Genomic DNA, 55542 nt, shown 5'->3' with positions numbered 1-55542 from the left:
GCCGGTCTCCACCAGATAGCGCGCCAGGCTCTGATCGCGGCGCAGGTCGAAGCAGGTGGCGGGCGCGGCCAGTGGCGGCACCAGCAACACCGCGGAATCGCTTGCCGCAGACTGGAATTCGGCATCGTAGCGACGCAGCAGGCGGTGCGGCTCGTCCCACAGCACGGTCGAGGGCGCCGGGTCGACGGGCTCGATGCCTGCGCCGAAGCTCAGCGCCCACGCGTTGCGCGCGGCAGTGGTGACGGTGTCGGTGATACTCACGACTAGAAATGTCTCACACACAGTACCGCCGGTACCAGTGAGCTCGATTACACCTGTGGACATGCGCGAAATCCGGCGCTCATGAATTGCGCTGCGACACACCACCCATGCGGAGGTAATCCGCTGGCGAGCCGGTATTCGGGCGGCATTCATCCACGTCGAATTTCGGATTCCGCAGAATATCACGCTACAATCTCCGTGGACAACGCTAGTTTCGACGCCCGGACATACTCCGCGGCGTGGCAATCCACCGGCGCACAGCGCGGGCGGACAGCAGCGTTGCCCAGACAGCAATGTCGAAGAAAATGTGCGCGCAACGAATCCGCATCACCGCAGCGCCGCGCCGATGACACCGTCTCGACGACCACGCATAACGCCTGGTCGGCGATGGTTATCCGGCGCCGGCCCGGTGAATATCACAGGCGGGTATGTGGTCGTCGCGGGCCGACCGGCCCGCCCCACCTCGTGCGTGCGAGATGCAATGACGAGGAAGGCACGAACACTGAGCAAGATCACTGTCGAACAGGAACCCGGTTTGACCGACACACTCCTGACGGCCGAACTGGACAACACCCACATCCCGCCGAGTTTCGCCGAATTGGGCGTGCGCGAAGAAATCGTGCGCGCACTCGGTGAGATCGGGATCGAACGCACCTTCGCGATTCAGGAACTCACCCTGCCGCTGGCACTGGCCGGCGAGGACCTCATCGGCCAGGCCCGCACCGGCATGGGCAAGACCTTCGGTTTCGGCGTGCCGCTGCTGCACCGCATCGCCACCGCCGACTCCGGCACCACCCCGCTCGACGGCACCCCGCGCGCGCTGATCATCGTGCCGACGCGCGAGCTGTGCATCCAGGTCACCAAGGACCTGGAGAACGCCAGCAAGTACCTGACCAACCATCAGGGTGCGCTGAAGGTCGCCGCCATTTACGGTGGCCGCCCCTACGACACCCAGATCGCCGCACTGCGCGACGGCGTCGACGTGGTCGTCGGCACCCCCGGTCGTCTGCTCGATCTGGCGAACCAGAACCATCTGATCCTCGGCAAGATCGGCGTACTCGTCCTCGACGAGGCCGACGAGATGCTCGACCTGGGCTTCCTGCCCGATATCGAGCGCATCCTGTCGATGGTGCCCGACAAGCGTCAGACGATGCTGTTCTCGGCCACCATGCCGGGCCCGATCATCACCCTTGCCCGCACCTTCCTGACCAGGCCGACGCACATCCGCGCCGAGCTGGCCAACGATTCCGCGGTGCACGACCGCACCGCGCAGTTCGTCTACCGGGCCCACGCGATGGACAAGGCCGAGCTGGTCGCGCGCGTGCTGCAGGCGGAATCCCGCGGCGCGACGATGATCTTCACCCGCACCAAGCGCACCGCGCAGAAGGTGGCCGACGATCTCGCCGAGCGCGGGTTCAATGTCGGCGCTGTGCACGGCGACCTCGGTCAGATCGCCCGCGAGAAGGCGCTGAACAAGTTCCGCAAGGGCACCATCGACGTGCTCGTCGCCACCGATGTCGCCGCGCGCGGTATCGACATCGACGACGTCACCCACGTCATCAACTACCAGTGCCCCGAGGACGAGAAGACCTACGTGCACCGGATCGGCCGCACCGGCCGCGCCGGCCGCACCGGTGTCGCGATCACCCTCATCGACTGGGACGAGCTGCACCGCTGGGAGTCGATCAACAAGGCACTCGGCCTGAACATGGCCGACCCCGCCGAAACGTACTCCCGTTCGCCGCACCTCTACAGCGACCTCGGCATCCCCGAGGGCATCACCGGCGTGATCCGCAAGCCCGCGGCCCCCGCCCGTGACGATGACGCCGTAGTCGAGGAGCGCACCGAGCGTCCCAAGTCCTCGCGCAGCCGTCGCCGCACCCGCGGTGGCAAGGCCGAGGCCGAGGGCACGGAGTCGACCACGACCACCGAGTCGGCGGACAACGCCGACGAAGCGGCCGACGGCGACAAGCCCGCCCGCCGCAGGCGCCGTCGCCGCAAGCCCGCCGAGGCAGGCGAAGCGGGGACCGTCGAGTCGAGCACCAGCGAAGCCACCGACCCGCCCGAATCGGCTTCTGCCGAGGGCGACGACGCAGCCAAGCCCGCCCGCCGCAGGCGCCGCCGCAAGCCCGCGGAAGCCACCGCATCCGACGCGCCGGCCACCGTAGACGCCTGAGCAGTGGCTGGGGAGGCCGATCTCAGCCCTCCCCAGCCACGCCGCTCATCCCAAGTTCCGCCCCGCACAAACCAGCGGCCCCGCGCACACCAGCCCCCGCATGGCAAATACACTCGCGTACGTGCTCGCACCCGAACGGCGGACGCGCGCCGACATCTTCGTAGCAATCGCGATCGCCGTCACTCTCGTAGTGGCGGCGTTCGTCGTCTGGGCGCGCGCTGATGCCACCGGAACCGATTCGGTCACCGCGACGTCCCCCGCTCCCACCGTCACCGCGGCTACCCAACTGCCAACCACCCTGCGTGAGCAGTGGCATGCCGCCGACGAGTCGAGCAGGCGGGCGCTCACTTCGGGCAATGTGGTGGTGACCGGCGATCACGGCACCGTGAGCGGGCGCGATCCGATCACCGGAACCCAGCTGTGGTGGTATCGCCGGGATATGCCGCTGTGCGGGGTCGAGTCGCAGTTCGGCACCGTGATCGCCACCTATCGCGATCAGCGTGGGTGCAGTCAGTCCGTGATGCTCGAGGCTGATACCGGTGAGCGCCGGGTCGCGCGCAGCAGCTACATGGACGACGCGATTCGGGTCACCGGTGACGGCACCTATCTGCTGGCGCTCGGCGCCGACCGGTTGGAGATGTGGCGTTCGGATCTGGTGCGCACCCTCGAGTACGGCTACGTCGACGCACCGGTGAATCCGAATACCCAGCCGCGCAGCGGGTGTGCGCTGCGCTCGGCCGCGTCGAGTTCCTCGCGCCTCGCGGTGCTCGAACGCTGTCCCGGCGACACGACCGACCGGCTGACAGTGCTCAACCCGGCACCGAAGGAATCGACCGCCCCCGAGGAGTACGGCTCGCGAGTTCTCACCGCACCGGGCGCCGACGCGGCTGAAGTGCGGGTAATCGCGGTGTCGGACAACAAGATCGCCGTCTACTACCCCCCGACGGCACCCACCGCCAGCGGCCTCGGCCTGCCCGCCAGGATCGTCGTGCACGACGGCACCGGCAACGAGATCGCGACCCATCAGCTCGCCGCGCCGTGGGACGAGCGCGCCACGGTGACCCGCCTCGGCTCGGCCATCTACGTTTTCACCGGCAACAGTCTCATTGCCTTGAGCTCCAGCACATTACAGCCGGTCTGGACGGTTCGTGAGGCGATCGGCACCCCCGCGCTGATGGCAGGCAGGCTGCTGGTCCCGGTCCCCGACGGGCAGCTCGCGGTGGACAGCGGCAACGGCACGACGGTCGCCGAGATCCCGATCGAGCGCACCGACTACCGCGGCGACACCATCGCCACCGCCGTCCTCGGCAACACCGTGTTCGAACACCGCGGCGGACAGCTGTACGCGCTCCGCTGACCCGCACTGCCATGATGGACCCATGTCCACACCCGATGCCCGCCTGGTCCTGCTGCGCCACGGCGAAACCGAGTGGTCGAGTCAGCGCAAGCACACCAGCTTCACCGACCTGCCGCTGACCGAGCTGGGCGAGGCCCAGGCCGTAGCGGCCGGGCTGGTGCTGAAATCTCTCGACCTGCGCGATCCGCTCTGCTTCACCAGTCCGCGCCTGCGCGCCAGGCACACCGCCGAACTGGCCGGACTGTCGCCGATCCAGGTCGACGACGATCTGGTCGAGTGGAACTACGGCGAGTACGAGGGCATCACCACCGCGCAGATCCGCGAAACCGTGCCCGGCTGGACCGTGTGGACCGCGCCCGTCCCCGGCGGCGAGACGGCCGAGCAGGTGGGCGCCAGGGCCGACCGGATACTCGGCCGGGTCGAGCCGGAGCTGCCACAGCGCGACGTGATCCTGGTCGGTCACGGGCATTTCTCGCGGGTGTTGATCGCGCGCTGGGCGGAGTTCGCGGTGGGCGAGGGCCGCCGCTTCGCGATGTCAACCGGTGCGGTGAGCGTGCTCGGCTTCGACCACGACGCCCACTCCATCTGGGGCCACAACCTGACGACCCGTACCGAACCGATCGAAGGAGTCTCACGATGAGCGCACTCGTCCGGCGCGCCACCCCCGCCGATGTGACCGCGATGGTCGGGCTCGTCCACGATCTGGCCGAGTACGAGAAGGCGCCCGCCGAGTGCACGCTCACCCCGGAGCAGTTGCGGTCCGCGCTGTTCGGGCCGACGCCCGCGCTCTTCGCCCACGTTGCCGAGAACGACGGACAGGTGGCCGGTTGTGCGATCTGGTTCCTGAACTACTCCACCTGGGACGGCGTGCACGGCATCTACCTCGAGGACCTCTACGTGCGCCCCGAGACCCGCGGCACCGGCCTCGGCCGCGCACTGGTCGCGGCACTGGCCGCCGAGGCGGTCGAACACGGCTACAGCAGGGTGTCGTGGTCGGTGCTCACCTGGAACACACCCTCGATCGAGTTCTACCGATCCCTCGGTGCCGCACCGCAAGACGAATGGATCGGCTATCGCTTGGCCGGTGCCGAACTGGCGGCACTGGCCGCGACCGCGAGCTGAGCCGATGCGTATCGCGTTACCCCACGATTGGCCGCGGACACCCGACGAGGCGATCGCACTCCAGGACGAACTCCGCCCACTGGTGTCAACGGAAAACGTTGCGCCGCCTGAATTTTCGACGGCCGCCGGAATTGATTCGGCCTATGCCGAAGACGGTACCGTCGCGACCGCTGCGGTAATTGTCGACATCACCACCATGGAAACCGTGGAATCGGCAGTGGCACATGGGATTTCGGAATTCCCTTATGTGCCGGGACTACTCGCGTTCCGGGAACTGCCCGCAACTGTCGCGGCGTTGGAAAAGCTCACTGCCACACCGGATCTGCTCGTGTGCGATGCACAAGGTTTGGCGCATCCCCGACGTTTCGGATTGGCGTGCCATGTCGGGTTGCTCACCGGAATTCCCACCATCGGTGTCGCCAAATCGGTGTGGGGCGAATACCGCGCGCCCGGCCCGCGGCGCGGTGATGCCAGCGAGGTGACGATCGACGGCGAGGTCGTCGGCCGCGCACTGCGCACGCGCGACGACGTGAAGCCACTGTTCGTCTCGGTCGGTCACCTCATCGACCTCGACACCGCCTGCGCGCAGGTACTCGCCCTCACCCAGGGTTTCCGGCAGCCCGAGACCACCCGTCGAGCCGATCACCTGTGCCGCGAGGCGCTGCGCGCGGCAACGGCCTGACACCGAAAACCGTCAGACTACGAATCGTCCTCGGGAATTTCGCCGTAGTCCTGCCCGACAACCGTCAGACTACGAATCGTCCTCGGGAATTTCGCCGTAGTCATAAGCCATGAAGCGACTGGTGGCCGGGGCGAACAATGTCGCGAGCCCGCCTATCGCGACCAGCCCCAGCAAACTCCCCCACAACGGCTGATGCGAGTCCGTCAGCAACGACCAAGCCACCGGCAGCAACAACACGTTCGCGATGACCGCGATGGCCCGCCCCCAGCGTTTGCCACGCAGCAGCCCGATGCCCGCCGCGAGCACCCCGCCGAACAGCACCCCGAACCAGATCGCGGTGCCGACCCCGCTGGCCTCGGACTGATCGTGCCCGGTCAGCGCCCGCACGATCAGCACGATCGCGGTCACCAACCCGGCCAGTCCCTCCAGCGAAACCAGCCCACCGGCCAGCCGCACCGTCATCGGGATGCCGGTCGACACCTGTTCGCCGCCCTCGCGCTGGTCACCGTCTGTCACGTCCTGCTCTGCCACGTGCCCCAGCCTACGACGCCGCGTCGTGGCGCCCGGCGCGCGTCGGCTGTTCGCCCGCGCGCACTACCCTCGGCACTGTGCGGACGCTGCTCATTGTCAATCCCAATGCCACCTCGACGACCCCGGCCACCCGGGATCTGCTCGCTCACGCCTTGGAGAGCCGAACGCAGCTGACTGTTGCGCACACCCAGCATCGCGGTCACGCGGCCGAACTGGCCCAGTGGGCATCCACGCAGGAGATGGACCTGATCGTCGTGCACGGTGGCGATGGGACGGTCAACGAGACCATCAACGGGTTCCTGCCGGTGCCCCAGGTCGGCGACGACCAGGTGTGGCGCCCGCGCCTGGGGATCATCCCGGGCGGCTCGGCGAATGTCTTCGCCCGCGCGCTCGGCATCTCCCCCGATCCGGTGACAGCAACCAATCAGCTCATCGATCTGCTGGCTCGCGACGCCGACCGCCGGATCGGGCTCGGCCTCGCCGACGACCGGTGGTTCACCTTCAGCGCCGGCGTCGGCCTCGACGCCGATGTGTGCGAGGCGATCGACGCCGCCCGCGCCAAAGGCCGCAAGGCGACGCCCGCGCGCTATCTGCGAACCACGGTGCGTCAGTTCTTCCGGGCCCGGCGCCAGGATCCGAGCGTCATGGTCGAGGTGCCGGGACGGGATCCGCTCGAGGAGGTCTATTACGCCTTCGTCACGAATTCGAGCCCGTGGACCTATCTCGAGGACCGTCCGATTCGCACGAATCCCACCACCACCTTCGAATCGGGCCTCGGTGTGTTCGCGGTGAAGTCGATGAGTGTGCCGCGCACCCTGTTGCTTGCGCGGCAGTTGCTGGCCGCGAATGGAAACCCCAAGTCGCCCATGCTTTTCCGGGCCGACGATGTGCCGTCTGTGCGAATCGAGACGGGCCAGGAGATCGGCCTGCAAATCGATGGCGACTTCATCGGAAAACGCAAGATGGTGCATTTCACATCCGTCCCCAGCGTGCTCGATGTGGTGGCCCCCAAGCCATCCTGACACCCGGACATCAAGAAAAATCTCCAGGTTGCGCTGCGAAAACCTGGAGACGCGAGTACAAAGGACCGGGCAGGTTCCCCTTGTGGGGACCTAGAGCGTGATCTCCCCCACGGTGCGCCGGAGACCTATTGACATCTACGGTGATCGTGAAAGCATTCACAAGCAACCGTGCGGAAACATTCGAGTCGCACAAGTGAACGATCCACTAACTACAGGCGCCCTTTGTGGCGCCCTCGCAAAGGAGCAGAGGAATGGACTGGCGCCACAAGGCCATCTGTCGCGATGAGGACCCCGAACTGTTCTTCCCGGTGGGTAACAGTGGTCCTGCGCTCGCGCAGATTGCCGATGCCAAGCTGGTCTGCGCCCGCTGCCCCGTCACGGCCGATTGCCTGTCATGGGCCCTGAAGTCCGGACAGGATGCCGGCGTGTGGGGTGGAATGAGCGAAGACGAGCGTCGCGCGCTCAAGCGGCGCAACGCGCGCACCCGTACGCGTACCTCCGTCTAAGTCGACGGACCTGGCGTTGCCGGGCCTACCAGCCCCGGCCCGGTAACGCATGTGTGAGAACCCGGCACCTTACGGTGCCGGGTTTATTGTTTCTCAGCGCCCGGAACGACGACCGAGCGGAACCCGCAACACCGCGTCGGTGCCCACATCGGCACCGGGATGCAAACCGATCGAGCCGCCGAGTTCCGAAGTCACCAGGGTGCGCACGATCTGCAATCCCAACCGGTCGGAACCTTCCAGACTGAACCCTGACGGCAGCCCACGGCCGTCGTCGGAGATGATCACGTCGAGCCAGCGCGCCGATCGTTCCGAGCGAATCGTCACGGTACCGTTCTCCCCCGCGTCGAAGGCGTGCTCGATCGCGTTCTGCACCAGTTCCGTCAAGACCATCACCAGCGGTGTCGCCCGTTCCGCGGAGAAAACCCCGAGCGAGCCCGCCCGGCGCACCTTGATCCGCGCGGTGTGCACCGTCGCCACATCCGCCATGATCGGCAGCAGCCGGTCGATCACCTCGTCGAGGTCGACTTCCTCGTCCACCGACATCGACAGCATCTCGTGCACCGAGGCGATGGAGGTGACCCGGCGCACCGATTCCGTCAGTGCCACTTGGGCTTCCGGGTTTTCGGTGCGGCGGGCCTGTAGCCGCAGCAGGGCCGCCACGGTCTGCAGATTGTTCTTCACCCGGTGGTGGATCTCGCGGATCGTGGCGTCCTTGCTCAGCAACGCGCGATCACGCCGCTTCACCTCGGTGACGTCGCGCACCAGCACGGCGGGCCCAGCGAGTTCCCCTCCTGGACGCAGCACCAGCGTGCGCAACAGCACGGTCGCCCCGCGTGCCTCGACCTCCATCCGGCGCCCGGTGCGCCCGGCGAGTGCGGCCTGGATATCGGCAACCACTTCCTGCGCGTCGAACGGATCGGTGATCAGGGAACGGGTGGTCACCGCGAGATCCTGACCGACAAGATCGGCCTGCATCCCCATCCGGTGATAAGCCGAGAGCGCGTTCGGGCTCGCGTAGACGACGATGCCCTCGGTGTCGAGGCGGATGAAACCGTCGCCCGCGCGCGGGCTGGAGTGCGTCGCCGCCCGATCTTCGGGCGTCGGGAAACTGCCGTCGGCGATCATCTGGCACAGATCGTCGGCGCAGGCCACATAGGCCGTTTCGAGCATGCTGCGCACGCGCGCGCGTGCCAAGTCCGAATCCCGGCTCAGCACGGCGATCACGTCGTCGCCGCAACGCACCGGAATCGCCTCGCGCACCGCGTGTACCGGGCTCGGGTGATAGACCCCGCTCACCTCGACCTCGGTGTCGGTGCGCACGGTGTTTCCGCTCAGCAGGGCATCGAAGACCTGCGGGAAATCGGCGCGCGATGCGGTGGTGTCGACCTTGTCCTCGAGATGCACGGTCGGCGCGGTCGTCGGCCGGATCTGGGCGACACACACCACATCGGATCCGTCGACGACCGGGCCGGCGCCCACCCACAGCAGCAGATCGGAGAACGAGAGGTCGGCGAGCAACTGCCAATCGCCCACCACCCGTTGCAGATGGTCCACGGCGATGCCGGGAAGGTCGGTGTGTTCGGCCAGGAGCTCGCTCAGTGTTGCCACGCTGGATCTACCGCTTCGTTGTCGTGTGACTTACGCGATGGTGGCGATGAGGTCGCCCGCCTGTAAAACCTGGCCCGGCGCGACGTCGACCGAGGTGACCTCGCCCTCGACCTCGGTGAGCACCGGGATCTCCATCTTCATCGATTCGAGCAGCACCAGTGTCTGGTCGACCTGGACGTGCTCGCCCACGGTGACCTCGACAGCGAGCACGGTCGAAACCATCTCCGCGCGCACTTCTTCAGGCATGGCACCCCGTTCATAGTCATGCGGCCACCGCGATGCGACGGTGGCCGGTATCCGCCGAAGGTACAGCCAACCACACGTGAAACAATGGCTCTCGACCAGACAGAGAAGGGAGCTCCCATGGGTAAGCGTGGACGTAAGAAGCGCAGCCGCAAGGGCAACGCCGCAAACCACGGCAAGCGTCCTAACGCTTGAGTCGTGCCGCTGCGCACAGACGACAACAGCACGCTCTCGAGGAGAGCGTGCTGTTGTCGTCTCGGGGCTGATCAGCCCTCGGTGTTCTCGATCCTGGCAACCGTGATCGTCCGGTGGATCTCCAGCTTCAGGCGCTCGCGCAGACCGTCGGGAGCGTGCTCACCACCGCATTTGCGACTGAGCAGACCCTTGATCTTCTCCTCGATGCCGTAGGCCTCGATGCACGGGCTGCAGTGGTCCATGTGCTCCTGCAGGCGCTCCCGAGTGGCGTTGTCGCACTCGTTGTCGAGCATGAGCCACACATCCGCGAGGACCGCGGTGCAGTCCATGTCGAGATCGGGATCGTCACTCACTTGACTACCTCCTGGCGTTCCCCACGGTCGAATCCACGTTCGCGCGCCACGTCGGCGAGCAGGCCCTTGAGCTGCTTGCGTCCGCGGTGCAGCCGAGACATCACGGTACCGATGGGGGTGCCCATGATGTCGGCGATTTCCTTGTACGGGAAGCCCTCGACATCGGCGTAGTACACCGCCATCCGGAATTCCTCCGGTAGCTGCTGCAGCGCGGACTTGATCTGGTCGTCGGGCAGCGCGTCCAGCGCCTCCACCTCGGCCGAGCGCAGGCCCACCGAGGAGTGCTCGGCGGTGGCCGCCAGCTGCCAGTCGGTGATCTCGTCGGTCGGGTACTGCGCGGGCTGACGCTGCTTCTTGCGGTAGGAGTTGATATAGGTGTTGGTCAGGATCCGGTACAGCCAGGCACGCAGGTTGGTGCCCTCCCGGAACGACTTGAACCCCTGGAACGCCTTCACGAACGTCTCCTGCACCAGGTCCTCGGCATCGGCCGGGTTCCTGGTCATCCGCAGGGCGGCGCCGTAGAGCTGATCGATCATCGGGAGCGCATCGCGCTCGAACCGGGCCGCCAGCTCGGCTTCGTCGACTTCCGCGCCGGACCCGCCTGGCACCACGTCGTCGTCGCTCGTCACACCAATCCCTTCGATCGCCGTAGTAGCCGAATCTACCGGCACAACGGAATCGATCGGCAATCGCGCACCCTGTGGCAGGAGAGGACGCTCCTCGAGCAGCAGTGTCACTATCTCTCCTTCACGTCTTCCCGGACCGCGTGGGCTTGTCACTTGTGTGCAACATGCACCCCCGCATTCGTGTTCCCATACCGGGAGAAATGTGGTTGCCGAGTGGGTGTGGTCGGCGATTAGGGTGACCGCTATGTCGACTCCCGCGATCAAGGCGCTGCGCGGTATCGCGCACCGGGTGCACTCCTATTCCCACGATCCGCGGGCGGAGTCCTATGGCGACGAGGCCGTCGACGCACTCGGCGACGAGCTGGGCGTGCACGCCGCGCAGATCTTCAAGACGCTGGTGATCGAACTCTCATCCGGTGCGCTGGCGGTCGCCGTGGTGCCGGTGCCCGCGCGGTTGTCGTTGAAGGCGGCGGCCGCCGCTCTCGGCGCGTCGAAGGCGAGTATGGCCGACAAGACCAAGGCCGAGCGCACCACCGGCTATGTGCTCGGCGGGGTTTCGCCGCTGGGTCAGCGCAAGAAGTTGCCCACTGTTGTCGACGCCTCCGCGCTCGACTGGGATCGGGTGCTGTGCAGCGCGGGTAAACGCGGTCTCGAGATCGAGTTGGCGCCCGCGGACCTGGTGCGCGCCTGCGCGGCCGTCACGGCTCCGATCACCAGCTGAGGCAATCCGATCGGCTTCTGGCTCCGAATTCACTTCGGTGCATTCTGCGCCCGGTACGACCGATTCGATTCGACCAGAGGATGTGATGCGAAAATGTCCGCTCGTTCGACGATCGCCGCCCTGTCCGGTGCCTTGTTGATCACCTTCGGCGCTGCCGCCTTAGCCCCTGCCACCGCGGCTCCACAGGTGGTCCCGCCATCGCAGGCCGAACCCGGCGACTATCCGCTCAACGGCCAAGGGGCCACTCCGAGGAGTTCGCCGGGAACCACGCCGGGAACCGATCAGAGCTCCGATAAGGCGGAGAAGCTCGGCGGCGGGGTCGCCACCGAGGTCATCGATCTGGTCACCGGAATCATCAAGTGTGGGTTGAACATCGCCACCGATTCGGTGCCCTGCTCGCTCTGAAGCCGGTACCCGAGGCCGGGCATGATCACAGCAATGTGGTCTGCCCGGCCTCGTCGTTGTGGTTCGCGTCGAGCAGGAGCAGTTCTGGGCCGTTGTTGCGCACGTTGTTCACCAGGGTGGACACCGGGCGCGCCACGATCGTCGCCAGCTCCGCCTGCGAGGGCGGCATCAGCAATTCAGCGGGCGCCGGGTGGTCCGGGTCCAACCACGCGTCCCAGTGTTCCCGCGGCATCGGCAACGGCATCCGGTCGTGGATGTCGGCCAGCTCGCCGCTCGCGTCGGTGGTCAGGATCGTGCACGACATGAGTGGCTCGGAATCGGGTTGGCCGCGATCACGCCAGACCGACCACAGTCCGGCCATATAGAGCAGGGAACCGACGCTGTGCGACATATAGAAGGGCCGCTTCACCGCCTTGCCCTTGCCGGTCGGCGCGGGCTCGACCAGCCACTCGTACCAGCCGTCCATCGGCACCAGACAGCGCTTGTGTTTGACGGCATCGCGGAACGACGGCGCGGTGCTCGCCTTGTCGGCACGCGCGTTGAACAGCGGTTTCCCCTTGGCGGGCACGCCGGGCTCGGCCGCCTTGGTCCAGTGCGGGATCAGGCCCCAGCGCATGCGCCGGATCCGCAGACGCGGATCGTCGTCGGGTTCACCGTGCGCGTGCCGCTCCACCACGGTGAGCACCTGGGTGGTCGGCGCGACGTTGTAGCTGACGGCGGCGTCCGGCCCGTCGAGCGCCGTCTCGTCGACAGCGTCCAATTCAGCCGCCAACCGGCCCGGATTCGTGGTCGTCGCATATCGTCCACACATAAAGGTCAAGATACGCGCGGGGACCGACAGAAGACCCTGCCGACGACACCACCCCACGCCGAAACGCGCACCACCGGTGCGTCCGAACCGCACATAAGCGAAGATGGGGGCGTGAGTTTCTGGCCTGCGCCCCATATCGAGGTCCCCGTCCACGCGACCGTGACCCTGCCCGGATCGAAGTCCATCACCAACCGCGCGCTCATCCTGGCCGCACTGGCCGATGGGCCGTCCACGCTCACCGGTGCCCTGCGCAGCCGCGACACCGACCTGATGATCGGAGCCCTGCGCGCCCTCGGCACCGAGATCACCGGCGACGCCGAGACCCTCGACATCACCCCGGCTCCCCTACGCAGCGCCGCGGTCGACTGCGGCCTCGCGGGCACCATCATGCGATTCCTGCCGCCCGCCGCCGCACTGGCCACCGGCGATGTCGCGTTCTTCGGCGACGAGCAGGCGAAGCTGCGCCCGCTCACCACCATCCTCGACGCCTTGCGCAAGCTCGGTCTCGATGTCGACGGTGACGCGCTGCCGTTCGTCGTGCACGGCACCGGCGCCCTGCGCGGCGGCACCGTCACCATCGACGCCTCGGGTTCCTCGCAGTTCGTTTCGGGCCTGCTGCTCTCGGCCGCCCGCTTCGACGAGGGCATCACCGTCCACCACGACGGCAAGGCGCTGCCGTCCATGCCGCACATCGAGATGACCGTCGAAATGCTGCGTCGCGCCGATGTGGCCGTGCAGACCCCCGCCGATTCCGGCAACGCCCAGACCTGGACCGTGGCACCCGGACCGATCCGCGCGGTCGATTGGGACATCGAACCCGATCTGTCCAACGCCACCCCGTTCCTCGCCGCGGCCGCGGTAACCGGCGGCGAGGTGAGCATCCCGATGTGGCCGCGCGGCACCACCCAGCCCGGTGACGTGATCCGCGAGATCCTCGTCCGGATGGGCGCCGAAGCCCGCATCTTCGACGGCATCCTCACCGTGGCAGGCCCAGAACGCCTGGCGGGCATCGACATCGACCTGCACGACGTCGGCGAACTCACCCCCACCGTCGCCGCGCTGGCCGCACTGGCCGATTCACCCTCGCGACTGCGTGGCATCGCCCACCTGCGTGGACACGAAACAGACCGTCTCGCAGCACTTTCCACCGAGATCAACCGTCTCGGCGGCAATGTCACCGAGACCGAGGACGGCCTCGAGATCGTGCCTGCCCCGCTGCACGGCGGTCAGTGGCACTCCTACGCCGATCACCGAATGGCCACCGCCGGTGCGATTCTCGGGCTGCGCGTGCCCGGCGTGGAGATCGAGGACATCGGCACCACCGCCAAGACCCTGCCGACCTTCGTCGCGCTGTGGGAACAGATGCTGGCACCCGCGTTATCCGGCGAGGGAGTGGCGCGCTGAGCCGCCAGGGGCGATCCTCAGCCAGCTACGACGAATCCGATGTCCGGGTGCGCCCGGGTAAGGCGTCGTCGCGTCCCCGCACCAAGACCCGGCCGCAGCACTCCGACGCCGAGGCTGCCATGGTGGTGGCCGTCGACCGCGGCCGCTGGGGGTGTGTGCTCGACGGCGATGCCGACCGGCGCATCGTCGCCATGCGCGCCCGCGAGCTGGGCCGCACCCCGATCGTCGTCGGTGATCAGGTCGACGTGGTCGGCGACCTCACCGGCAGGCCCGACAGCCTGGCCCGCATCGTGCGGGTGAGCAACCGCAGCACCGTATTGCGCCGCACCGCCGACGACACCGATCCGTTCGAGCGCATCGTCGTCGCCAATGCCCAGCAGCTGTTCATCGTTGTCGCGCTGGCCGATCCGCCGCCGCGTACCGGTTTCGTCGAGCGGGCGATGGTGGCCGCGTATGCCGGTGGGCTGGAACCGATTCTGGTGCTGACCAAGCGCGATCTGGTCGCGGAATCCGAATTCGCCTCCGCCTTCGACGGTCTCGACCTCGAGATCCTCTACGCCGGCATCGACGACCCGATGGAGCCGGTGCTCGAGCACCTGAACAACAGGCTCACCGCGCTGATCGGACACTCCGGTGTCGGCAAGTCGACAATGGTGAATCGTCTTGTGCCCGATGCCTATCGGGCGGTCGGCGAGGTGTCCGGGGTCGGCAAGGGCAAGCACACCTCCACCCAGTCGGTGGCCTTGCCGCTGCCCGACGGCGGCTGGGTGATCGACACTCCCGGCGTGCGCTCGTTCGGCCTTGCCCACATCACCCCCGACGATGTGATCGCCTCGTTCACCGACCTCGCGGGTGCCATCGAGGACTGTCCGCGCGGCTGCACCCATCTCGGCCCACCCGCCGATCCGGAATGCGCGCTCGATCAGCTGCCCGGCACGGAACGGCGGGTCGCCGCGATTCGCACGCTGCTGACCGCGCTCATCTCCAATGATGCTTGGTAGCAACCGTTTCCGTGCCGGGGCAACTCTTTAGAAGCTGAACGACCCGGTATCGACGCCCCCGCCACCACCGCCACCGTCGGTCGGCACTTCGGCCACGGTGACGGTCTTGGTGCTCGACGAACTCGCCACACCGCTGCGCCCGGAGAAGGCCGCGCCGATGCTGTAGGCCCCTGGGGCGCCCGGCGTCCAGACGATGCTCGCCTTGCCGTTCGCGCCGACCGGGATGTCGCCCAGCACGTTGTCGCCCGCCTTGAACTGGACCGTGCCGCCCGCGGCCGCCGGGGTCACGCTGGCCTCCAGTGTGACGGCCTTGCCGACCTGCGCACCCGACACATCGGTGATGGTGGTGCTGGACACGGCGTCACCCGAGACCGTGATGGCCGGTCCCTTGCCCTGATAAGTGCCGTCGCCGAGCGAGCCGCCATAGTGCATCGACGTCGGCAGCGGGGTATCGCGGGCGCAGTTCACGCCGACCTTGTACTGGATCTCGAAGGTCTGGGATTTCGGCGAAATATTCGGGTACACCGGGTATTTGGTGGTGCCGAACTCGGCACGGATCCAGTCCGAGGACGAGGTGTCGATCGACACGACATCACCCGACATCTTCGCCGAGCCCGCGACCGGGGTCAGGCACGCCGGGTGCAGGTCCTTGATCGAGTAGATGTATTCCACCGGAATGCCGGTGCGCTCGAACTTCGTCGTCACGGTCACCGTGTCGCCGACCACCGGGTTGGTGTTCGACACCGTCCTGGTGAAACGACTGCTGCCGTCATCCCAGGTGATTGCCCCCGGAGCGGCCACGGCCGATCCGGGAAACGCCGCCATCGCCAGCCCCGCCGCGGCCGCGAACGTGGCCACACGCTGCACTCTTCTGTCCACCATCATCTATCTCCAAGTACGCCGGACGCCCTCGACGTCGTCGAGGCGCTGATTCGCCCGAGTGGCGAGCAGTAGATCACGCCCTCGTTCCCGGCGGATCCAAATCCGAAATAGATCTCGTTCAGATTTCGAATTCGACTCGCGTCGGCTCGCGTTCACAACCCCGACACGGTCCGCCGGTACCGTCATGCCCATGAAGCCACCGGCGATCGGTTACCTGCGCCGCGACATCTCAGGTGTCGCTCAGTCCTGGGACGAAACGCAGATCCGTTCCCTAGCCGAGCGCCTCGGTTACCGCTTCACCAAGACCGTCGTCTTCAGTGACCGCACCGACGACCCGATCGGCCGCCTGCTCGACGTGGTCACCACCACCGAAGCCGCCGCGATCGTCACCCCCAGCCTCACCCACCTCGGCACCGACCTGCCCCACCGCATCGTCGCCGCGTGCGACATCATCACGGTCTCCCCCGAAATAACCCACGCGAGAACCCTCCCCGCGCTTCCCGCTTAGGTCACGCTGGTCGCCACACGAATGTCGTTATGCCGCCGCCCTGTTGGACGGTAATCCGTTCACCCGACTCGATCGGGGTGGAGTTCCAGGGCGCCTGCGGTGAGGCCGGTGGCGATGAGGTCGGCGGCTCGGCGGGCGGCGGTGGCGGTGGTGTGGGCGGCTACTCGCAGATGGTGGAGGCGGCGGAAGGCTTCACCGTAGGTCTTTTGCTCGGGGAGCGCGAGCAGGGGAATGCGGAGGCGGGCGGGGTCCAGCCGGATGGTCGTCGTGCCGTACATGGCAGCGGCGTTGTCGGGGCTGCCGATGAACCCGGCGAAGAACCAGGGGTCTATGCGGGTGGGGTCGGCGCGAAAGACGAGGACACCGGGGGCGGGGACGGCACCGATGTCGGCGCCTTCGGCGACGCGGGTGCCCTGGGCGGCGCCGTGGTCGTCGCGCAGGCGGGCGACCAGGACATCGCCCTCCTCGATCGGGTCACCGACGGGCGCACCGGGGGCGGTGAGCCCGGAGGGGGCTCGGCTGTCGAGGAGGTCGTGGCCGGTGAGGACCGGGCGTGGAGTGGCGCCGTCGGCGACGGCGTCGGACGTGGCGCTGACGATACGCACGGCTTTGCCCGCGATCAGGTTGCCGACCGCCACATACCGCCACACAGTGCCCGGTGCCGAATCCCATTCGCGGACAGCATCAGCGGTGGAATGCAGTCGCGTGAGGTCCTCACCGAGCTGACCGATGGCGGCGCGGGCCGAAGCCGAGGCGCTGTCGGGGTCGACGGCGGCGCGCACCTGCCGGGCAGGCGTGAGATCGACGTCGTCGTCGAGGACGTCCATGACCCGGACCACGGCGGTCACATCGGGGACGGTCGCGTCGTCACCCTTGTCGAAGGCATGCCACGCGTTGACGACTGTTTCGGCGAGGACCTGCCAATCCGGTTGGTCTCCACCATGATCGGGTAAGCGGGTCGTGTCGGCGAACAACAATGTGTCTGTCGGATACCCCTTGCCGGGACGCCGGAGTACCCACAGTTGCAGCCCTACCTGTCGCGGAGTCGACGCGCCGGGCGGCAGGGCGATCACGGCACGTAATGCGCCCGCCCGCAACAGTTCCATTCTGATCCGGCGACCCGAAGACCTGGCGGCGACAGCAGGCGGGAGCAGCAGAACAGCGGTGCCGCCGGGGTGTAGATGGGCGATGGCGTGCTGCACCCAGGCGAGTTCGGATTCGCTGCGCGGGGGCACCGAGTACACCCAGCGCGGATCGAGCGCGAGTTCGTCGGCGCTCCAATCACGTTGCGAATAGGGCGGATTCGATAGCACCGCATCGAACTCGACATCGGTGAACGCGTCGGCGAGCAAGGCATCACCCGTGCGGATATCCGCTTCGACCCGGGGAGCCAGGGTGCTGAGCAGCGCGGCGGTGCGGCTCGCCTGCACGGGCAGTATGTCCTGACCCGCCAGCCGGTCGGCGCCGATCCGGGCGGCCTCGAGCAACAGGGTGCCGCCTCCACAGGCCGGGTCGAGCACCGAGCGCGGAGCGGGCGACGCGGACGCGGCGAGTACATCGGCCATCAAGGCGGCGACAGGTTGATCTGTCGGGTAGATGCCGGTACTCGGACCGTCGAGGCCACGTTCGGCCAGCACGGCGAGTGTCTGCTGCACGCCGACGTCGCCGATCGCGGCACGCACCGCCTCGTGCGCGGCATCCTTCGCACCACTCGTGGGGTCTGCCACGAACGCCATCAGCCCCGCGATATCCCCGGGTGCGACCTCGGAGCGCAGCACGGTACGCAGGCGCTGCACCGGCGAATCCGCCGCGGTGACCCCATGTCCGCGCAACCACTGCTGCACCTCGGCGAGGTCGAACAGCGGGCGCGATTCGGAGCCCCCCGGCACCGGCGCGGGGAAGTCGGCGTGCCGGCGGCGCCAATTGCTCACGGTCGCGCGGGTGACGCCGGCCAGCCGGGAGATCTCGGCGGCGGCGACGGTGGGCGTCGAGTCTGACAAGAGGTCTCCTATGGTCAAGGTCGAACCTTACACATCATCGTTGACATAAACCCACGTCAGCGTGCGTGGTTTCGATGTCCACAGTGAATACATCGCTTCCCTGTTGCGAATACCCTCCTCCCGGAGTGCGGCCGTTGCGGTCTCGTGCGGGAAAATAGGGCGGTGACCACCGAGAACGAGCGTCCTGGACCGCCGGCGATGAGCCCGAGCATTGTGGTGATCACGATGTCACGGCGGGTGGAGGCGGCGTTGGGGGTGGAGTTGGGGGAGCTGGATTTGACGGTGGCTCGGCTGGGGTTGCTCGGGCATATCAATGGGGTGCCGGGGGCCTCGTTCAGTGAGTTGGCGCGGATGTCGGGGACGAGTGTGCAGAGTGTGCATGCCGCGGTGAAAGGCCTTGTCGGGGCGGGGTTGGTGCAGGATCGGACGGCGCGGGCGGGGTCGGCGTCGGCGATCGAATTGACCGAGGCGGGGGCGGAGTTGCTCGCGGAGGCGCGAAAGGCAGTGGCGCGAGTGGACACTCAGCTGTTCGGGGCGGAGGCGGATCCGATTCTGCGACGGGTCGGCACGGCGATCGTCGACGCGTTCGCCGGAGAATTCCCACCTCGTCCACAAGCGTGACGAATCCAACCTTCAATATGACTGAAGCTCGAGCTAGGCTTCAATCACATTGAAGGTCGGAGGGAGTCGGTAGTTGGAACACGTCTTGTTGTCCGTGCATGTGCTCGCGGGCATCGTCTTCGTCGGCGGCTCAGCGGTCGCCACCAGTCTTTTTCCCCGGTACGCGCCGGTCGCCGGTGGGCCCGATCCAGAGTCGGTGCGCAGCAGGCCGGTCGCGGTCGCCATGCACCGGATCACCGGGAACTACGCGAAACTCGCGATCATCGTGCCGGTGATCGGCATCGTGCTGGCCACGATCCAGGGCCGGATGAACGAAATCTGGATCACCACGGCGATGGTGACCACCGCCGTGGCGGGTGGGCTGCTCGCCGTACAGATCGTGCCGCTGCAGCGCGAGGCCCTCGACGAGCCCGACGACGGCAAGCGCCTGCGCGTGCTGTCGATGCTCGCGGGAATCTACAACCTGCTGTGGACGGCCGTGGTCGTGCTCATGATCGTCCGTCCCGGATCCGCCACGTGAGCACTTACAGAAGGTCGAGCACCGCCGCGACCAGTGGGCCGGCCGAGGCGGGGTTCTGACCGGTGTGCAGATTGCGGTCGGCTTGGTGGAATTTCGACGTCAGTGCTTGGCGCCGATGGTGTGGAGAATTTCGTGGATGATCGGGTCGGTGAGCCGGTTGGTGACCGATCGGCCTTCGCGGCTCGAGGTGACGCAGCCCTCGTGGCGCAGCACGCGCAGAGCCTGGGAGATCGCGTTCTCGTTGCGGCCGACCGCGGCGGCCAGTTCGCCGACGCTGATGCCGGGTGAGCGGTGCAGGCACAGCAGGATTTCCAGGCGCCCTGGATCTGACAGCAGGTCGAAGCGTTGCGCCCATTCCCGGATCTCGACATCGCCGATCGCGCGACGGCCGAGTTCGACCGGCGACCCGTGCAGTGTGCGTGGCTCTCCCATGGCGGTGCCCAGCTTAATCGCCGAGTGGACAGCACGGCACCGTCCGCGACTATTATCTGTTCATCTGTACAGATAAACACGAGTTGGGATGATGGATGCGCACTCGGCCGCTGTTCGCTCTGGGGGCCACGCTGGCGGTCGTGCTGACATCGTGCGGCGCTCCCGACAGCGGGTCCACCGACTCGCTCGTGCTCGCCGATGCCTATGAACTGGGCGGATACAACCCCGTCGCCGGTTATGGCGCGGCAGGCGAGGCCAAGGTCTATGACGGATTGCTGCGGCTGACCGGCGGCACCGGCGTACCCGGCTTCGCCCCGGCCCTGGCAACGGAACTGCCGAGGCCCGACGCCGACGCGACCGTGTGGACGGCACCGCTGCGCACCGGGGTGCGGTTCAGTGACGGGTCGGCGTTCGATGCCGCCGATGTGGTGGCGACCTATCGGGCGATTCTGGATCCGGCATCGGCCTCGGAGGTGCGGTCGTCGTTTTCGATGATCGAGCGAGTCGATGCTGTCGATCCGCTGACGGTGCGTTTCACCTTGCGTCATCCCTATGCCGCGTTCCCGACCAAACTGCTGATCGGGATCGTTCCGTCGGAAGCCGTCGCGACGCCAGGACCCGCGACCGAATCGCCGCTCAATACCGCGCCGATCGGCACCGGCCCCTATCGGCTCACCGCACTCGAGCCGACTCGGGCGATCTTCGAGGCGAACGAAAGCTATTGGGGTGGTGCACCTTCAGTGAAGAAGCTGACGGTGCTCTACGTGCCCGACGACAACACCCGCGCGCAGCGGATGGCCGCGGGCGAACTCGACGGCACGTCGCTGCCGCCCTTGCTGGCCGCCACCTTCGAGCAGCGAATGCCGGTGCAGGCCAACCTATCCGCCGACTGGCGCGGTGTGTCTATGCCCGAGAGTGATCCCGTCGCCGGGGACTCCGCTATCCGGCTGGCACTGAACCACGCGGTGGACCGCCGGGCGATGATCGACAATATTCTCGGTGGCTACGGCCGCCCGGCCTACACACCTTTCGCCGACGTCTACGGTGAATCCCACAACCCTGCAGTCTCTTTCGCCTTCGATCGAGCCCGCGCCGAGCAGATCCTCGATGCCGCGGGATGGCGGGTCGGCGCCGAGGGTGTGCGCGCGAAAGATGGTGTGCGCGCGCGATTCACCGTGATGTACAACTCGACCGACACGGTACGCCGCGATCTCGCACTGGCTTTCGCCTCCGATGCTCGACGGGTCGGTATCGAGGTCGATCTCGAAGCGCTCTCCTGGGATCGGATCGAGCCGCGCATCGCGCACGCCGGAATTCTGCTCGGCGGCGGTAGCGAGCCCTACGATCCCGACACCCAGGCCTACAACACCCTGCACTCGCCACTGCTCGACCCGAGCGCGAGCAGCCCGTACGACAATGCGAGCAGGCACGCCGATCCCGCGATCGACGCTCAGCTCGAAACCGCCAGGCGCAGTATCGATCCCACCGTGCGCGCCGCCGCGTATCGGGAGGTGCAGAGCCGGTATGCCCAGGATCCGAGCCACGTGTTCCTGGTGCATCTCGATCACACCTACGTGGTGAAGGATTCCTCCTGGAAGATGTCGGGGCCGATACTCGAGCCACACGCGCACGGTGTCACCTGGGGACCGTGGTGGTCGCTGCAGACGTGGACCCGTTGATGGCGCGCAGCCGCTTTCGCGGGCGCGGCCTGCGGGCGATGGTCGGGTGGCGCCTGCTGACGTTGATCCCGGTGCTCGCCGCCGTGTCGGCCGCTCTTTTCGCCGCGGCGGCGGTGTCGCCGTTCGATCCGCTGGTCGGGTATCTCGGCGCGCGCTATGAGACGACGAGCGCATCGGATCGGCTCCTGCTCACGAATCAACTCGGGCTCGACGCATCGTGGTACCAGCTGTACGGACGCTGGATCGGTGATCTGTTCAGCGGCGATCTCGGTATTTCGCGCGGGTTCGCGCAGCCGGTGAGCACCCTGCTCGCCCAACGGATTCCGTGGACGGTGCTGCTGGTCGTCGTCGCGATGAGCGTGGCGATCGTCGTCGCGCTCGGTGCGGGCGTCTGGGCGGGTATGCATCGTGGTGGGTTGATCGACCGGCTGGTCACCGCGTCGTGCGTGGCGATGCAGGGGCTACCGCCGTTCGTGGTGTCGCTCGCCGCGATCGCCCTGTTCGCGGTCGGACTCGGCTGGTTACCGCCCGCGGGGCTCACCGATGCCGGGGCCGAGGTCGGATTCGGGCAGGTGGTGCGACATCTCGTGCTGCCCGCCGCCGCGTTGGCGGTCTCGCAGGTGCCGTGGTTACTGCTGGCCGTGCGGGAATCGGTGTCGGGCAATCGCGGTGAGGATTTCGTGGTCGGGGCGGCCACGCGCGGCATCGATACCGCGACCATCACGCGCAGGCACATCCTGCCGTCGTCGCTGGCCCCGTTCGTGACGATCCTCGGCGCGCGACTACCGGAGGTCGTGGTCGGGGCGGTGCTGGTGGAGGAGATCTTCTCGTGGCCGGGGATCGCGGGCGCGTTCGTCGGGTCGGCGAAAGATCTGGACATGGCGCTGCTGGCCGTTCTCACTGTCGGCACGACCTGCGCGGTGATGCTCGGGTCGCTGCTCGCCGATGTCGCGGTGGTGCTGCTCGATCCGCGGGTGCGCGCCGATGGGTGAGCGGTGGCGGATTCTCACGCAGCGTGGAGCACCTGAGCAGCGGCGGGATCTACCTGGCGGTGGTGTCTCGTCCGTCGGCAAACGCGGGGCCGCCGAGCGACGGCTGTATCTCGCGCTATCGGTGCTGGTCGCGGTGGTGCTGTACGCGGTGATCGTGCCGTGGGTCGGCGGGGTCGACGATCGGCTGACCGATTTCGCGAGTGCGCGGCAGGCGCCGTCGGGGCAGTGGTGGTTCGGGACCGACTCGGCGGGGCGGTCGCTGTTCGTGCGGATCGCGGCGGCACTGCGGACCTCGCTGATCGTCGCCGCGTGCGCGGCGGCGGTGTCGACGGTGATCGGGGTGCTGGTCGGTGCCGTGTCCGCGCTGGCCGGCGGGTGGGTGGATCGGGTGGTCATGCGTTTCGCCGATACCGCGAACGCGCTGCCGCACCTGCTGCTCGGGATCGTGATCGTGGCGCTGTTCCGGGGGAACGCGGTGGCGGTGGTGTTGTCGATCGGGCTCACACACTGGGTGCAGGTGGCGCGGATCGTGCGCGCGGAGAGTTTGAGTCTGCGCGAGCGCGAGTACGTGTCGGCGGCGGTGCTCGCGGGCGCGAGCCGTACTCACCTGCTGATCCGGCATCTGCTGCCCGCGGTCGCTCCGCAGGCGCTGATCGCGGTGGTTCTGCTTCTGCCCCACGCGATTTGGCACGAGTCGACGTTGTCGTTCCTCGGGTTCGGGTTGCCGCCACACGAACCGAGCCTGGGCACCCTGCTGGAGGAGGCGCGCACTTCGCTACTGCTGGGTGGGTGGTGGACGCTGGTGTTCCCAGCGGGATTGCTGGTGCTGACGACAGTGGCGGTCGCTGTCGCGGGATCATCACTGCGCGGGCTCCTGGCACCGCCGAAACCTTCGAGGATGCCGCGATGAAACGACAGCGTCGAACACCCCGAACGAGGCGCGCTTTCCGGTCCGCGCTCCCGCGTCAGGCAGCACGAAACTCACTATTGCCGGGATTCGGCTCCGGCCTCCGGTGTCGTGCCGCGACGGCCGAGGAGGCCGTGTGACCAGCGCGAGGCATCAGGGCACCCGCCTGTCCATCGACGCGCTGACCGTGCGAATTCCGGTGCGCCGTGGCGATGTGGTGCATGCGGTGACCGACTTGTCCCTCGACATCACGGCAGGCGCGGTCACCGCGCTCGTCGGCGAATCCGGTTGCGGGAAGTCGATTGTCGCGAGTGCGGTAATGGGCGTGCTGCCTAGCGAAGCCGTCACCACCGGGTCCGTTCGTCTACAACTCGGTGCTGCGGGCCTGGCTCACGCAACGGCCGAACCCATCGAGATCCTCGCCGACCACCCGCCGTATCGCGGCCGCCACATCGCCCTGGTCCCGCAGTCGCCGAGTACCTACTTCACCCCGGTGCGGACCGTCGGATCCCAGCTCAGGGAAGCGATCACCGCGCTCGGCACCGCACACACCCCCGCCGACCTCGTCGAGCGCGCCGGCCTGTCCGTCGCCGCGCTCGAGCTGTATCCGCACGAACTCTCGGGCGGCATGGCCCAACGGGCAGCCGTGGCGGCGGCATTGGCAGGCGACCCCGAGGTGATCATCGCCGACGAACCCACTTCCGGGCTCGATCGCGCACGCACCGACCAGATCGGAAAACTGTTGCGCGAGTGTGCCGATGGTGGTGCCGCGGTCCTGCTGATCACGCACGATCTCGGGCATCTGATCCGCGCCGGCATCGCCGACACGGTCGCCGTCATGTACGCGTCACGCCTGATGGAAGTCGGCCCCGGCGCGCACGTGCTCGACGATCCGTGGCACGACTACACGCGCGACCTGCTCGCCGCCCTGCCCGAACGGGGCCTGCACCCGCTCCCCCATCCCCCGCGAACGCTGACGAACCTGTCCGAGATCTGCCCCTACGCGGGCGGCCCGACGCAGTTGATTCCACAGCGGCAGCGCATGATTCGCCGGCCGAGGTCCTGATGCTGATCGCCGATTCCATCACCGCGGGCTACGGCTCCAAACCCGTCATCGGCGGGGTCGACCTGCGGGTTGCCCCGGGAGAGATCGTCGGGATCACCGGCGACTCGGGCTCCGGGAAAACCACACTCGCCCGGACGATGGCGGGGCTGCTGAGGCCCACCTCCGGCACGGTCACCGTCGACGGACAGACACCCCGGCAAGCCCGCGGCACCATCGCCATGGTCTTCCAATCCCCCCGTGCCGCAACGAATCCCCACTTCACCGTCGCGCAGATCATCGCCGAACCCGCCCGCATCCGCCGTACGCCGGTCCCCGATCTCGCGGCGCTGGCCACCACCGTCGGCCTCACCCCCGACCTACTCGACCGCCGCCCGCACGCCCTCAGCGACGGCCAACTCCAACGCGCCTGCCTGGCCCGAGCCCTGGCCCAGAACCCCCGCTATCTCATCCTCGACGAAGCCACCGCCATGCTCGACGCCGCCACCACCGCCACTATCATCCGCCTGGTCATCGACCGAGCCACCCACAGCCTCGGCGTCCTGCTGATCAGCCACGACGAGCCCCTGCTCGACGCCGCCTGCACCCGCGTCGCGACGATGCACGAGGGCACACTGACCACGCGGCGAGCATCTCCGCAATAACCGCACGAATACCTCAGGCTGCGCACAGGAACCCGTTTTAGCGTGGGCCCCTGTGACATTCACGCACGGGAATCCAGTCAGCAATTGCCGCAGCCTGAGCGGTTGGGCCCGCACCGCACCGAGCGTCGCCGAAGTGCTGCGCACGCCGGACGTCGCGGTGATCGCCGAACGGGTGCGGACCGCGGGGCCGCGCGGGGTGATCGCGCGCGGGCTCGGGCGTAGCTATGGCGATCCGGCGCAGAACGCGGGCGGATTGGTCGTCGATATGACCGCGCTGGACCGTATCCACAGCATCGATCCCGACAGCGGGATCGTCGAGGTCGACGCGGGCGTCAGCCTGGACACGCTCATGCGCGCCGCGCTGCCGTTCGGGCTGTGGATTCCGGTGCTGCCGGGAACCCGGCAGGTGACGGTCGGTGGGGCGATCGGCGCGGATATCCATGGGAAGAACCATCATTCGCAGGGCAGCTTCGGCAATCACGTGGTGTCGATGGACCTGCTCACCGCCGACGGATCGGTGCGCGCCTTGACACCGGAAGGGGCCGACGCGGAACTGTTCTGGGCGACGGTAGGCGGCATGGGGCTCACCGGCATCATCGTCAGCGCGCGAGTCCGGTTGACGCACACCGAGACCGCGTATTTCATCGTCGACAACGACCGCACCCGCGATCTCGACGAAACGATGGAATTGCTGACCGGTGGTTCCGATGACGGGTACGACTACTCGATGGCGGTACCGGACACCATTTCCACCGGGGCGAAACTCGGGCGGGCCGGGTTCAGCCGCGGGTCGCTGGCCACCGTCGATCAGTTGCCGGTGCGGCTGCGCAGCAAACCCTTGAATTTCGATGCGCCGCAATTGTTCACGGTGCCCGATATCTTTCCGAACGGGATGGTCAATTCGGTCACCACCCGGGTTGCCGCCGAGGCCGCCCATCGCCTTTTTCCTCGCCGGGCGCGCGGACGTATCCAGAATCTGACGCAGTTCTATCACCCACTCGATCTGCTCGGCGAATGGAATCGGGCATATGGCAAGCGGGGGTTCCTGCAGTATCAGTTCTCGATGCCGTTCGGGGCCGAGCAGCAGCTGGCCGACACGGTGCGCGCCATCGCCGAGTCGGGGCACCACTCGTTCCTCAATGTGTTCAAGCGAATGGGGACGAGCAACCCGGCGCCGCTGTCGTGGCCGCATCCCGGATACATGCTGAGCTTGGACTTCGCACTGACCAGCGGGCTCGACCGGTTCTGCGTCGACCTCGACGAACGGGTGCGGGCGGCGGGCGGGCGCTTGTATCTCGCGAAGGAGTCACGGACCACGCCCGAGATGATCGCGACGATGTACCCGCGGCTCGACGAATGGCGCCGAGTCAGGGATCGAATCGACCCGGAGCGGGTGTTCGCCTCCGACCTCTCACGGCGATTGCGGCTGGTCGCCGGACTCCGATATTGATGTGCTTCAGATCACGAGGGGTGTATTTCGAGCGAAAGTTCCTAACAGCTAATCGAATTCATCGAGAATGACGCACGTCACTGTCCGTTTTGAACTCTCAGGACTTTCTAAGTTACATTTCAGCAACAAACAGTTGGACACTTGATCATGGGTGCTCGATCGAGGGCCTGCGCTCCCCAGGGAGTATCGCCATTGAGGGAAAGACTGCATTCATGAACATCAGCAAGGTTGCCGCAACCTCCGCACTTGTCATTGCCGCACTCGGCGTTGCCACCGGCACGTCGCACGCTGCCCCGGCACCTGCTCCCGCGCCCGTCGCGGCCTTCCTCGACGGCGTGAACCAGGGTGTGAACCAGGTGCTGCCCGGCATCAACTGGAAGACCGGCATCGAGGGCGACGCGGTCGTCGTGCAGACCGACGCGGGCTCGCTCACCACCGAGAACAACCAGTTCCAGGTGCGCGACAACCAGGGCAATATCGTCGTCGCCCTGCCGCTGGCCTACACACTCGACGACCTCGAGTACCCGATCGACGCCGCCATCGACGGCACCCGCGCCACCCTGACCCCGCGCACCGACGTGGCCTCGGCCCGCCCGTCCACCCTGCTGAAGGACGTCGTTCGCCAGGACGCCTTCGATGACGCGGTCGGCGCCGCGGCCACCCAGTTCGGCATCATCACCGCCATCGGCACTCTCGTCGGCACCCTCACCGGCGGCCTCGCCGGCTGCGCCATCGGCGGCGTCGGCGGCCTGGTCCTCGGCGTCCCGGTGCTCGCCCTCGGTGGCGCCACCGGCGTCGCGGGCTGCCTCGCCGGTGCCGCGGTCGGCATCCCGCTCGGCGCGGCCGCGGGCCTGGTGCTGACCGGCGTCCCCGCCGCGATCGCCATCGGCATCGGCTTCCACAACCGGATCAACGCGCCGGAAAACCAGTAGGTAATCGTCGCGAAGGCCCCGTCCACCCGGATGGGGCCTTCGTGGAGTTCACTGCGCGAGACGGATGCGCAGCTTCTCATAGGTGGGGATGAAAACCTTTCGGCGGTACCGACGTTCGACGATCTCCCAGGGGCGACCGGCGGCGGTCAGCGCTTCGAGAAGCGCGGTGAGTTCGGAGTGGACGAGTTGCGCGCCGAGGCACAGGTGACGGCCGCCGCCGAACCAGAGCTGGCGGGTTTCGGGGTTGTAGTCGCGGTCGACGCGGAACTCGCCCGCGGCGTTGTTGATGGTCCAGGTGAGGATTTTGACGTGTTCGCCCGCGCGTAGGTCGCGGTCGGCGATGCGGACGTCCGCCGTGACCGAGCGGCCGACGAGGTAGGCGGGGCTGGTGACGCGCAGGGTCTCTCGGACCGCGTCGGGGAGCCGGTCGGGAGCGGCGAGCAGGGCGCGATGCTCGCCGGTGTCGTGCATGATCGCGACCATTCTGGTCATGGCGCTGGCGAGGGTGTCGGTGCCCGCCACGGCCATCAGGATCGCCAGGCCGCCCGCGTGCTCCACGTCCAATCCCAGTTCACGGCAGCGGCCGAGAGTGGTGTCGGGGTCGGCGCGGGCGTACGCATCGGGAACATTCACGGCGAGCTGGGTGGCCAGCGCACGGGCGCGGGCCAGCGCGACGGGGTCGAGTGTCGTCGAGGCCATGGTGCCGAAACCCAGGTTGACCAGCTCTTCGACATGATGGAACAGCCGCAGGAACAGCGCGTCGTGGTCGTCGGTGTAGTCGCCGCCGATGGCCGCGGCGATGTCTTCGGGGCGCATGCCGACCAGGTCGGAGACGCTGCGGCCGACCAGGATCTGCGCACGGGCGGCGATGTCGACGGTCTCCCCTGCGGCGAGCCGTTCGCGCAGGTCGCGCAGGTCGGGGCCGATCACTCGCTCCACCAGCGCATCGGTGTGGGTGAGGGTGAACAGGTCGCGCACCTTGGACCGCAGGTCGGTATGGCCCGGCCCTTCGAACAGATCCTCGACCCAGTCGCCGATGACCTGCGCCCACCAGTGCCCGGCCGCACCCTCGGACACGATGCTGAAATGCGTGCTGTCGTTATAGATCTGGCGGGCCACCAGCGGATCGGCGACGAACCAGCCGAGTTTGCGAACCTTGCGGATCGGCCGCGCGACCCGGCCAAGCAGCAATAAGCCAGGCAACCAGGGCTGACCTGCGGCGAGTAGGGTTAGTTCATGGCGTCGGGCAGAGCTCCACACCCCGGCACAATCTAATCGACCCGGCCCGATTAGTGAAGGTCTGTGGCTAGGATCGGCGAGATGCGCTGGTGGTGATCTGTGCATCACGCGATATCTGGAAGTGAACAAGCATGGTGAGATCGACAATCGAAGCCGTCGGCGCGTATCTGCCGGCCAGGGAAGTGACCACGGCGGAGTTGCTGGCACAGCTGGCAGTCGACGCACCGCTGGATCTGGAGAAGGTCAGCGGAGTCAGGGCGCGCAGGGTTCGCGGCGAATCCGAGGACTCGTTCACCATCGCCCTCGCCGCTGCCCGTAGCGCGCTGGACAATTCGCGCTACGACCCCGCCGATCTGGACGTGATCATCTCCTGCTCGATCACCAGGACCCGCGGCGAGGACTTCTGCCTGGAACCCTCGTTCGCCCTGATGCTGCGCACCGCGCTCGGGGCAGGCAGGGCGATCCACTTCGACGTGTCCAATGCGTGCGCCGGGATGATGACCGGAGTTCTCCTGCTGGACAGGATGATTCGATCCGGTGCGGTACGTCGCGGCATGGTGGTGTCGGGGGAATGCATCACGCCGATCGCCGATACCGCGGTGCGGGAGATCTCGCAGAAGTACGACCCGCAATTCGCCTCGCTCACCGTCGGTGATGCCGGCGCGGCCGTGGTGCTCGACGGTACCGACGGGCCAGGGCTCGACTACGTGGAGCTCAACACCAGCGCCGCTTTCGCGAAGCTGTGCCTCGGGATGCCGAGCGATCAGGGGCCGGGGGTCGCGCTCTACACCGACAACCGCGCGATGCACAACGAGTCCAGGTACCTGCTGTGGACCTCGCGGCAGCTGGAGTTCCTCGCCGCCCGCGGTTCCAGCTTCGCCGAGGAGGGTTACGACTACCTGATCCATCACCAATTCAGCGGCCCTGCCGTGGAATTGATCAACAAGATCGCCGAGCGCGAATTCGACGCGGCGATGCCGCCGGGGCTCGCGGTGCTGGACAGATACGGCAACACCGCGTCGACCTCACATTTCGTGGTGTTGCACGACGCGCTGCGGCAGGGACTGATCGCGCCGGGGTCGAAGGTACTGCTGGTACCGGCGGCCTCCGGGGTGGTCGCCGGATTCTTGTCGGTGACAATCGGCGATCTGCGGGTATAGGACAGTATGGGAATCATCATTTCTTCGGCAGTGACGCGCAGCGGCGGCGTCAGCTCGGTGGGACAGGCGGCCGACGCCGCGCGCACGGCGTTGGCGGGGGCTGGTTGTCAGCCCGATCAGGTCGACGCGCTGATCAATGTGGGGGTTTACCGCGATGCGAACCTCGTGGAACCGGCGGTCGCGGCGCTGATCCAGCAGGCGGCGGGGATCGGGTTGGACTACCGGCGCGGTGATGTGCCGTGTCTGTCGTTCGATCTGATGAACGGTGCCTGCGGGGTGGTGAACGCGGTGGGAGTGGCCGCGTCGCTGCTCGCCGATCTGCCTGCCGGGCATGTGGTGGTGGTTTCCGGGGATGCGCATCCGTCGGGGCTGGCCGATGCGGAGTTCGCGTTCGAGCCTGTCGGGGCGGCCTTCGTACTCGAGAATTCCGCTGAGGCCGCGGGTTTCGGCGGCGTCCATGTGAGCGCCGGTGACGTGCTGCCCGATCCACAGGGGTTTGTGAAGTTGTCCGCGATGGGAGCAGAAGGGCGCTCGTCGTTGACGGTGGAATTGCTCGCCGGGACAGCGGAGCTCGTCGAACACGCCGCCATCGCGGCGCGAGAAGCCTTGGCCGCCGACGGTATCGACGCCGCGCAGGTGGTGCTGCTGTGCGGCAAACCGACGGCGGACTTCGCCGGGGAACTGGCTGCCCAGCTCGGCGTGGGCGCGGTGGTGACCGACGACTTCGCCGCCGACGCACACACGTCCGCGCTGACCGCCGCGTTCGTGGCCGCGCGTGATGCCGGACTGGCCGATCGGCCGTTGCTGTTCGTCGCCGCTGACGGTGGACCCACCGCCGCGGCCGTGACCTATCGAGGGGTTGGTGTGCGGTGACACGGTCTCTGCATGTTGTTCCGGATCCGGTGAATGCGCCGCGGCACGGTCGCCATCGCGCGTCAGACGATCCTTCGGCAGGAGTACCCAGCCGGGGCACGGTGCTGGCCCTGCGGTCGATTCCGGTGATCGGCTGGATATTTCTGATCGTCGGTGTGGTGCGGCCGTTCCGGGCCCGATGGTTGCGGGTGGCCTTCTGGATCGATGTGGTGTTGAGCGTCGGCGTGCACGCCGCGCAGATTCCGGCTGCCCGGAAAGTGGCCGCCGAGCGGGGGATCTCGCCCGGCCGGGCCGCCGTGATGACCATGCTGTTCGGGGCTACCTGGTGGAAGACGTTGGGCGAGGGCGAGCAGTGATCGATGCGCCGGGCGGCGATAGTGCGACCACGGGGTTCGGCCCGCGGGGGTACAGCACCTCGACTCTGTCCGGCTGGAGCTCGCATCGACGGTATAGCTTGGCGCCATGACTGTGCTGGTGACAGGCTCAACAGGGTTCGTCGGCGGGGCGATCGTGCGTGGGCTGGTGCAACGGGGGGTGCCGGTTCGGGCGATGGTCCGGGATTCGACGGTGGCACCGGCGGGTGCCGAGGTCGCGGTTGCCGATCTCGGGGATACGGCTGCGCTGGCGCGTGCGGTGACCGGGGTACGGGCTGTGGTGCACGCGGCTGCCCTGCTGGGCGAATTCGGTCGACCCGCCGAGTTCTTCGCGGTGAATGTGGCGGGGACCGATCGGCTGGTGCAGGAAGCCGCGGCGGCCGGGGTCGAGCGGTTCGTGTTCATCGGGAGTCCGAGTGCGTTGATGGCGCCCGATGGCGGGGATCAGGTGGGGATCGATGAGACCGTGCCCTATCCCGATCGGTTCCTGAACAGCTATTGCGAAACCAAGGCCGTCGCTGAGCAATTGGTGCTCGCGGCGAACGCGCCCGGGTTCACGACGTGTTCATTGCGGCCGCGGGCAGTCTGGGGGCCGGGGGATCGGCGCGGGCCGATCGTGCAGATTCTGGCGAAGTTGCGTGCGGGCCGGTTGCCGGATCTTTCCGGCGGACGCGATGTTCGGGCCTCGCTGTGCTACATCGACCATCTCGTCGATGCCGTCGGTCTCGTGCTGGAAGCCGAGAATGTCGGCGGACGAGCATATTTCGTCGCCGATGCGGAACCGGTGTCGGTGTGGCCGACGTTGGACGCCGTGGCCGAACGGTTCGCGCTGGCCCGGCCGAGTGTCACGGTGCCCGCGCCCGTCCTCGGCGGGGCGCTGGCGGCGATCGAAACGCTGTGGCGGATACCGGCGGTCGCGCAGCGGTGGACTCCCCCACTGTCGCGATACGCGGTCGCGCTCGTCACCCGGTCGGCGACCTACGACATCTCGCGAGCCGAGCGTGAACTGGGCTATCGGCCGGACGTCCCGTTCGCGACGGGCCTGGACAACTTCCATCGCTGGGTTGCCCAGGTCGGCGGGCTCGATCGGCTGTTGGAGGACCTGTGAGTAATCGTGAACCGGAATCGCTGTGGGTGGTGATTCCCGCCTTCGACGAAGAACGAGGCATCGGCACGACCCTGGCTGCCATTGCCGCGCAACAGGACACGGACTTCACGGTGGTCGTGGTCGACAACAATTCGACCGATCGGACCGTCGAGGTGGTCCGCGCGTTCGCGTCGGCACATCCGGTGCCGCGCGTCATGGTGATCCACGAGCAGCAGAAGGGCACCGGAGCTGCCGCCGATACCGGTATGCGCCATGCGATTTCACAGGGCGCGACTTACCTGGCACGGACCGACGCCGACTGTCTGCCCGCGCCCGACTGGACAGCGCGGATCAGAGCCGGGTTCGGCTCCGGGCTGCGACTGGTCAGCGGTCAGCTGATTCCGCGCACCGACGAAGGCGTTTCCTGGATCGACCGCACGATCATTCGGGTGGCCTTGGAAGTGGCGTCGACCTTCGGCAAGGTGCGCTCGGGCAACCGGGACCCGAAGTATCTCGGGACCTATGTGATGACACCGGGCTGCAATATGGCGATAACCGCCGAATTGTATCTTGCCGCAGGAGGATTCCCGCGCACCGCGATCGAGGATCTGCACGAGGACCGGGCACTGGTCAACGCGGTGCGGACCATCACCACCGACTATGGGTTGCGTCGGGACGTGCGGGTGTTCGGCTCGAATCGGCGGGTACGCGCCTGGGGAATCCGCAAGACGCTCGCCTGGTATGCCGACCACCGGTATCGGCCCGAAGTGGTCGACATTCGGTGAGGGTCGCGCCCGTCATGCCCGCACGCCGTGCTCGACTACCGAGGGGGACCACCGATGACCGACTTTCTCGAACGGCTCGGGGCGCAAGCTGAACGGATTCCGGATGCCTCGGCACTCGGCGCGGTCGGCAAGCGTGCGCTCACCTACCGGGAACTGGTGGACACCGTCGGCCGGGTGGCGAACAACCTCGGCGAGGCCGGGTTCTCGGCAGGTGATCGGATGCTGTTCTCGATCCGGCCGAGCGTGTCGTCGGTGATGTTGATCTTCGGGGTGATCGCCGCGGGCGGAACGATCGTGTTCGTCGACCCCGGTGTGGGGCCGGAGCTTTTCGCCAAACGGGTCGGCGTGGTCGAACCTACTTGGGCGGCAACGGAATCACTGCTGTACGCCGTGAGTGGGCCGCTTGCCGGGTTCGGCCGCAAGAAGGGGCTGGAACTGCCCCGGTTCGGCGCGCTCGATGTTCGGCACATCCACAGTGGGGTGTGGGTGCCCGGCACACCGTTCGGGTCGATTCCGTTGCGGCGGTTCACCGGCGATGCGCGCCAGACCGTCCTGCCTGCCCCGAAGCCTGATGCGGCGGCGTTGATCGTGTTCACCTCCGGAACCACCGACGAACCGAAAGCCGTTGTGCACACCCGTGCTTCGCTGAGTGCGGGGCTCGCCGCGATGGGCGGAAAGACCGATCTCGCGCCCGGCGCCTTCCTGCACACCGAGCAGCTCATGATGGGACTGCCCGCCTTGATGGCGGGAGCACGGTGGGCGATGCCGCGATATCCACGGTTCGGTACCCATATCGACCCGGTCCGATTCACGCAGAATCTGCGAAGCGCGACGCACGCGTTCTACACCCCGGCCGATCTCGCTGTCGCGCTCGACGCGATCGAAGCCGGCGATCTCACGGCGCCACCGAATCTCCGTCAGGTGGCCCTCGGCGGCGCGCCGGTCACGTCGACACTCCTTCGCCGGGCACGGAAGTCATTGCCCGACACCGAGTTTCTGGCGATCTACGGGATGACGGAGATTCTGCCGGTGGCGGTAGCGACCGGCGCCGCCAAGCTCGCGCACGACGGGGATCTGCTCGGTTCCCCGGTGCGGGGTGTGCAGGCGCGGATCGCCGACGACGGCGAACTCGTGCTGTCCGGCCCGAACCTATGTCGCGGCTATCTCGGCGCCCAGCCGCTGACCGAGATCGCGACCGGCGACCTCGCCCGCTGGGACGGCAAGGAACTGGTCCTCACCGGACGCAAGAAGGACATGATGATCCGGGGGAAGACGAACATCTACCCAGGGTTGTATGAGCCCGTGATCACCGCGATCGACGGTGTGCGCGAGGCGATCATGGTCGGTCTGCCGGACGAGATCGGTGACGAACGGATCGTGCTCGCCGTTGTCGCGGAACCGGGATCCGGGGACATCGCGGCGCTGCTTCACGAACGACTGCCGCGGGTCATCGACACCACCGCCGTCCCCGACGACATCGTGGTGGTGGATCGAATTCCGGTCAGCGGACGAACGAACAAGCCGGACCGGGCGGCACTACGGGAGATGGTGCGCGGGCTGCTCGCCTAGTCGGACAGTCGCGCGAACCCGCTGTAGCATTATGTACACAACGTAGCAGTCGTGAGTACACTTGCCTCTATGAAGCAGATCCAGCAACGCGACCTTCGCAACGACAGCGGAAAAGTGCTCGCCGCGGTCGAAGCAGGCGAGAGCTTCATCATCACTCGCAATGGCAACCCCGTGGCCAAGCTCGAGCCCCTCGTTCGACGGACCTTTGTGCCCGTCGCCGAGCTGGCGCGCACGAGCGCCCGACTCCCGCGCGTCGACTACCAGCAGTGGCGTGCCGACCTGGACGCGATGATCGACCCGGAAATGCCCGACGGTGAGTGAGCCAGCCGAGCCCCTCCACATCCTCCTCGACACGTCGGTGCTCATCGACTACAGCGATGTTCAATCGAGCCTGCCTACAGACGCAGACGCTGCGATCAGCGCCGTCAGCGTGGCCGAACTCGCCGCCGGCATCCACGCCGCCATGGACCCGGTGCGCCAGGCACAGCGCCAACTCCGCTTCCAATGGGTTGTCAGGTCCTTCGATCCACTCCCGTTCGAGATCGACACAGCTCACGTGTACGGGTCGCTGGCTTTACTGGTCGAGCAGATCGGCCGCAAACCCCGGCGCCGGGTTGCCGACCTGCAGATCGCGGCCACCGCGGTCCAGCATGCGCTGCCGCTCTACACCCGAAATCCCGACGACTTCAAGGGGCTCGGTCCGCTGCTCAACATCGTCGCTGTGTAGCCGCCGAATCAACAGGTGACGGAGCGGATGGTTCGGTCTGCCAGAGATTCGATGGCTGCATGCGGGAGTATGGCGTCGACGTAGCAGAAGGTGACCGACATCGTGGTGCCGAGGGTAGCTACCGCGACCGTGAGGGCACTGGCGCAGGAGTTCGTTCCGGCGACTGTGAGGGCGGTGATGTCTAGGGGCTCAGGGGTTTCGGGTGGGGTCAGTTTTCCGAGGTTGCTGAGTGTGACGTTCCACGGTGCGCGGCGGTCGATGAGTTCGATGGTGCGCCTGCCGGATTCGAGTGATCGGGGACAGCCGTAGCGGATGGCGGCCAGGGCGGTGAGGTCGTTGTTCTTCGCCAGTCGTTGAGTCAGTTGGGTTTTCGCCGCGCGGGCCGCGTCCCAGAGGGAGTGAGACAGGCCGTAGGGGACGAAAGTGGGGACTACCGCGGTGAACATGCCGGGCTCGTCGTCGTCCGGGGGTGGGTTCAGGCGGGAGCGGACGTCGACGGGGATGCCGATGCCCGCTACGCCGGAAGGTTGGGGGGCGAGTTCGCCGAGGGCGTTGGCCAGGGCAGCGGACAGCGCGGCGTTCATGGTGACGTCGTGCTGATGGCACCGGGTGCGAAGGTCGGTGAGGGTTGCCCCCTCGATGGTGCGAATCACGGTGCGGGTGCGGCGGATCGGGAGCGGCGGCGGGGTGCCGGGCAGGCTGGCCGGGCGGCGGGCCATGGCGGTGAGTTGGCCGGTGATGTTGGTGCGTAGACAGCGTAGGAGTCGGGTGTGTGCGGGCGGGATGAGGTCGTCGGGGGCTGGGATCGGCGGGCGCGAGGCGGCGGGGACGGGAGATCCGAAGGCGTAGGCGAGGATTCGCCAACCCAACGACGTCATCGAGCGTCCGTCGACTAGGACGTGGGACAACACGAGGATCAGGTCGTGGTGTTCCTCGGAAGTGCCTGGGCGCCAAACCAAATCGATGAGGCGCCCGGGTTCCGTTGCCAGATCGACGGACTCGGCCAATTGTTCGTCGAAGACCGTGCGCCACTCGTCGGGGTCTTCGGCGATGCGGTGCAGGACCGGTAGGTGCGGGTCGGCGGACGGGGCGAAACGCGGGCCGTCGACCACCGTTGTTCGCAGCAGCGGAAACTCCGCGACCAGCGCGTCGGTGGCCGCTTCGAGGCGGTAGGCACCGATCGAGCCGCGCACCCGCAAGCGGACGACGCAATTAGCCGGCGACAACTGATCGACGAGCCAGAACCACCGCTCCGACGCCGACAGCGGCCGCATCACCTCACCCATCGCGGCCTCCTGTGTATCGGCAATTGTGTCACCGCCGAGCGTAACGAACCGACGCCCGCTCGATCCTCAGCACTTTCACATGGCGTTACTACATGCGTATTATGGACTTATGGGTTTCGAGTGGCCTGATTGGGCGATCGCTCACCTGATCGGCATCGAACCCAGCGAGGTTCGGCAGGTCCTCGCAGCGTCACGACGGTGGCCACGCCCGGCCTTCGACGGCCAGGTGACCGTTCTGACGGTGTGGGGGCGCACCACAGCCGGCCGCCCGCTGATCGTGGTGATGCGACAGCGGGAGGACTGGACGTGGGTGATCATCGGCGCACGCACGATGCGCGCCGAGGAACTGGCGCAATTCGAGCAGTGGGAAAGTGGGAGCCAATCATGAGCGAGCCAGGACTTCCGTCCAGCAGAGAAGAACTCGCCGACTTCATGGATCGGCTGAGTTTCTCCGACGAGCCCACCGACGCCCCACCACGCCTTCCGGTCAACGAAGACATCATGGTGACCACGTCGATCCGCCTCCCTCTCGGCCTACACAGCCGCCTGAAATCCCTCGCCGACGAACGCCGCGTAGGCGTATCGACCTTGCTCCGAGAATGGGCCGAAGCGGCCGTCGCCGAAATCGACGACGAAGACCAAATGATCTCCCTCGCCGAAGCCAAACGCGCCCTCTCCCGAGTCCACCCGATCCACCGGGCGAGTTGAAGAGCGAACCCGCCATTCAGGCCGGCTACCGCTCGGGCCGCTTGGTCGGTGCTGATGGTGCCCGCACCGGTGAAGCGGCGAATCACCGAAAGGACTTCGACGGTCCAGTGCTGGGGGCGATCCAGCGATTGTCGGCTTCCAAGGCGGCGCGACAGCTGTCACCGAGGGGGCTGGATTCAGGAGAGCGGGAAGACGACCGAGGCCCCCGCAAAGCGGAGGCCTCGGTCATGCTGATCAGCTAGCTCTGCCTCAGCGGCGGCGCTTGCCCTTCGAATCGGTGCGGGCCGCTTCGCGACGCTCGCGGCGGGTGCCGGACTGCTGGCCGCCGCCGTATTCCTGGGCGTCGGAATGGGATTCGGCGTGGCCGTCTTCGGCGGGGCCCGAGTAGTTCATCGCGCGGGCGGGCTGGTCGGTGATTCCCTTGGCCCGCAAGGCCGGTGGGGCCTGGACGGGGGCGTCCTGGACCGGCGCGCCGACCGGGGAGCGCAGGCCCTTGTCGATCGAGACGCCTTCGGGCTGGGGCTGCTGGACCTCCACCTGGAGGTTGAAGAGGAAGCCGACGGACTCCTCTTTCAGGCCTTCCAGCATGGCGGCGAACATGTCGAAGCCTTCGCGCTGGTATTCGACCAACGGGTCGCGCTGGGCCATGGCGCGCAGGCCGATGCCCTCCTTGAGGTAGTCCATCTCGTAGAGGTGTTCGCGCCACTTGCGGTCCAGGACCGAGAGCAGGACCTGGCGTTCCAGGTTGCGCATGGCGCCTTCGCCCGCGAGGCCGTCGATCTCCTGTTCGCGCTTCTCGTAGGCGTTGTGGGCGTCTTCGAGGAGGGTCTCGCGGAGTTCGTCGCGGGAGAGTTCGCCCGCGTCGCCGGTGGCGGTCTCGCCGGTGAGTTCCTTGTGGTCCAGGCTCACCGGGTAGAGGGTTTTGAGGGCGGTCCAGAGCTTGTCCAGATCCCAGTCCTCGACGTAGCCCTCGACGGTGGCGCCGTCGACGTAGGCGGTGGTCACGTCGGTGATCATGTTCTGAACCTGACCCTCCATGTCCTCGCCACGCAGGATCTGGTTGCGCTCGCCGTAGATCACGGTGCGCTGCTGGTTCATGACCTCGTCGTACTTCAGAACGTTCTTGCGGATCTCGAAGTTCTGCTGCTCGACCTGGGTCTGCGCGCTCTTGATGGCCTTGGAGACCATCTTCGCCTCGATCGGGACATCGTCGGGCAGGTTCAGGCGCGTCATGATCGACTCGAGCGCGGCACCGTTGAAGCGGCGCATCAGCTCGTCGCCCAGCGACAGGTAGAAGCGGGACTCGCCCGGGTCGCCCTGACGGCCGGAACGACCACGCAGCTGGTTGTCGATACGGCGCGACTCGTGACGCTCGGTGCCGAGCACATACAGACCGCCGGCCTCGCAGACCGTTTCGGCATCTTCCTCGGTCTGCTTCTTGACCTGCTCGAGCGCGGAGTGCCAGGCGGCCTCGTACTCGTCGGGGGTGTTCACCGGGTCGAGGCCCTGCTTGCGCAGCAGGATGTCAGCGATGATGTCGGCGTTGCCGCCGAGCACGATATCGGTACCACGACCGGCCATATTGGTGGCTACGGTGACCGCGCCGGGGCGACCGGCCTCGGCGATGATCTGCGCTTCCTGCTCGTGGAACTTCGCGTTCAGAACCGAGTGCGCCACACCGCGTTTGGTGAACTGCTTGGACAGGTACTCCGAGCGCTCCACGCTGGTGGTACCGATCAGGACCGGCTGGCCCTTCTCGTGCCGCTCGGTCACGTCGTCGACGACGGCGGCGAACTTGGCCTCTTCCGACTTGTAGATCAGGTCGGCCTGGTCCTTGCGGACCATCGGCTTGTTCGTCGGGATCGGGACCACGCCGAGGTTGTAGATCGAGTGCAGCTCGGCGGCCTCGGTCTCGGCGGTACCGGTCATGCCGGACAGGCGGTTGTAGAGGCGGAAGTAGTTCTGCAGGGTGATCGTGGCCAGGGTCTGGTTCTCCGGCTGGATCTCGACCTTCTCCTTGGCCTCGATCGCCTGGTGCATGCCCTCGTTGTAGCGGCGACCGACCAGGATGCGGCCGGTGAACTCGTCGACGATGATCACTTCGCCGTCGCGGACGATGTAATCCTTGTCGCGCTGGTAGAGCTCCTTGGCCTTGATGGAGTTGTTCAGGTAGCTCACCAGCGACGAGTTCGCGGACTCGTAGAGGTTGTCGATGCCGAGCTGATCCTCGACGAACTCCACGCCCTGCTCGTGCACGCCGATGGTGCGCTTCTTGATGTCCACTTCGTAGTGGACATCCTTCTTCAGCAGCGGCGCGATGCGCGCGAACTCGGCGTACCACTTCGACGAGGCGTCGGCCGGGCCCGAGATGATCAGCGGGGTGCGGGCCTCGTCGATGAGGATGGAGTCGACCTCGTCGACCACGGCGAAGTTGTGACCACGCTGGACGAGATCGTCCAGGGAGTGAGTCATGTTGTCGCGCAGGTAATCGAAGCCGAACTCGTTGTTCGTGCCGTAGGTGATCTCGGCGGCGTAGGCCACGCGGCGCTCGGCCGGGGTCATCCCGCCCAGGATCACGCCGACCTCGAAACCGAGGAAGCGGTGCACGCGGCCCATCCACTCGGCGTCGCGCTTGGCGAGGTAATCGTTGACCGTGACGACGTGCACGCCGTCACCGGAAATCGCGTTGAGGTACGCGGGGAGCACACAGGTCAGGGTCTTGCCCTCACCGGTCTTCATCTCCGAGATATTGCCGAGGTGCAGCGAGGCGCCGCCCATGATCTGGACCTTGTAGTGCTTCTGGTTCAGCACGCGCCAGGACGCCTCACGCGCCACGGCGAAGGCCTCGAGCAGCAGGTCGTCGAGGGTTTCCCCGTCGGCGTAGCGCTGGCGGAACTCGTCGGTCTTGGCGCGCAGCTCGGCGTCGGTCAACGCTTCGATCTCGTCGCCGTACGCGATGACCTCATCGGCGAGGTTCGAGAGCCGCTTGACCATGCGACCTTCACCAATCCGTAGCAACCTCGTCAGTGTCAGCGCAGGCACGGGTCTCGTCAGTCCTCTGGTCGGAGTTGTGTTCAACGGCGATGGTAGTCCGCAGACCACCGTACCCGGCGGCGCGGACCCGTGCCCGACGTACCGGTGCAGTCATTACCCCAGGTCACGACGCTCGGCGAGCCTCCTTGCCCGGCACCGCGATTCACCTGCCGTGACGTAGGATGTAGCGCGTGCCCGATCAGCGCCATGGGCGCGCGAAGCGTGCTACGGCACCGGAAGGAGCTTCGGAGCGCGTGATCACGAGATTGACGCCGCAGGACGCGTCGTTCTATCGGCTCGAGTCGAGCAGCAACCCGATCCACATCGGCTCTCTCGCGATCCTGAACAACTCCTCCCCCGACGCCGAGGGCCAGGTACTGGACTACGAACGCCTCGTCGACCTGGTCGAATCCCGGCTGCCGCTGGTGCCGCGCTACCGCCGCAAGGTGCGCGAGATCCCACTCGCCATGGGCAGGCCAGTATGGGTCGAGGACAGTCGTTTCGACATCAGCTATCACATCCGCCGCTCGGCGCTGCCCGGTCCGGGCAGCGACTGCCAGCTCTACGATCTCGTCGCCCGGCTCGCGTCGCGACCCCTGGATCAGGGTCGGCCGCTGTGGGAGATGTATCTGATCGAAGGGCTCGCCGACGGGCGCGCGGCGGTGTTCACCAAGTCGCACTCGGCGCTCGTCGACGGTGATACCGCCCTCGAAATCGGGCACGTGATCCTCGACAACTCCCCGCTGCCGCGCGAACTGGCCGACGACTCGTGGCGGGCGCCGCGCGAACCAACCGATGTGGAATTGCTGGCCGGGGCGCTGTCGCAGCTCGCCGCGCAGCCACGCGAGGCCTACGGCGTGATGCGCGACGCGGGATCGAACGCGTTCGGGGTGGTGCGCGGCACCCGGATGGCAGTGAAGGCCGCGGCCAATGTGGTGCGCGCGGCGACCTCGAGCGCGGCGCCGGACAGCCCGCTCAACGCCCGCACCTCGCGCAGCCGCCGCTTCGACGTGGTGCGCACCGATCTGGACGACTACCGCACGATCCGCAGGCATTTCGACTGCTCGATCAACGACGCGGTGCTCGCGGTGGTCACCGGGGCGCTGCGAAACTGGCTGCTCTCACGCAACGAGGCGCTGGTCGAGTCGACCAATCTGCGCGCGGTGGTGCCGATGTCGGTCTACGTCGACGGCGACAACCAGCTCACCCCGGCCAGCGAGGTGTCCTCGTTCCTCATCGATCTGCCCGTGGGCGAACCGAATCCGACGATGCGGCTCTCGCACATCTCCCATGCCACCGAGGCCGCGGGCAGGCAACGTCGCGGCGTGCGGGCCCGCACGCTCGTGCACCTGGCCGGATTCGCGCCCGCGAGCCTGCACGCGATGAGTGTGCGGGCGGCGAGTACGTTCGCCGACAACAGTTTCAATCTGGTGATCACCAACGCGCCGGGACCACAGACCGCGATGTACATCGGCGGGGCGCGCATGCTGGAGATGTATCCGGTATCGCCGCTGCTGCGCAATCAGACATTGAGTTTCGGACTCACCTCGTACGACGGTCAGGTCTTCTACGGACTCAACGCCGACCGCGACGCCATGGCCGACATCGATGTTCTCGCGGCCTCGGTGCACGAATCGATGGAGGAGTTGCTCGGTGCCTGTCTCTGAGAACGACACGATGCGGGTCTACATCCCGGCGACGATCCCGCTGCTGCGCCAACTCGTCGACGAGCAGCAGTTGCTCCCGCTCGGCGCGACCGCGTTCGCCGTGACGCCCGCCCTGCGCGAGGCCTACGCCGCGGGCGACGACGAGGAACTCGCCGAAGTGGCGATGCAGGAAGCCGCGCGGGCCTCCATGCGGCTGATCGCCGCCGAGCGCGACGGACTCGACGATCCGGACGACGCCGCCGAGGGCGAAGCGGCCAACCCGGGTGGCCCGGTGTATCGGCGCGCGGTGATCGCGGCGGATGTGCCGGGGGCGAAGCTGCGGCCCGATCTCGACGATGCCGTGGTGAAGCTGTCGGGGCCGATCAGCTTCAAGCAGGTCGCCGCGGTGCATGTCGACCTGGCCGAGGCGGAGCCGCAGGTCGCCAAGGCCGTGGACGTCATCGATGCCGCCGACCTCGGTGATACCGATGCGGAATTCGTCCTCGGCGACGCCGAGGACCATCAGCTGGCCTGGTACGCGCCCCAGGAGCTGCCGTTCCTGCTCGAGCTGTTGTAGCTGCGGCGGTCGGCGGCCCCGGTTGCCCGATGTTCACAACTAGCGCTCAACCTACGATGCCGTAACCTGGCTGCGAGCGAGTCACCCCACGGTGGCTCGAATGCACGACAGGGAGAAATCGCAGCGCATGGTCCTCAATAAGTTCCGGGAATGGCTCGAAGCACCGGCGGCGCAGGTCGCCGATCGCGGCGGCAAGCTGAACGTGTTGCGTGGCGCGGTAGCCCGGGTGACCACTCCCCTGCTGCCCGATGACTACCTACACCTGGCCAATCCGCTGTGGTCGGCGCGCGAGCTGCGCGGGCGCATCGTCGAGGTGCAGAAAGAGACCGCCGACTCGGCGACCCTGGTGATCAAGCCGGGCTGGGGCTTCGATTTCAAGTACCGCCCAGGGCAGTACATCGGCATCGGCATCCTGATCGACGGCCGCTGGAACTGGCGTTCCTACTCACTGACCTGCCCCCCGGACTGGACCGGCGAGGGCGGCAAGCGGCTCATCTCCATCGCGGTGAAGGCGATGCCGGAGGGCAAGCTGTCAAGCCACCTTGTCAACGGGGTGGCCGCGGGCACCATCGTGCGGCTGGCCGCACCGGCGGGCGGGTTCGTGCTGCCCGAGCCGCCGCCGGCGAAGGTGCTGTTCCTCACCGCGGGCAGCGGTATCACCCCGGTGATGTCGATGCTGCGCACGATGGACCGCCGCGACGGCGTCAACGACGTGGTGCACGTCCATTCCGCGCCCACCGACGCCGATGTGATGTTCGGCGCCGAACTGCGCGCCCTGCACGACAAGCACCCCAGCTTCGTCTCCCACCTGCAACTCACCGACGAGCAGGGCCTGTTCTCCCTGGCCGGCCTCGACGAGCTCTACCCCGACTGGCGCGAGCGCGAGACCTGGGCCTGCGGACCGGCCCCGATGCTCGACGCGATCGAGAACCACTGGAAGAACGCGGGTGTGGCCGACAAGCTGAACATCGAACGCTTCGAGGTGGAGCGCTCCGCGATCGGCGAGGGCGGCACCGTGACGTTCGGTACCACCGGGCGCACCCTCACCGTCGACGGTGCGACCAGCCTGCTCGAAGCCGGTGAATCCGTCGGCGTGCAGTTGCCCTTCGGCTGCCGGATGGGCATCTGCCAGACCTGCGTGGTGACCATCTCCGCCGGACACGCCCGCGATCTGCGCAACGGCGACGAACGTCAACCCGGCGACAAGGTGCAAACCTGCATCTCCGCCGCCGCGGGCGACTGCACCCTGGACATCTAGCGCCGCCTGCCTGAGCGACCAACGGGTACCCTCGGAGCTATGCGTCGGTCATAACCCGTGACCAACGGTCATCTCTGCGGCCCCTGACGTCGATCGATTCCGACGGGCGCGACCTAGGACCACTCACAGGAGGACCCCCGGTGGCCATCACCGATATCCAGGCCTTCGCCCATCTGACGGCGGCCGACATCGACACACTGGGGAAAGAACTCGATTCGATCCGCCGATCGGTGGAGACCTCCCGCGGCGAACACGACGCCAAGTACATCCGGCGCACCATCGCGGCTCAGCGCGCACTCGAGGTGGCCGGGCGCGCGGTGCTGTTCGGCAGCCGTAACCGCTGGGCCTGGCTCGGCGGTACCGCGATGCTCTCGGTCGCCAAGATCATCGAGAACATGGAGCTCGGCCACAATGTGAGCCACGGCCAGTGGGATTGGATGAACGATCCCGAGATCCACTCCACCAGCTGGGAGTGGGACATGACGGGCCCGTCGGCGCAGTGGCGGCGCGCGCACAACTATTCGCACCACACCTACACCAACGTCCTCGGCAAGGACGAGGATCTGGGTTTCGGCATTCTGCGGATGACCCGCGACGAGGCGTGGCGCCCCGTCCATCTGGCCCAGCCCGCCGCCAATCTGCTGCTGGCCGCGACCTTCGAGTGGGGTATCGCACTGCACGATCTCGGCATCGAGAAGGAGCTGGCCGGGATCGCGCCCGGCGCGAAGACCTCGCCGCCCGATATCGAGTTCTACCGTAAGTCGGCCCGTCAGGTCGCCAAGGATTTCGTGCTCTACCCAGCACTGACCGGCCCGGCCTGGAAGTCGACGCTCAAGGCGAACGCCACCGCCAATCTGGTGCGCAATCTCTGGTCCTACGCCGTGATCTTCTGCGGGCATTTCCCCGACGGCGCGCAGAAGTTCACCTCCGAACAGCTCGACGGGGAAACCCAGGGCGAGTGGTACCTGCGCCAGATGCTGGGCAGCGCCAACTTCAAGGCCGGTCCGGTGATGGCCTTCATGAGCGGCAACCTCTGCTACCAGATCGAGCACCACCTGTTCCCCGACCTGCCGAGCAACCGGTATTCGGAGGTGGCGGTACGGGTGCGCGAGCTGTGCGACAAGTACGACCTGCCCTACACCACCGGCTCGCTGGGCAAGCAGTACCTGCTGGCCTTCCGCACCATCCACAAGCTGGCGCTGCCGGACCGTTTCCTCAAGCGCACCGCCGACGATGCTCCCGAGACGTCTTCGGAGCGTAAGTTCGCCGGCATCTCACTGCCCGACAGCCTGCGGGTAGATCCGGAGACCGGTAAGCGTTTCGGCCTGCGTTCGGCGCTGCACGATGCGAAGGTCGCGCTCGAGATCAAGGCGCGGCACGAGAAGGAAGTGCTGCGCGAGGCGAAGACGGCGCTCAAGGCGCGAGCACGGCAGGAGAAGCTGGCCTTGCGCGAGGCCAAGCGGGCGCTCGGCGAACGCGCCGTGCGCGAACGGGGTGTACTGCGCGACAAAGCAGCTCGCCGAATGGCTCGCCACGCCTGATAACATTTACATCTCGATTGCGCAATAGGACTTATCACACATTTCGTCCTGAAAATCGCCAACCTACGCTCTCGTAACTTACGGTACTGTAGCCGCCATGGCGATCTCGGATGTCAAGGAATACGCGCACCTCACCGCAGCGGATGTCGAAGCTCTAGGTGCGGAGTTCGACGCGATCCGCCGAGAGATCGAATCCTCGCGCGGAGCGGCCGACGCGCGCTATATCCGCAATGTCATCCGGCTACAGCGCGCCCTCGAGATCAGCGGCCGCACGGTGCTGTTCGCCAGCTTCCTGCCTCCGGCCTGGCTGGCCGGGGTGGCCCTGCTCGGCACCGCCAAGATCATCGAGAACATGGAGATCGGGCACAACGTCTTGCACGGGCAGTGGGACTGGATGAACGATCCGGAAATCCATTCCACCTCGTGGGAATGGGACAACGCAGGCCCCTCCGAGCACTGGAAGATCACCCACAACTTCCTGCACCACAAGTACACCAACGTGCTCGGCATGGACGACGACATCGGCTACGGCCTGCTTCGCGTCACCCGCGACCAGCGCTGGAAGCCGTTCTACCTCGGCAACCCGGTCTACAACCTGCTGCTACAGATGTTCTTCGAATACGGCATCGCGATCCAGCATCTCGAGCTCGGCAAAGTCGCGATGAGCAAGTGGGAAAAGGACTCCGCCGAATGGCAGAAGTTCGACGCCGACCGCAAGGTGGTGCTGAAGAAGGTCGGCAAGCAGGCCGCCAAGGATTACCTGGTCTTCCCGCTGCTCACCGGGCCCGCCTTCCTGAGCACACTGACCGCGAACCTCGCCGCGAATGTCGTGCGCAACGTGTGGACCAACGCGGTCATCTTCTGCGGCCACTTCCCCGACGGCGCCGAGAAGTTCACCAAGGCCGATATCGTGGGCGAAACCAAGGGTGAGTGGTATCTGCGCCAGATGCTGGGCAGCGCCAATATCAACAGCGGTAAGGTCCTGGACTTCATGACCGGCAACCTCAGTCATCAGATCGAACATCACCTGTTCCCCGACCTGCCGAGCAACCGGTACGCCGCCATCGCGGTGCGGGTGCGCGAACTGGCCGACAAGTACGACCTGCCCTACACCACCGGTTCGATGCCGGCACAGTACTTCAAGTCGTGGCGCACCATCCTCAAGCTCTCGCTGCCGAACAAGTACCTGCGCCACACCACCGACGACGCGCCGGAGACCAAGTCCGAGCGCCTGTTCGCCGGCAACACCACCACCACGATCGACCCGACGACCGGGCGCCGTCAGGGCCTGCGCACCGCGCTGGCCGCCGGTCGTAAGCTGGCCCGCCGAACGGTGGCCTGAGGCGGCTACGGTTGTATGGTCGGCGTGAGTGCCGACCAACTGAGCGTCTACGACGCGATCCGTCTGCGTCGTGATGTGCGCGCCGAATACACCGGTGAGCCCGTCGACGACGACACCCTGTTGCGGATCCTCGACGCCGCGCATCGCGCGCCCAGCGTCGGGAACTCGCAGCCGTGGGATTTCGTCGTGGTTCGCCAGGCCGAGACGCTGCGCCGGTTCGCCGAGCATGTGGCGGACAAGCGGGTTGAGTTCCGTGCGTCGCTGCCTGCCGAGCGGGCGGCGACATTCGAGCCGATCAAGATCGACGGGATCCTCGAGAGCGGCACGGGTGTTGTTGTCACGCACGATAATTCGCGTGGCGGACCGCAGGTACTCGGTCGGGCGAGCGTGCCGGAGACCGGCGTGTACTCGACCGTGCTCGCCATTCAGAACCTGTGGCTCGCGGCGACCGCGGAGCAGGTGGGGGTGGGCTGGGTGTCGTTCTACGATCCGGAATTCCTGCGCGAACTCGTCGGCCTGCCCGCCGGAATCGAGCCGGTGGCCTGGCTGTGCGTCGGGCCGGTGAGCGCATTCCAGCAGGTGCCGGATCTGGAACGTTTCGGATGGCGGACGGGACGGTCGCTGACCGAGGCCGTGCATCACGAAACCTTCGGCGGCTGAACAAGATCCGGACACCCGCCGAAAGCGGATGCCCGGATCGGTCATGGCTCTAGGCCAGCTTGATCAGGCCGTAGTCGAAGGCGTGTCTGCGATAGACGACCGACGGACGGTCGGTCTCTTTGTCGTGAAACAGGAAGAAGTCGTGGCCGACCAATTCCATCTGATAGAGGGCGTCGTCCACCGACATCGGTGTCGCGGTGTGCACCTTGGTGCGCACGATGTGGCCGGGGCCGGACTCGTCGAGTGCCTCGTCGTGGTCGTGGGCAGCGGAACCGTCCGGCTGGGCGAACAGCGACTCGTCGACCAGCGTGGCAGTGGCCTGCGCGACCGAGACCGGCGTCTTGTCGCCGTAGTGCACGACGCGCCGCTTGTCCTTGGACCGGCGCAGTCTGCTCTCGATCTTCTGGGTGGCCGATTCGAGCGCGGCATAGAAGCTGTCGGCGCACGCTTCGGCGCGCACGATCGGTCCACGGCCGCGCGCGGTGATCTCCACGCGCTGACAGGCCTTGCGTTGACGACGATTGCGTTCGTGGAACAGTTCCACATCGAAGAGGAAGATCGACGGGTCGAAGCGCTCTAACCGAGACAGCTTCTCCGCGACGTAGATTCGATAGTGGTCAGGGATTTCGACGTTGCGACCGGAGACCACCACTTCGGCGTTCGGGGTCTCCATATCGATCGTCTCGGTGGCACCGTTCTGTAGTGCCGTGGGTTCAGCATCTTGCACTGATGCCCGTGAAGAAGTCGTCACGCGTACCTCCCGGATATGGCCGCACAACTACGAACGTAGGGCGGCGGGATTGAGCTGTGCCGATCGGGAATCGCCCGGCACCTGTATCCGCGGCACCACCTCCCAGACTTGGTTCGGTGTGTGCTCGCGACGCTAGTCCGCCATCGGCAAGTCCGCCACTGTTCACGCGAACTTTCCTCCGTCAAGCCGCGCAGGTCACCAAAACCGCCCGCGGAACTATGCCGATTCGGCTAAGAACGCGTGTCGATTCACAGGCGGTGGCACCGGTGGTCAGCACATCGTCGACCAGCACTACCTGCGCTTTCGCACCGATAGCGACCCACTCGGCCGGATCGGCGACGGTCATGATCTTGCCGCGCAGATTGTGGGTGCGCTCATGCTGCGTCAAGCCCACCGAATCTCGTACACCGCGACCCATCCGCAGCAGCGGCGCGGTGCGGCAATCGATCAGCGATCGTGCCGCGACCACGGCCGAGCGTGCCACCGGATCACCGCCACGGCGACGGGCCGCCGCGGTTCTTGTCGGTGCGGGCACGAGCAGGAGTGGGCGGTCGGGGGCGCGCAAGCGGGCCAAGCCGTGGGCCAGTGCCAGCCCGAGTGGGCCGGCGAGGTCGCGTCGGCCCTGTTCCTTGGCTGCCAGCACCGCCCGCCCGCCCACGCCGGTGTAGGGGCCGAGCGCCCAGCACGGCACACCGGGATCGGCGCGCGGTCGCACCCGGACGGGACCGCTGCCGAGCTCAGCGGCGCACTCGGCGCACCAATTCTCGCCTGGCGAACCGCAGCCGCCGCACCGGTCGGGCAGGATGAGATCTAGCAACGCCTTCATAGCGAGCGAGTATGGCAGCGGGCACTGACATGCTTCGTCGCTCTACGAGCGTTGTTCTCGGCGCGCCTGGCGCCGATGGACTGACCGAAGGGTACGACGAAGGAGTGCCCGTAGGGAGGGAAGAGGTGGAGTTCAGCGCCGAGAACCGCGGCGCCAGCCGCAAATAGACACCGAGAACCGCGGCACCAGCCGCGAATGTTTCAGCTCGGCAGGACCGGCACAACCTGTTCTCCGGTCAATCCGGGTACCTCGCGCCAGAAACGGTCATTGCGGGTCGGATCGGCGGTCTGTAGCTGCAGGACGGCCCGGGAATCGGCCACGTACTGCGTGGCCGGGGCTGCCGTCACCACTCGAACCGGCGGGGTGAGGTTCTGCGAGGTCACCGCGTTGAATTGGGAGCCGTCGATGGAGACGGTGAAGACCGGATCAACATTGCCTTCGCGGGCGACCATGATGGTGTCACCGGTGACCCAGCTCAGTGAGACCGCGCGCGAGCTCAGGCCCAACGCCAGCGGCAGCGGCGAGGTGAGCGCGTACTTGCCGTCGGGACGCCGTTCGACCACCGCGACGTAGACCTTGCCGTCGGCGATCAGCGCCGCACGTACGCCGGTGCGCGAGATCACCACCTCGCTGATCGGCGGCCGCGGGGCGCCGGTGCCCTCCAACAGGGCTGCGATGTCGACGTCCTCGGTGGAGACGTTGCCGGTGGCGCGATCGGTGACCGCCCGGATGACTCGCTCACCGTCGATCACCGTCCAGGCCGCGCCGCCGTCGCTGGTCCAGGACGGACGAGCGATGCTGGCGCCCTCGGCGACCGCGAACGCCTTGGCGCCGTAGTTGCCGATGAGCAGGGTGCGGGCGGGTTCGGGCGCCGGTTTTCCGGAGTCGGCGACCGCGGCGACGAACTGGCCGTCGGCCGAGATGCCGATCGACTGCAGGTTGGTCGCCTCGCCGAAGGAACCGCTCGGCGTGACGATGCCGTCCGGGGTGACCTGAACCAGCGTGCCGTTGCGCAGGGCGTGCAGGCCGATCCGGTTCTGGCCGGGCGCCGAGGCGCTGTACTGGTCGACATCGGCCACCGACCACCCGTTGGCGTACCGGTCGTCGAGCGGTTTACCGTCGGCGAGCAGCACGTACGGACCGAGGATGTCGGCGCCGGACAGCGTGAGCACCACCTGCGCCGCGAGGAGTTCGCGCTCGCGCTGGCCGAGTGCGCCGAGGCCGGCGAAGTCGATGCGCACTCCACCGATACCGATCCCGACATCGCCCGGTTCGTTGTTGGCCTTGGTGATCGGACCGCGCAGCGAAACCGGCTGCGCCAACGGGTTGCGCACCACCGGGGCGATCGCGGATTGCGGGCCTTCGGCGAGCATGCTGATCAGTCGCTCGGTGAGCTGGGCGCGCGGTACCGAGATCCAACGCGGATCCGGGACGACCAGCGAATTGCTCGGGTCGATGTAGTGCAGGAGATAGCGGTGATAGGACTTGACGAAGGCATCGTTGTCCATCACGACGCCCGGCGGTAGCTCGGTGATCCGCCACTCGCCGTCGATCTTGCTCATCTCGATCTTGTTCTCGAGGGTGCCCTCGGTGGCGCGATAGCCGCCGTCGCCGGCGAGCTCACCGACCTTGCGGGCACGCAGCACGTAGCTGGCCTTGTCGCCCGAGCGTGACTCGCGCAGGGTGTCGGGGCGGTCGTCGACGATGGTGGTGCTCGCCTCGTCGTTCCAGGCGGCGGCCGTCTCCGGTGCCATGTACTGGCGAGCTGCGGCGTGCCTGTTGGTGGGATCGGCGCTGGCGGTGAGGAAATCGCCGAGCAACAGGTCGGGGTCGCGGCCGGAGATCGGCGGGGTCGGTCCCTCCGAGGTGGGGGCGCGGTTGATCGTGCCGAGTGCCTGGGGTGCGGAGGACTCCGGCAAACTGGCGCAACCGGTGAGCACCATCAGGCCGGCCAGAACCGCCGCGACCAGTGCGGCGCCGTGCCGATCCCGACGATCACCACTAGTCATGACTTCCCGTCTCCGGTTTCGGTGGGCATCGACTCGTCGGCGTCGGCTGTGACGGGGTCGCGGCCGTTGGTCGCCGGGTGCGCGCCCGCGGCGGGCGGTTCGATGCCGGGCTCGTCCGCCGATGGGTCCTGCGGTTCGACGGCTCCCGGCTCCACAGCCGTCGGGTCGTCGACAGCCGGATCGACAGCCGTCGGCTCGCCGATCGTCGGCTCGGCACCACTCGATGCGTCCTTCGCCGGCGCGGTCGGCTCGGCGGGTTCGGCTTCGATGATCGTCGGCTCGGGTTCGACTTCCGGCAGTGCGGGGACCTTGCGCAGCATCGGTTCCAGCGCGAGCGGGCTCTGACCGAGCTTGCGGCCGCGCACCATCGGGAGCAGCAGCCGGAAGCTCGCGCCGACGCCCGGATCGCCCCACGCTTCGAGCCTGCCCTCGTGCAGATTCGCGTCCTCGACGCTGATCGACAAGCCGAGCCCGGTGCCACCGGAGCGACGCACGCGCGACGGGTCCGAGCGCCAGAACCGGTTGAACACCAGCTTCTCCTCGCCCGGCCGCAGCCCGACGCCCTGGTCGCGCACCACCGTCGCGACGGCATTGGCCTCGGCGTCGCCGCGCATCCGGATCAGCACCGGCTTGCCCTCGGAATGGTCGATCGCGTTGGCGAGCAGGTTGCGCAGCACGCGCTCGACGCGGCGCGGGTCGACCTCGGCGACCACCGGCTCCTCCGGCAGGTCGATCACCACCTCGATCTCGGCGTCGCGGGCCAGGTGGCGCACCGTGGAGATCGCGGCACGCGCGCACATCCGCACATCCAGCGATTCGACCTGTAGTTCGGCCACACCCGCGTCGTGACGGGAGATCTCGAGCAGGTCGTTGAGCAGGCCCTCGAACCGGTCGAGCTCGTTGACCAGCAGTTCGGAGCTGCGGGCAAGAGCGGGATCGAGATCGTCGCTGGAGCCGTGGATGAGGTCGGCGGCCATGCGCACCGTGGTGAGCGGGGTGCGCAGTTCGTGGCTCACGTCGGAGGTGAAGCGGCGCTGCAGATTGCCGAATTCCTCGAGCTGGGTGATCTGGTTGGACAGGCTCTCGGCCATCTCGTTGAACGCCTGTGCCAGCCGCGCCATGTCGTCCTCGCCGCGCACCAGCATGCGTTCTTTGAGTCTGCCGTCGGCGAATCGGCCCGCGATTCGCGCCGCCGACCGGATCGGCAGCACCACCTGCCTGGTAACGAGTGCGGTGATCGCGGCGAGCAACACCAGCAGGACCACCCCACCGATGAGCATCGTGCCGCGCATCAGTGACAGGCTCGATTCCTCGCTGGCCAGCGGGAAGATCAGGTAGATCTCCAGGGTCGCGACCTCGGCGCTCGGGCTGCCGATAACCAGCGCGCGCCCGCGGTAGCCGTCGGGGTCGGCGACGGTGGTGAACTGGTAGGAGACCTGGTTGCGCTGGACGAACCGGCGCAGCTCCTGCGGCACCTCCGAGATCGAGCTGGTGGCGATCTCGTGCGGCGGTGTCCCGCCGACCATCGCCAACGCCGAGTCGAAACTACCCGCGGCGCCGCTGGACTGACCGGTGCCACCACGGCTGGACAGCGCGGCTCGCGCGTCTTCGAGTTGCTGCTCCTGGCTGTTGCCGGATTGGACGCCCGACATCTTGTTCTCGATCGTGCTGCGGGCACGATCCATTTCCTCGACAGCCGCGTTGATCTTGGCTTCGAGGAGCCGGTCGGTGATCTGACCGGTCAGCACGACCCCGAGGATCGTGATCACGATGAGCGACAGGGTCAACGTCGAAACGATGACTCGCAGCTGCAACGACCGGCGCCACAGATGGCCGAGTGCGGTCCCGACGGCCTGGAACCAGGCCATGATCGGGCTCGCCCACTGCCGCAGCTGCGCCACTGGACCAGTGGTCACAGCGGCGCCCCGCAGTGACCGATCACGGCGGTCCGGCCTTGTAACCGACACCGCGCACGGTCAAGACGATCTCCGGGTTCTCCGGATCCTTCTCGACCTTGGCGCGCAGTCGCTGCACGTGCACGTTCACCAGACGGGTGTCGGCGGCGTGCCGGTAACCCCACACCTGCTCGAGCAGTACCTCGCGGGTGAACACCTGACGAGGCTTGCGCGCGAGCGCGACCAGCAGGTCGAACTCCAGCGGGGTGAGCGAGATCTGCCCCGGGCCGCGAGTCACCTTGTGCGCGGGCACGTCGATGACGATATCGGCGATCGAGAGCAGCTCGGCGGGCTCGTCCTCGGTGCGGCGCAGGCGCGCTCGTACCCGGGCGACGAGTTCCTTCGGCTTGAACGGTTTGACGATGTAGTCGTCGGCGCCGGACTCCAGGCCGAGGACCACATCGACCGTGTCGGTCTTGGCGGTGAGCATGACGATCGGAACGCCGGAATCGGCCCGCAGCACCCGGCATACATCGATGCCGTTCATGCCGGGCAGCATCAGGTCGAGCAGAACCAGATCGGGGCGGATCTCCCGCACCGCTGACAGGGCCTGCGTGCCGTCGCCCACCACATGCGGGTCGAACCCTTCCCCGCGCAAGACGATGGTCAGCATCTCAGCGAGTGCCATATCGTCGTCGACGACCAGAATCTTGGGCTTCATAGTCCTATGTTGTCATCTTCATGGCCAGGATCGGGCCGCCACGCCATTAATGGTGTGAACCCGTCGCGTATCCAACCTTATCCGGAAAAGATTTCCGAGCAGAGGGTGAGTAATGCAGGCCTATCGTCATCGGATCGGTATGTCCACCACCGGCCGAACCAGTCGCGGTCGGCGAGTTCACGATAGACCTCGCCGGTGCGCTGCTGCAGACCGCCATCCCGTTCGTAGGCATCGAGGGCCCGCGCGTCGTCGAGTTCGCCACGGCGACGGGCACGTTCGGCCGCCACCTCGGTGGGCACGTCGAGCAGCACGGTGAGATCCGGCCTCGGCAATGCGAGCCTGCCGAACTCCAGATCGCCCACCCACGACACGATTTCGCCATCGGCGTCCTGGTGTGCCCGCGCCGCCGAGTAGGCGGCGTTGGAAGCCACCCAGCGGTCGAGGATCACGATGTCGTTGCCGCTCAACAGGTCCGATAGTGCCGCGGTTGCGCCGGCCCGGTCGAGCGCGAACATGATCGCCATCGCGTTGATCGACCCGCCAAGGTCGCCATTGCCCCCACGCAGCGCTTCCGCCGCCAGATCGGCATGGATCGAGTGCCCGTATTGCGGAAACGCCAGGCTGTCCGCCCGTAACCCCTTTGCGGACAATTCGGCGATCAGCCCATCGATCAGCGTGCGTTTGCCCGCCCCGTCGAGACCCTCCACCGCGATCAGTACGCCCATGCGGTGAGATTACCGCGCCGGTACGCGCGTCTTCACCGGTGGCGCGGTGCCCCGAGTTCTTCGGTCTGGCGCAGCCGTCGGCGCGACGACAAGGTGAGCGCAGCTCACTCTCACCGCACAGCGACCGAATGGACCAGCCCATGAACACACGCAGACTGACCATCGCGGCAGGCGCCTTCGCCGCAGCAGCGGCACTGGCCTGCGGTCCCGCGACCGCCACCCCGACGCCACCGGCTCCGATACCCGTCGCGGATTCGGGCAGCGCCGCTCAGAGCTTCATCGACGGACTCCTGCGCGCCATCCGCTGCGGATCATCGACCACGTGCGGCACCTACCCCACCGCGGTGGCCGACACCGCCACCGGTTCCGACGCCACCGCACCGCTGTTCAACGAGCTGGTCATGAGCGGCTCCGGTCAAGGCATCGTCACCGGCAGCAATGCCATCACCAGCGGGACGGCGCAGAGCCCCGCGCTGCCCGGCGTGCTGTGTTCCCTGGCGACAATGTCGGGCCTGTCACCGCAGAACATCTTCTGCACCGGCTATCAGAACGGCTGAGGATCCCGCGGAGCACTGGACGCACCCGTTGATATTTCGCTGTTCCCCCTCCTGCCGAGAGTGTGAAGTGTTCTCATTTCAGTACTGAATTTCCGGCCTCACGTGCCGGCTCGGACCAGGAGTCACCATGCGCAACCGCACCACCCTCCGCGCCGTCGTCGCCGCCGCGGCCCTCGGCCTCACCCTCGCGGGCACCGGCGTCGCCGCCGCGGCACCCGAAGCGGCCCCGATCCGCCACGGCAACCACGACCGGTCCGGCCTACTCGCCGGTTCCGCCTCGGCCGGGTCGGCAGCGGCGGGTTCAGCAGCGCGCGGTTCTGCGGATCTGGCCATCTGTCTGCTGCTGGAAGTCGCTATCCCACTGCCGGTTTGCCTGCTGCTCAGCTGAGCAGGCACCCCGAATCACACCCATGAACCACAGCGGCGCGCCCCCCCCCCCCGAGGCGGGCCCCCCCCCGGTGCCAACCCCGTCGAATTAAAACAAAAACCAGCCCCCCACACCCCCTCAAAAGGAGGAATGCCGGAGTTGCGGTTCAAAA

59 protein-coding genes (1 of these 59 only partly in view) are annotated in these 55542 nt (G+C 67.1%); 40 read left to right on the top strand and 19 right to left on the bottom strand.

Features of this window, described 5'->3' with window-relative positions:
• Positions 1-261, bottom strand: partial view of an alpha/beta fold hydrolase gene (locus tag ACFXKN_RS28420; protein WP_378940306.1) — the 5' end (the start) only. 792 nt of this gene lie to the left of the window's left edge; 261 of the gene's 1053 nt are visible here — the first part of the coding sequence; the start codon lies at positions 259-261; its stop codon lies off the left edge, out of view.
• A gap of 481 nt (positions 262-742) precedes the next feature.
• Here ACFXKN_RS28420 and ACFXKN_RS28415 point away from each other — a divergent pair, with 481 nt between their 5' ends.
• The 5 genes from ACFXKN_RS28415 (at position 743) to ACFXKN_RS28395 (ending at position 5598) form a co-directional block, all read left to right on the top strand.
• Complete coding sequence (locus ACFXKN_RS28415; protein ID WP_378940308.1) at positions 743-2437, top strand: DEAD/DEAH box helicase; 1695 nt, start codon at positions 743-745, stop codon at positions 2435-2437.
• A gap of 100 nt (positions 2438-2537) precedes the next feature.
• A complete protein-coding gene (locus ACFXKN_RS28410) occupies positions 2538-3794 on the top strand; it encodes a hypothetical protein (protein ID WP_378940310.1) in 1257 nt (418 codons plus the stop codon).
• Positions 3795-3816: 22 nt separating this feature from the next.
• Positions 3817-4434: an acid phosphatase gene (locus tag ACFXKN_RS28405; RefSeq protein WP_378940312.1), complete on the top strand. Its 618-nt coding sequence runs from the start codon at positions 3817-3819 to the stop codon at positions 4432-4434.
• Complete coding sequence (locus ACFXKN_RS28400) at positions 4431-4916, top strand: GNAT family N-acetyltransferase (protein WP_378940314.1); 486 nt, start codon at positions 4431-4433, stop codon at positions 4914-4916. The genes ACFXKN_RS28405 and ACFXKN_RS28400 overlap by 4 nt, the downstream gene beginning before the upstream one ends.
• A gap of 4 nt (positions 4917-4920) precedes the next feature.
• Positions 4921-5598 (top strand): endonuclease V, encoded by a 678-nt coding sequence (locus tag ACFXKN_RS28395; protein ID WP_378940316.1) that lies wholly within the window; start codon positions 4921-4923, stop codon positions 5596-5598.
• A gap of 69 nt (positions 5599-5667) precedes the next feature.
• Here ACFXKN_RS28395 and ACFXKN_RS28390 read toward each other — a convergent pair whose 3' ends face one another.
• The gene (locus tag ACFXKN_RS28390) at positions 5668-6060 is read right to left on the bottom strand and encodes a hypothetical protein (protein WP_378942939.1); all 393 of its coding nucleotides are present in this window, start codon (positions 6058-6060) and stop codon (positions 5668-5670) included.
• Between the two features lie 146 nt (positions 6061-6206).
• Between ACFXKN_RS28390 and ACFXKN_RS28385 the strand changes: the two genes are divergently transcribed.
• Both ACFXKN_RS28385 and ACFXKN_RS28380 read left to right on the top strand, forming a co-directional pair.
• Positions 6207-7151 (top strand): diacylglycerol/lipid kinase family protein, encoded by a 945-nt coding sequence (locus ACFXKN_RS28385; RefSeq protein WP_379434163.1) that lies wholly within the window; start codon positions 6207-6209, stop codon positions 7149-7151.
• 251 nt (positions 7152-7402) lie between these two features.
• Positions 7403-7657, top strand: coding sequence for a WhiB family transcriptional regulator (locus ACFXKN_RS28380; RefSeq protein WP_022567051.1), 255 nt, complete (start codon positions 7403-7405; stop codon positions 7655-7657).
• Between the two features lie 93 nt (positions 7658-7750).
• Here the strand turns inward: ACFXKN_RS28380 and ACFXKN_RS28375 are convergent, their stop codons facing one another.
• Positions 7751-9265, bottom strand: coding sequence for a sensor histidine kinase (locus tag ACFXKN_RS28375; protein ID WP_378940320.1), 1515 nt, complete (start codon positions 9263-9265; stop codon positions 7751-7753).
• Positions 9266-9295: 30 nt separating this feature from the next.
• The gene (locus tag ACFXKN_RS28370; protein ID WP_378940322.1) at positions 9296-9511 is read right to left on the bottom strand and encodes a biotin/lipoyl-binding carrier protein; all 216 of its coding nucleotides are present in this window, start codon (positions 9509-9511) and stop codon (positions 9296-9298) included.
• 117 nt (positions 9512-9628) lie between these two features.
• Here ACFXKN_RS28370 and ACFXKN_RS28365 point away from each other — a divergent pair, with 117 nt between their 5' ends.
• On the top strand, positions 9629-9703 hold the full coding sequence (locus tag ACFXKN_RS28365) for a 50S ribosomal protein bL37 (RefSeq protein WP_022597109.1): 75 nt from the start codon (positions 9629-9631) through the stop codon (positions 9701-9703).
• A gap of 71 nt (positions 9704-9774) precedes the next feature.
• Here the strand turns inward: ACFXKN_RS28365 and rsrA are convergent, their stop codons facing one another.
• Together rsrA and ACFXKN_RS28355 are read right to left on the bottom strand one after the other, a co-directional pair.
• A complete protein-coding gene (rsrA, locus tag ACFXKN_RS28360; RefSeq protein WP_378942953.1) occupies positions 9775-10032 on the bottom strand; it encodes a mycothiol system anti-sigma-R factor in 258 nt (85 codons plus the stop codon).
• Between the two features lie 20 nt (positions 10033-10052).
• Positions 10053-10763, bottom strand: coding sequence for a sigma-70 family RNA polymerase sigma factor (locus ACFXKN_RS28355; protein WP_378942958.1), 711 nt, complete (start codon positions 10761-10763; stop codon positions 10053-10055).
• Positions 10764-10926: 163 nt separating this feature from the next.
• On the opposite strand from ACFXKN_RS28355, the gene ybaK reads away from it, so the two are divergent.
• Both ybaK and ACFXKN_RS28345 read left to right on the top strand, forming a co-directional pair.
• Entirely contained in the window at positions 10927-11403 is a 477-nt protein-coding gene (gene ybaK / locus ACFXKN_RS28350) for a Cys-tRNA(Pro) deacylase (protein ID WP_378916694.1), read from the top strand.
• A gap of 93 nt (positions 11404-11496) precedes the next feature.
• A complete protein-coding gene (locus ACFXKN_RS28345) occupies positions 11497-11808 on the top strand; it encodes a hypothetical protein (protein ID WP_378940324.1) in 312 nt (103 codons plus the stop codon).
• Between the two features lie 25 nt (positions 11809-11833).
• On the opposite strand, the gene ACFXKN_RS28340 is transcribed toward ACFXKN_RS28345, so the two are convergent.
• A complete protein-coding gene (locus ACFXKN_RS28340; RefSeq protein WP_379434162.1) occupies positions 11834-12619 on the bottom strand; it encodes an SOS response-associated peptidase in 786 nt (261 codons plus the stop codon).
• 111 nt (positions 12620-12730) lie between these two features.
• On the opposite strand from ACFXKN_RS28340, the gene aroA reads away from it, so the two are divergent.
• Both aroA and rsgA read left to right on the top strand, forming a co-directional pair.
• On the top strand, positions 12731-14023 hold the full coding sequence (gene aroA, locus ACFXKN_RS28335; protein WP_378940328.1) for a 3-phosphoshikimate 1-carboxyvinyltransferase: 1293 nt from the start codon (positions 12731-12733) through the stop codon (positions 14021-14023).
• Positions 13999-15024 (top strand): ribosome small subunit-dependent GTPase A, encoded by a 1026-nt coding sequence (gene rsgA / locus ACFXKN_RS28330; protein WP_379434174.1) that lies wholly within the window; start codon positions 13999-14001, stop codon positions 15022-15024. Before aroA ends, rsgA begins: the two co-directional genes overlap by 25 nt.
• Before the next feature lie 27 nt (positions 15025-15051).
• On the opposite strand, the gene ACFXKN_RS28325 is transcribed toward rsgA, so the two are convergent.
• Positions 15052-15882 (bottom strand): Ig-like domain-containing protein, encoded by an 831-nt coding sequence (locus tag ACFXKN_RS28325; RefSeq protein WP_379434161.1) that lies wholly within the window; start codon positions 15880-15882, stop codon positions 15052-15054.
• Between the two features lie 214 nt (positions 15883-16096).
• Here ACFXKN_RS28325 and ACFXKN_RS28320 point away from each other — a divergent pair, with 214 nt between their 5' ends.
• Positions 16097-16414 carry a hypothetical protein gene (locus tag ACFXKN_RS28320; RefSeq protein ID WP_378916707.1) on the top strand — a complete coding sequence of 106 codons (318 nt, stop codon included), beginning with the start codon at positions 16097-16099 and terminating at the stop codon, positions 16412-16414.
• 59 nt (positions 16415-16473) lie between these two features.
• Here ACFXKN_RS28320 and ACFXKN_RS28315 read toward each other — a convergent pair whose 3' ends face one another.
• Entirely contained in the window at positions 16474-18414 is a 1941-nt protein-coding gene (locus tag ACFXKN_RS28315) for an N-6 DNA methylase (protein ID WP_379434160.1), read from the bottom strand.
• A gap of 162 nt (positions 18415-18576) precedes the next feature.
• Here ACFXKN_RS28315 and ACFXKN_RS28310 point away from each other — a divergent pair, with 162 nt between their 5' ends.
• Entirely contained in the window at positions 18577-19035 is a 459-nt protein-coding gene (locus tag ACFXKN_RS28310; RefSeq protein ID WP_378940337.1) for a MarR family winged helix-turn-helix transcriptional regulator, read from the top strand.
• Between the two features lie 73 nt (positions 19036-19108).
• Positions 19109-19555 (top strand): hypothetical protein, encoded by a 447-nt coding sequence (locus ACFXKN_RS28305; protein WP_378940339.1) that lies wholly within the window; start codon positions 19109-19111, stop codon positions 19553-19555.
• 99 nt (positions 19556-19654) lie between these two features.
• Here ACFXKN_RS28305 and ACFXKN_RS28300 read toward each other — a convergent pair whose 3' ends face one another.
• A complete protein-coding gene (locus tag ACFXKN_RS28300; RefSeq protein ID WP_378632642.1) occupies positions 19655-19987 on the bottom strand; it encodes an ArsR/SmtB family transcription factor in 333 nt (110 codons plus the stop codon).
• Positions 19988-20082: 95 nt separating this feature from the next.
• On the opposite strand from ACFXKN_RS28300, the gene ACFXKN_RS28295 reads away from it, so the two are divergent.
• From ACFXKN_RS28295 to ACFXKN_RS28265, 7 genes are all read left to right on the top strand, one after another.
• A complete protein-coding gene (locus ACFXKN_RS28295) occupies positions 20083-21666 on the top strand; it encodes an ABC transporter substrate-binding protein (protein ID WP_378940341.1) in 1584 nt (527 codons plus the stop codon).
• Entirely contained in the window at positions 21666-22658 is a 993-nt protein-coding gene (locus ACFXKN_RS28290; RefSeq protein ID WP_378942970.1) for an ABC transporter permease, read from the top strand. Before ACFXKN_RS28295 ends, ACFXKN_RS28290 begins: the two co-directional genes overlap by 1 nt.
• Positions 22651-23568, top strand: coding sequence for an ABC transporter permease (locus ACFXKN_RS28285; RefSeq protein WP_378940343.1), 918 nt, complete (start codon positions 22651-22653; stop codon positions 23566-23568). Before ACFXKN_RS28290 ends, ACFXKN_RS28285 begins: the two co-directional genes overlap by 8 nt.
• A gap of 133 nt (positions 23569-23701) precedes the next feature.
• On the top strand, positions 23702-24631 hold the full coding sequence (locus ACFXKN_RS28280) for an ATP-binding cassette domain-containing protein (protein WP_379434159.1): 930 nt from the start codon (positions 23702-23704) through the stop codon (positions 24629-24631).
• Complete coding sequence (locus ACFXKN_RS28275; RefSeq protein WP_378940347.1) at positions 24631-25272, top strand: ABC transporter ATP-binding protein; 642 nt, start codon at positions 24631-24633, stop codon at positions 25270-25272. Before ACFXKN_RS28280 ends, ACFXKN_RS28275 begins: the two co-directional genes overlap by 1 nt.
• 52 nt (positions 25273-25324) lie before the next feature.
• Positions 25325-26722 (top strand): FAD-binding protein, encoded by a 1398-nt coding sequence (locus tag ACFXKN_RS28270; RefSeq protein ID WP_378940349.1) that lies wholly within the window; start codon positions 25325-25327, stop codon positions 26720-26722.
• Between the two features lie 212 nt (positions 26723-26934).
• Entirely contained in the window at positions 26935-27654 is a 720-nt protein-coding gene (locus ACFXKN_RS28265; protein ID WP_378940351.1) for a hypothetical protein, read from the top strand.
• Between the two features lie 48 nt (positions 27655-27702).
• Here the strand turns inward: ACFXKN_RS28265 and ACFXKN_RS28260 are convergent, their stop codons facing one another.
• Entirely contained in the window at positions 27703-28857 is a 1155-nt protein-coding gene (locus ACFXKN_RS28260) for a cytochrome P450 (protein WP_378940353.1), read from the bottom strand.
• Between the two features lie 167 nt (positions 28858-29024).
• On the opposite strand from ACFXKN_RS28260, the gene ACFXKN_RS28255 reads away from it, so the two are divergent.
• The 8 genes from ACFXKN_RS28255 to ACFXKN_RS28220 all read left to right on the top strand — a co-directional run bounded on the left by ACFXKN_RS28255 (position 29025) and on the right by ACFXKN_RS28220 (position 35468).
• Positions 29025-30053, top strand: a complete 1029-nt coding sequence (locus ACFXKN_RS28255) for a 3-oxoacyl-ACP synthase III family protein (RefSeq protein ID WP_378940355.1) — start codon at positions 29025-29027, stop codon at positions 30051-30053.
• A 6-nt stretch (positions 30054-30059) separates the two neighbouring features.
• Positions 30060-30926, top strand: a complete 867-nt coding sequence (locus ACFXKN_RS28250) for a hypothetical protein (protein WP_379434158.1) — start codon at positions 30060-30062, stop codon at positions 30924-30926.
• Positions 30927-31027: 101 nt separating this feature from the next.
• A complete protein-coding gene (locus ACFXKN_RS28245) occupies positions 31028-31282 on the top strand; it encodes a hypothetical protein (protein ID WP_378940359.1) in 255 nt (84 codons plus the stop codon).
• Between the two features lie 106 nt (positions 31283-31388).
• Entirely contained in the window at positions 31389-32408 is a 1020-nt protein-coding gene (locus ACFXKN_RS28240) for an NAD-dependent epimerase/dehydratase family protein (protein ID WP_379434157.1), read from the top strand.
• The gene (locus ACFXKN_RS28235) at positions 32405-33172 is read left to right on the top strand and encodes a glycosyltransferase family 2 protein (protein ID WP_379434156.1); all 768 of its coding nucleotides are present in this window, start codon (positions 32405-32407) and stop codon (positions 33170-33172) included. Before ACFXKN_RS28240 ends, ACFXKN_RS28235 begins: the two co-directional genes overlap by 4 nt.
• A 54-nt stretch (positions 33173-33226) precedes the next feature.
• Positions 33227-34741 carry a class I adenylate-forming enzyme family protein gene (locus ACFXKN_RS28230; RefSeq protein ID WP_379434155.1) on the top strand — a complete coding sequence of 505 codons (1515 nt, stop codon included), beginning with the start codon at positions 33227-33229 and terminating at the stop codon, positions 34739-34741.
• A 69-nt stretch (positions 34742-34810) separates the two neighbouring features.
• A complete protein-coding gene (locus ACFXKN_RS28225) occupies positions 34811-35062 on the top strand; it encodes a type II toxin-antitoxin system Phd/YefM family antitoxin (RefSeq protein ID WP_378940367.1) in 252 nt (83 codons plus the stop codon).
• On the top strand, positions 35055-35468 hold the full coding sequence (locus ACFXKN_RS28220; RefSeq protein WP_378940369.1) for a type II toxin-antitoxin system VapC family toxin: 414 nt from the start codon (positions 35055-35057) through the stop codon (positions 35466-35468). The genes ACFXKN_RS28225 and ACFXKN_RS28220 overlap by 8 nt, the downstream gene beginning before the upstream one ends.
• Before the next feature lie 8 nt (positions 35469-35476).
• Here ACFXKN_RS28220 and ACFXKN_RS28215 read toward each other — a convergent pair whose 3' ends face one another.
• Complete coding sequence (locus tag ACFXKN_RS28215; RefSeq protein WP_378940371.1) at positions 35477-36754, bottom strand: hypothetical protein; 1278 nt, start codon at positions 36752-36754, stop codon at positions 35477-35479.
• A 109-nt stretch (positions 36755-36863) separates the two neighbouring features.
• Between ACFXKN_RS28215 and ACFXKN_RS28210 the strand changes: the two genes are divergently transcribed.
• Together ACFXKN_RS28210 and ACFXKN_RS28205 are read left to right on the top strand one after the other, a co-directional pair.
• Positions 36864-37142, top strand: a complete 279-nt coding sequence (locus ACFXKN_RS28210) for a hypothetical protein (RefSeq protein ID WP_101466053.1) — start codon at positions 36864-36866, stop codon at positions 37140-37142.
• The gene (locus ACFXKN_RS28205; RefSeq protein ID WP_378940373.1) at positions 37139-37462 is read left to right on the top strand and encodes a hypothetical protein; all 324 of its coding nucleotides are present in this window, start codon (positions 37139-37141) and stop codon (positions 37460-37462) included. Before ACFXKN_RS28210 ends, ACFXKN_RS28205 begins: the two co-directional genes overlap by 4 nt.
• A 249-nt stretch (positions 37463-37711) precedes the next feature.
• On the opposite strand, the gene secA is transcribed toward ACFXKN_RS28205, so the two are convergent.
• Positions 37712-40504, bottom strand: a complete 2793-nt coding sequence (gene secA, locus ACFXKN_RS28200) for a preprotein translocase subunit SecA (protein ID WP_378940375.1) — start codon at positions 40502-40504, stop codon at positions 37712-37714.
• Positions 40505-40749: 245 nt separating this feature from the next.
• Here secA and ACFXKN_RS28195 point away from each other — a divergent pair, with 245 nt between their 5' ends.
• The 6 genes from ACFXKN_RS28195 (at position 40750) to bluB (ending at position 47519) form a co-directional block, all read left to right on the top strand.
• Positions 40750-42162, top strand: coding sequence for a wax ester/triacylglycerol synthase family O-acyltransferase (locus ACFXKN_RS28195; protein ID WP_378916778.1), 1413 nt, complete (start codon positions 40750-40752; stop codon positions 42160-42162).
• Positions 42163-42172: 10 nt separating this feature from the next.
• Positions 42173-42718: a DUF6912 family protein gene (locus ACFXKN_RS28190; RefSeq protein WP_379434173.1), complete on the top strand. Its 546-nt coding sequence runs from the start codon at positions 42173-42175 to the stop codon at positions 42716-42718.
• A gap of 127 nt (positions 42719-42845) precedes the next feature.
• Complete coding sequence (locus ACFXKN_RS28185; RefSeq protein ID WP_379434172.1) at positions 42846-43976, top strand: ferredoxin reductase; 1131 nt, start codon at positions 42846-42848, stop codon at positions 43974-43976.
• 140 nt (positions 43977-44116) lie between these two features.
• The gene (locus ACFXKN_RS28180) at positions 44117-45517 is read left to right on the top strand and encodes a fatty acid desaturase family protein (protein ID WP_379434154.1); all 1401 of its coding nucleotides are present in this window, start codon (positions 44117-44119) and stop codon (positions 45515-45517) included.
• 97 nt (positions 45518-45614) lie between these two features.
• On the top strand, positions 45615-46859 hold the full coding sequence (locus ACFXKN_RS28175) for a fatty acid desaturase family protein (protein ID WP_379434153.1): 1245 nt from the start codon (positions 45615-45617) through the stop codon (positions 46857-46859).
• Between the two features lie 15 nt (positions 46860-46874).
• Positions 46875-47519: a 5,6-dimethylbenzimidazole synthase gene (gene bluB / locus ACFXKN_RS28170; RefSeq protein WP_378940383.1), complete on the top strand. Its 645-nt coding sequence runs from the start codon at positions 46875-46877 to the stop codon at positions 47517-47519.
• A gap of 49 nt (positions 47520-47568) precedes the next feature.
• Here bluB and hpf read toward each other — a convergent pair whose 3' ends face one another.
• The 6 genes from hpf to ACFXKN_RS28140 all read right to left on the bottom strand — a co-directional run bounded on the left by hpf (position 47569) and on the right by ACFXKN_RS28140 (position 54446).
• Positions 47569-48270 carry a ribosome hibernation-promoting factor, HPF/YfiA family gene (gene hpf / locus ACFXKN_RS28165; RefSeq protein WP_378940385.1) on the bottom strand — a complete coding sequence of 234 codons (702 nt, stop codon included), beginning with the start codon at positions 48268-48270 and terminating at the stop codon, positions 47569-47571.
• A gap of 181 nt (positions 48271-48451) precedes the next feature.
• Positions 48452-49096, bottom strand: coding sequence for a ComF family protein (locus ACFXKN_RS28160; protein WP_379434152.1), 645 nt, complete (start codon positions 49094-49096; stop codon positions 48452-48454).
• A 200-nt stretch (positions 49097-49296) separates the two neighbouring features.
• On the bottom strand, positions 49297-51105 hold the full coding sequence (lpqB, locus tag ACFXKN_RS28155) for an MtrAB system accessory lipoprotein LpqB (RefSeq protein WP_378940389.1): 1809 nt from the start codon (positions 51103-51105) through the stop codon (positions 49297-49299).
• On the bottom strand, positions 51102-52973 hold the full coding sequence (gene mtrB, locus ACFXKN_RS28150; RefSeq protein WP_379434171.1) for an MtrAB system histidine kinase MtrB: 1872 nt from the start codon (positions 52971-52973) through the stop codon (positions 51102-51104). The genes lpqB and mtrB overlap by 4 nt, the downstream gene beginning before the upstream one ends.
• Positions 52974-53043: 70 nt before the next feature.
• Positions 53044-53721, bottom strand: a complete 678-nt coding sequence (mtrA, locus tag ACFXKN_RS28145; RefSeq protein ID WP_056813049.1) for an MtrAB system response regulator MtrA — start codon at positions 53719-53721, stop codon at positions 53044-53046.
• 77 nt (positions 53722-53798) lie between these two features.
• On the bottom strand, positions 53799-54446 hold the full coding sequence (locus ACFXKN_RS28140) for a dTMP kinase (RefSeq protein ID WP_379434151.1): 648 nt from the start codon (positions 54444-54446) through the stop codon (positions 53799-53801).
• A gap of 140 nt (positions 54447-54586) precedes the next feature.
• Here ACFXKN_RS28140 and ACFXKN_RS28135 point away from each other — a divergent pair, with 140 nt between their 5' ends.
• Positions 54587-55003 (top strand): hypothetical protein, encoded by a 417-nt coding sequence (locus tag ACFXKN_RS28135; RefSeq protein ID WP_379434150.1) that lies wholly within the window; start codon positions 54587-54589, stop codon positions 55001-55003.
• A 127-nt stretch (positions 55004-55130) separates the two neighbouring features.
• Positions 55131-55391, top strand: a complete 261-nt coding sequence (locus ACFXKN_RS28130; RefSeq protein ID WP_379434149.1) for a hypothetical protein — start codon at positions 55131-55133, stop codon at positions 55389-55391.
• The last annotated feature ends 151 nt before the right edge of the window (positions 55392-55542 follow it).

Origin of the sequence: Nocardia sp. NPDC059195 (assembly GCF_042754695.1) — a bacterium.
Lineage (GTDB): Bacteria > Actinomycetota > Actinomycetes > Mycobacteriales > Mycobacteriaceae > Nocardia.
The sequence above is the reverse complement of the archived record's forward strand: the minus strand, read 5'-3'. Positions and strand labels throughout refer to the sequence as shown.

What these genes read in the sequence shown, in the direction of transcription:
- ACFXKN_RS28415 (WP_378940308.1), top strand. Translation starts at nt 743, where the DNA reads ATGACGAGGAAGGCACGAACACTGAGCAAGATCACTGTCGAACAGGAA.
- ACFXKN_RS28410 (WP_378940310.1), top strand. Translation starts at nt 2,538, where the DNA reads ATGGCAAATACACTCGCGTACGTGCTCGCACCCGAACGGCGGACGCGC.
- ACFXKN_RS28405 (WP_378940312.1), top strand. Translation starts at nt 3,817, where the DNA reads ATGTCCACACCCGATGCCCGCCTGGTCCTGCTGCGCCACGGCGAAACC.
- ACFXKN_RS28400 (WP_378940314.1), top strand. Translation starts at nt 4,431, where the DNA reads ATGAGCGCACTCGTCCGGCGCGCCACCCCCGCCGATGTGACCGCGATG.
- ACFXKN_RS28395 (WP_378940316.1), top strand. Translation starts at nt 4,921, where the DNA reads ATGCGTATCGCGTTACCCCACGATTGGCCGCGGACACCCGACGAGGCG.
- ACFXKN_RS28390 (WP_378942939.1), bottom strand. Translation starts at nt 6,060, where the DNA reads ATGACGGTGCGGCTGGCCGGTGGGCTGGTTTCGCTGGAGGGACTGGCC.
- ACFXKN_RS28380 (WP_022567051.1), top strand. Translation starts at nt 7,403, where the DNA reads ATGGACTGGCGCCACAAGGCCATCTGTCGCGATGAGGACCCCGAACTG.
- ACFXKN_RS28370 (WP_378940322.1), bottom strand. Translation starts at nt 9,511, where the DNA reads ATGCCTGAAGAAGTGCGCGCGGAGATGGTTTCGACCGTGCTCGCTGTC.
- rsrA (WP_378942953.1), bottom strand. Translation starts at nt 10,032, where the DNA reads ATGGACTGCACCGCGGTCCTCGCGGATGTGTGGCTCATGCTCGACAAC.
- ybaK (WP_378916694.1), top strand. Translation starts at nt 10,927, where the DNA reads ATGTCGACTCCCGCGATCAAGGCGCTGCGCGGTATCGCGCACCGGGTG.
- ACFXKN_RS28345 (WP_378940324.1), top strand. Translation starts at nt 11,497, where the DNA reads ATGTCCGCTCGTTCGACGATCGCCGCCCTGTCCGGTGCCTTGTTGATC.
- ACFXKN_RS28340 (WP_379434162.1), bottom strand. Translation starts at nt 12,619, where the DNA reads ATGTGTGGACGATATGCGACGACCACGAATCCGGGCCGGTTGGCGGCT.
- ACFXKN_RS28320 (WP_378916707.1), top strand. Translation starts at nt 16,097, where the DNA reads ATGAAGCCACCGGCGATCGGTTACCTGCGCCGCGACATCTCAGGTGTC.
- ACFXKN_RS28300 (WP_378632642.1), bottom strand. Translation starts at nt 19,987, where the DNA reads ATGGGAGAGCCACGCACACTGCACGGGTCGCCGGTCGAACTCGGCCGT.
- ACFXKN_RS28295 (WP_378940341.1), top strand. Translation starts at nt 20,083, where the DNA reads ATGCGCACTCGGCCGCTGTTCGCTCTGGGGGCCACGCTGGCGGTCGTG.
- ACFXKN_RS28290 (WP_378942970.1), top strand. Translation starts at nt 21,666, where the DNA reads ATGGCGCGCAGCCGCTTTCGCGGGCGCGGCCTGCGGGCGATGGTCGGG.
- ACFXKN_RS28285 (WP_378940343.1), top strand. Translation starts at nt 22,651, where the DNA reads ATGGGTGAGCGGTGGCGGATTCTCACGCAGCGTGGAGCACCTGAGCAG.
- ACFXKN_RS28275 (WP_378940347.1), top strand. Translation starts at nt 24,631, where the DNA reads ATGCTGATCGCCGATTCCATCACCGCGGGCTACGGCTCCAAACCCGTC.
- ACFXKN_RS28265 (WP_378940351.1), top strand. Translation starts at nt 26,935, where the DNA reads ATGAACATCAGCAAGGTTGCCGCAACCTCCGCACTTGTCATTGCCGCA.
- ACFXKN_RS28255 (WP_378940355.1), top strand. Translation starts at nt 29,025, where the DNA reads ATGGTGAGATCGACAATCGAAGCCGTCGGCGCGTATCTGCCGGCCAGG.
- ACFXKN_RS28250 (WP_379434158.1), top strand. Translation starts at nt 30,060, where the DNA reads ATGGGAATCATCATTTCTTCGGCAGTGACGCGCAGCGGCGGCGTCAGC.
- ACFXKN_RS28240 (WP_379434157.1), top strand. Translation starts at nt 31,389, where the DNA reads ATGACTGTGCTGGTGACAGGCTCAACAGGGTTCGTCGGCGGGGCGATC.
- ACFXKN_RS28230 (WP_379434155.1), top strand. Translation starts at nt 33,227, where the DNA reads ATGACCGACTTTCTCGAACGGCTCGGGGCGCAAGCTGAACGGATTCCG.
- ACFXKN_RS28225 (WP_378940367.1), top strand. Translation starts at nt 34,811, where the DNA reads ATGAAGCAGATCCAGCAACGCGACCTTCGCAACGACAGCGGAAAAGTG.
- ACFXKN_RS28215 (WP_378940371.1), bottom strand. Translation starts at nt 36,754, where the DNA reads ATGGGTGAGGTGATGCGGCCGCTGTCGGCGTCGGAGCGGTGGTTCTGG.
- ACFXKN_RS28210 (WP_101466053.1), top strand. Translation starts at nt 36,864, where the DNA reads ATGGGTTTCGAGTGGCCTGATTGGGCGATCGCTCACCTGATCGGCATC.
- ACFXKN_RS28205 (WP_378940373.1), top strand. Translation starts at nt 37,139, where the DNA reads ATGAGCGAGCCAGGACTTCCGTCCAGCAGAGAAGAACTCGCCGACTTC.
- ACFXKN_RS28190 (WP_379434173.1), top strand. Translation starts at nt 42,173, where the DNA reads ATGCGGGTCTACATCCCGGCGACGATCCCGCTGCTGCGCCAACTCGTC.
- ACFXKN_RS28185 (WP_379434172.1), top strand. Translation starts at nt 42,846, where the DNA reads ATGGTCCTCAATAAGTTCCGGGAATGGCTCGAAGCACCGGCGGCGCAG.
- ACFXKN_RS28175 (WP_379434153.1), top strand. Translation starts at nt 45,615, where the DNA reads ATGGCGATCTCGGATGTCAAGGAATACGCGCACCTCACCGCAGCGGAT.
- bluB (WP_378940383.1), top strand. Translation starts at nt 46,875, where the DNA reads ATGGTCGGCGTGAGTGCCGACCAACTGAGCGTCTACGACGCGATCCGT.
- ACFXKN_RS28160 (WP_379434152.1), bottom strand. Translation starts at nt 49,096, where the DNA reads ATGAAGGCGTTGCTAGATCTCATCCTGCCCGACCGGTGCGGCGGCTGC.
- lpqB (WP_378940389.1), bottom strand. Translation starts at nt 51,105, where the DNA reads ATGACTAGTGGTGATCGTCGGGATCGGCACGGCGCCGCACTGGTCGCG.
- mtrB (WP_379434171.1), bottom strand. Translation starts at nt 52,973, where the DNA reads ATGGCCTGGTTCCAGGCCGTCGGGACCGCACTCGGCCATCTGTGGCGC.
- mtrA (WP_056813049.1), bottom strand. Translation starts at nt 53,721, where the DNA reads ATGAAGCCCAAGATTCTGGTCGTCGACGACGATATGGCACTCGCTGAG.
- ACFXKN_RS28140 (WP_379434151.1), bottom strand. Translation starts at nt 54,446, where the DNA reads ATGGGCGTACTGATCGCGGTGGAGGGTCTCGACGGGGCGGGCAAACGC.
- ACFXKN_RS28135 (WP_379434150.1), top strand. Translation starts at nt 54,587, where the DNA reads ATGAACACACGCAGACTGACCATCGCGGCAGGCGCCTTCGCCGCAGCA.
- ACFXKN_RS28130 (WP_379434149.1), top strand. Translation starts at nt 55,131, where the DNA reads ATGCGCAACCGCACCACCCTCCGCGCCGTCGTCGCCGCCGCGGCCCTC.